At 65.0% G+C, this 56074-nt stretch carries 57 protein-coding genes, 2 tRNA genes and 1 other RNA gene (2 of these 60 cut by a window edge); 28 read left to right on the top strand and 32 right to left on the bottom strand.

The annotated features are described in order from the left end of the window. On the bottom strand, positions 1 to 1317 hold the 5' portion of the coding sequence (locus CH306_RS19735; protein ID WP_094647651.1) for an alpha/beta hydrolase. 252 nt of this gene lie to the left of the window's left edge; 1317 of the gene's 1569 nt are visible here — the first part of the coding sequence; it begins with the start codon at positions 1315 to 1317; its stop codon lies off the left edge, out of view. A gap of 80 nt (positions 1318 to 1397) precedes the next feature. Between CH306_RS19735 and CH306_RS19730 the strand changes: the two genes are divergently transcribed. The 4 genes from CH306_RS19730 to pip all read left to right on the top strand — a co-directional run bounded on the left by CH306_RS19730 (position 1398) and on the right by pip (position 5547). Continuing rightward, entirely contained in the window at positions 1398 to 3128 is a 1731-nt protein-coding gene (locus CH306_RS19730; protein WP_094647806.1) for an NAD+ synthase, read from the top strand. Between the two features lie 118 nt (positions 3129 to 3246). After that, positions 3247 to 4098 carry a 3-methyl-2-oxobutanoate hydroxymethyltransferase gene (panB, locus tag CH306_RS19725; protein WP_094631656.1) on the top strand — a complete coding sequence of 284 codons (852 nt, stop codon included), beginning with the start codon at positions 3247 to 3249 and terminating at the stop codon, positions 4096 to 4098. 41 nt (positions 4099 to 4139) lie between these two features. Continuing rightward, a complete protein-coding gene (locus tag CH306_RS19720) occupies positions 4140 to 4589 on the top strand; it encodes a hypothetical protein (protein WP_094647649.1) in 450 nt (149 codons plus the stop codon). A gap of 1 nt (position 4590) precedes the next feature. After that, the gene (pip, locus tag CH306_RS19715) at positions 4591 to 5547 is read left to right on the top strand and encodes a prolyl aminopeptidase (RefSeq protein ID WP_094631655.1); all 957 of its coding nucleotides are present in this window, start codon (positions 4591 to 4593) and stop codon (positions 5545 to 5547) included. On the opposite strand, the gene CH306_RS19710 is transcribed toward pip, so the two are convergent. From CH306_RS19710 to rnpB, 3 genes are all read right to left on the bottom strand, one after another. Then, on the bottom strand, positions 5537 to 6967 hold the full coding sequence (locus tag CH306_RS19710) for an RNB domain-containing ribonuclease (protein WP_094647647.1): 1431 nt from the start codon (positions 6965 to 6967) through the stop codon (positions 5537 to 5539). The genes pip and CH306_RS19710 overlap by 11 nt on opposite strands. 2 nt (positions 6968 to 6969) lie before the next feature. After that, on the bottom strand, positions 6970 to 7152 hold the full coding sequence (locus CH306_RS19705) for a hypothetical protein (RefSeq protein WP_045194843.1): 183 nt from the start codon (positions 7150 to 7152) through the stop codon (positions 6970 to 6972). Positions 7153 to 7212: 60 nt separating this feature from the next. Further along, an RNA gene (gene rnpB / locus CH306_RS19700) (RNase P RNA component class A) lies at positions 7213 to 7654 on the bottom strand. Between the two features lie 63 nt (positions 7655 to 7717). On the opposite strand from rnpB, the gene CH306_RS19695 reads away from it, so the two are divergent. Then, complete coding sequence (locus CH306_RS19695; RefSeq protein WP_094647645.1) at positions 7718 to 8242, top strand: DUF1697 domain-containing protein; 525 nt, start codon at positions 7718 to 7720, stop codon at positions 8240 to 8242. Then, a complete protein-coding gene (locus CH306_RS19690) occupies positions 8239 to 9489 on the top strand; it encodes an SLC13 family permease (protein ID WP_094647643.1) in 1251 nt (416 codons plus the stop codon). The genes CH306_RS19695 and CH306_RS19690 overlap by 4 nt, the downstream gene beginning before the upstream one ends. Positions 9490 to 9496: 7 nt before the next feature. Here CH306_RS19690 and CH306_RS19685 read toward each other — a convergent pair whose 3' ends face one another. Both CH306_RS19685 and CH306_RS19680 read right to left on the bottom strand, forming a co-directional pair. After that, positions 9497 to 10099, bottom strand: coding sequence for a hypothetical protein (locus CH306_RS19685; RefSeq protein ID WP_143545405.1), 603 nt, complete (start codon positions 10097 to 10099; stop codon positions 9497 to 9499). A gap of 90 nt (positions 10100 to 10189) precedes the next feature. Beyond that, positions 10190 to 10888 carry an SDR family NAD(P)-dependent oxidoreductase gene (locus tag CH306_RS19680; protein ID WP_179272918.1) on the bottom strand — a complete coding sequence of 233 codons (699 nt, stop codon included), beginning with the start codon at positions 10886 to 10888 and terminating at the stop codon, positions 10190 to 10192. Positions 10889 to 11007: 119 nt separating this feature from the next. Here CH306_RS19680 and CH306_RS19675 point away from each other — a divergent pair, with 119 nt between their 5' ends. Then, a complete protein-coding gene (locus CH306_RS19675) occupies positions 11008 to 11934 on the top strand; it encodes a helix-turn-helix domain-containing protein (protein WP_094647637.1) in 927 nt (308 codons plus the stop codon). Here the strand turns inward: CH306_RS19675 and CH306_RS19670 are convergent. The 4 genes from CH306_RS19670 to cobC form a co-directional block, all read right to left on the bottom strand. Next, on the bottom strand, positions 11868 to 12977 hold the full coding sequence (locus CH306_RS19670; RefSeq protein WP_094647636.1) for a bifunctional RNase H/acid phosphatase: 1110 nt from the start codon (positions 12975 to 12977) through the stop codon (positions 11868 to 11870). The two genes, CH306_RS19675 and CH306_RS19670, sit on opposite strands and share 67 nt — an antisense overlap. Before the next feature lie 5 nt (positions 12978 to 12982). After that, positions 12983 to 13720, bottom strand: coding sequence for a zinc ribbon domain-containing protein (locus tag CH306_RS19665; protein ID WP_032394446.1), 738 nt, complete (start codon positions 13718 to 13720; stop codon positions 12983 to 12985). A 104-nt stretch (positions 13721 to 13824) separates the two neighbouring features. Further along, on the bottom strand, positions 13825 to 14946 hold the full coding sequence (locus CH306_RS19660; RefSeq protein ID WP_094647634.1) for a Nif3-like dinuclear metal center hexameric protein: 1122 nt from the start codon (positions 14944 to 14946) through the stop codon (positions 13825 to 13827). Between the two features lie 14 nt (positions 14947 to 14960). After that, the gene (cobC, locus tag CH306_RS19655) at positions 14961 to 15998 is read right to left on the bottom strand and encodes an Rv2231c family pyridoxal phosphate-dependent protein CobC (protein ID WP_094631709.1); all 1038 of its coding nucleotides are present in this window, start codon (positions 15996 to 15998) and stop codon (positions 14961 to 14963) included. A gap of 55 nt (positions 15999 to 16053) precedes the next feature. Here cobC and CH306_RS19650 point away from each other — a divergent pair, with 55 nt between their 5' ends. Genes CH306_RS19650 through CH306_RS19640 form a run of 3 tightly spaced genes read left to right on the top strand, consistent with a single transcriptional unit; the run spans position 16054 to position 18170 of the window. Next, complete coding sequence (locus CH306_RS19650) at positions 16054 to 16746, top strand: HAD-IA family hydrolase (RefSeq protein WP_094631646.1); 693 nt, start codon at positions 16054 to 16056, stop codon at positions 16744 to 16746. Next, positions 16743 to 17216 (top strand): low molecular weight protein-tyrosine-phosphatase, encoded by a 474-nt coding sequence (locus tag CH306_RS19645; RefSeq protein ID WP_176459219.1) that lies wholly within the window; start codon positions 16743 to 16745, stop codon positions 17214 to 17216. Before CH306_RS19650 ends, CH306_RS19645 begins: the two co-directional genes overlap by 4 nt. A gap of 18 nt (positions 17217 to 17234) precedes the next feature. Next, positions 17235 to 18170, top strand: a complete 936-nt coding sequence (locus tag CH306_RS19640; protein WP_094647632.1) for an SURF1 family cytochrome oxidase biogenesis protein — start codon at positions 17235 to 17237, stop codon at positions 18168 to 18170. Here CH306_RS19640 and CH306_RS19635 read toward each other — a convergent pair. The 3 genes from CH306_RS19635 to CH306_RS19625 form a co-directional block, all read right to left on the bottom strand. Beyond that, positions 18111 to 19079 (bottom strand): cobalamin biosynthesis protein, encoded by a 969-nt coding sequence (locus CH306_RS19635; RefSeq protein ID WP_094647630.1) that lies wholly within the window; start codon positions 19077 to 19079, stop codon positions 18111 to 18113. The two genes, CH306_RS19640 and CH306_RS19635, sit on opposite strands and share 60 nt — an antisense overlap. Before the next feature lie 46 nt (positions 19080 to 19125). Then, positions 19126 to 19251: a hypothetical protein gene (locus CH306_RS29555; protein WP_256978899.1), complete on the bottom strand. Its 126-nt coding sequence runs from the start codon at positions 19249 to 19251 to the stop codon at positions 19126 to 19128. A 191-nt stretch (positions 19252 to 19442) separates the two neighbouring features. Next, positions 19443 to 20339 carry a LysR family transcriptional regulator gene (locus tag CH306_RS19625; protein ID WP_094647628.1) on the bottom strand — a complete coding sequence of 299 codons (897 nt, stop codon included), beginning with the start codon at positions 20337 to 20339 and terminating at the stop codon, positions 19443 to 19445. A 96-nt stretch (positions 20340 to 20435) separates the two neighbouring features. On the opposite strand from CH306_RS19625, the gene CH306_RS19620 reads away from it, so the two are divergent. Together CH306_RS19620 and CH306_RS19615 are read left to right on the top strand one after the other, a co-directional pair. Continuing rightward, entirely contained in the window at positions 20436 to 21944 is a 1509-nt protein-coding gene (locus tag CH306_RS19620; protein ID WP_094647626.1) for a CoA-acylating methylmalonate-semialdehyde dehydrogenase, read from the top strand. A gap of 88 nt (positions 21945 to 22032) precedes the next feature. Then, positions 22033 to 23199: an iron-containing alcohol dehydrogenase gene (locus CH306_RS19615; protein ID WP_094647624.1), complete on the top strand. Its 1167-nt coding sequence runs from the start codon at positions 22033 to 22035 to the stop codon at positions 23197 to 23199. A gap of 6 nt (positions 23200 to 23205) precedes the next feature. Here CH306_RS19615 and CH306_RS19610 read toward each other — a convergent pair whose 3' ends face one another. Further along, positions 23206 to 24606, bottom strand: coding sequence for an amino acid permease (locus tag CH306_RS19610; protein WP_094647622.1), 1401 nt, complete (start codon positions 24604 to 24606; stop codon positions 23206 to 23208). A 104-nt stretch (positions 24607 to 24710) separates the two neighbouring features. On the opposite strand from CH306_RS19610, the gene CH306_RS19605 reads away from it, so the two are divergent. Then, a complete protein-coding gene (locus tag CH306_RS19605; RefSeq protein WP_094647620.1) occupies positions 24711 to 25652 on the top strand; it encodes an NAD(P)/FAD-dependent oxidoreductase in 942 nt (313 codons plus the stop codon). Positions 25653 to 25696: 44 nt separating this feature from the next. Beyond that, positions 25697 to 26125: a hypothetical protein gene (locus CH306_RS19600; protein WP_094647618.1), complete on the top strand. Its 429-nt coding sequence runs from the start codon at positions 25697 to 25699 to the stop codon at positions 26123 to 26125. Here the strand turns inward: CH306_RS19600 and CH306_RS19595 are convergent. From CH306_RS19595 to CH306_RS19580, 4 genes are all read right to left on the bottom strand, one after another. Further along, on the bottom strand, positions 26122 to 26796 hold the full coding sequence (locus CH306_RS19595; protein ID WP_094647616.1) for a nitroreductase: 675 nt from the start codon (positions 26794 to 26796) through the stop codon (positions 26122 to 26124). The two genes, CH306_RS19600 and CH306_RS19595, sit on opposite strands and share 4 nt — an antisense overlap. 97 nt (positions 26797 to 26893) lie before the next feature. After that, positions 26894 to 27781 carry a MetQ/NlpA family ABC transporter substrate-binding protein gene (locus CH306_RS19590; protein WP_094647614.1) on the bottom strand — a complete coding sequence of 296 codons (888 nt, stop codon included), beginning with the start codon at positions 27779 to 27781 and terminating at the stop codon, positions 26894 to 26896. A 26-nt stretch (positions 27782 to 27807) separates the two neighbouring features. Beyond that, positions 27808 to 28512: a methionine ABC transporter permease gene (locus CH306_RS19585; protein WP_032394457.1), complete on the bottom strand. Its 705-nt coding sequence runs from the start codon at positions 28510 to 28512 to the stop codon at positions 27808 to 27810. After that, the gene (locus CH306_RS19580; protein WP_094647612.1) at positions 28509 to 29516 is read right to left on the bottom strand and encodes a methionine ABC transporter ATP-binding protein; all 1008 of its coding nucleotides are present in this window, start codon (positions 29514 to 29516) and stop codon (positions 28509 to 28511) included. The genes CH306_RS19585 and CH306_RS19580 overlap by 4 nt, the downstream gene beginning before the upstream one ends. Positions 29517 to 29686: 170 nt before the next feature. On the opposite strand from CH306_RS19580, the gene CH306_RS19575 reads away from it, so the two are divergent. From CH306_RS19575 to CH306_RS19565, 3 genes are all read left to right on the top strand, one after another. Beyond that, the gene (locus CH306_RS19575) at positions 29687 to 31078 is read left to right on the top strand and encodes an LLM class flavin-dependent oxidoreductase (protein WP_094647610.1); all 1392 of its coding nucleotides are present in this window, start codon (positions 29687 to 29689) and stop codon (positions 31076 to 31078) included. Positions 31079 to 31294: 216 nt separating this feature from the next. Further along, positions 31295 to 31726 (top strand): nuclear transport factor 2 family protein, encoded by a 432-nt coding sequence (locus tag CH306_RS19570; RefSeq protein WP_094647608.1) that lies wholly within the window; start codon positions 31295 to 31297, stop codon positions 31724 to 31726. A gap of 27 nt (positions 31727 to 31753) precedes the next feature. Continuing rightward, a complete protein-coding gene (locus tag CH306_RS19565) occupies positions 31754 to 32524 on the top strand; it encodes an SDR family NAD(P)-dependent oxidoreductase (RefSeq protein WP_094647607.1) in 771 nt (256 codons plus the stop codon). Between the two features lie 62 nt (positions 32525 to 32586). On the opposite strand, the gene CH306_RS19560 is transcribed toward CH306_RS19565, so the two are convergent. The 4 genes from CH306_RS19560 to CH306_RS19545 form a co-directional block, all read right to left on the bottom strand. Beyond that, entirely contained in the window at positions 32587 to 33570 is a 984-nt protein-coding gene (locus CH306_RS19560; protein WP_256981220.1) for a helix-turn-helix domain-containing protein, read from the bottom strand. A gap of 256 nt (positions 33571 to 33826) precedes the next feature. After that, a tRNA-Val gene (locus CH306_RS19555) sits at positions 33827 to 33898 on the bottom strand. Positions 33899 to 33985: 87 nt separating this feature from the next. Then, positions 33986 to 34447, bottom strand: a complete 462-nt coding sequence (locus CH306_RS19550; protein ID WP_032394459.1) for a peroxiredoxin — start codon at positions 34445 to 34447, stop codon at positions 33986 to 33988. 31 nt (positions 34448 to 34478) lie between these two features. Then, the gene (locus CH306_RS19545) at positions 34479 to 34901 is read right to left on the bottom strand and encodes a DUF3052 domain-containing protein (protein ID WP_032394460.1); all 423 of its coding nucleotides are present in this window, start codon (positions 34899 to 34901) and stop codon (positions 34479 to 34481) included. 255 nt (positions 34902 to 35156) lie between these two features. Between CH306_RS19545 and aceE the strand changes: the two genes are divergently transcribed. The 6 genes from aceE (at position 35157) to CH306_RS19515 (ending at position 43733) form a co-directional block, all read left to right on the top strand. Then, positions 35157 to 37976: a pyruvate dehydrogenase (acetyl-transferring), homodimeric type gene (gene aceE, locus CH306_RS19540; RefSeq protein WP_094647804.1), complete on the top strand. Its 2820-nt coding sequence runs from the start codon at positions 35157 to 35159 to the stop codon at positions 37974 to 37976. Positions 37977 to 38063: 87 nt separating this feature from the next. Next, positions 38064 to 39443, top strand: a complete 1380-nt coding sequence (locus tag CH306_RS19535) for a PucR family transcriptional regulator (protein ID WP_230596653.1) — start codon at positions 38064 to 38066, stop codon at positions 39441 to 39443. 128 nt (positions 39444 to 39571) lie between these two features. Further along, positions 39572 to 40480 carry an ACP S-malonyltransferase gene (locus CH306_RS19530; RefSeq protein ID WP_094647603.1) on the top strand — a complete coding sequence of 303 codons (909 nt, stop codon included), beginning with the start codon at positions 39572 to 39574 and terminating at the stop codon, positions 40478 to 40480. Between the two features lie 87 nt (positions 40481 to 40567). Beyond that, complete coding sequence (gene acpM / locus CH306_RS19525) at positions 40568 to 40912, top strand: meromycolate extension acyl carrier protein AcpM (RefSeq protein ID WP_045199610.1); 345 nt, start codon at positions 40568 to 40570, stop codon at positions 40910 to 40912. Between the two features lie 8 nt (positions 40913 to 40920). Next, positions 40921 to 42171, top strand: coding sequence for a KasA/KasB family beta-ketoacyl-ACP synthase (locus tag CH306_RS19520; protein WP_032394462.1), 1251 nt, complete (start codon positions 40921 to 40923; stop codon positions 42169 to 42171). Between the two features lie 128 nt (positions 42172 to 42299). Next, positions 42300 to 43733 (top strand): acyl-CoA carboxylase subunit beta, encoded by a 1434-nt coding sequence (locus CH306_RS19515; RefSeq protein WP_032394463.1) that lies wholly within the window; start codon positions 42300 to 42302, stop codon positions 43731 to 43733. Positions 43734 to 43936: 203 nt separating this feature from the next. On the opposite strand, the gene CH306_RS19510 is transcribed toward CH306_RS19515, so the two are convergent. The 3 genes from CH306_RS19510 to CH306_RS19500 form a co-directional block, all read right to left on the bottom strand. Next, positions 43937 to 44386: a cold-shock protein gene (locus tag CH306_RS19510; RefSeq protein WP_094629932.1), complete on the bottom strand. Its 450-nt coding sequence runs from the start codon at positions 44384 to 44386 to the stop codon at positions 43937 to 43939. A 91-nt stretch (positions 44387 to 44477) separates the two neighbouring features. Further along, a complete protein-coding gene (locus tag CH306_RS19505) occupies positions 44478 to 44990 on the bottom strand; it encodes a DUF3145 domain-containing protein (protein WP_094647601.1) in 513 nt (170 codons plus the stop codon). Between the two features lie 144 nt (positions 44991 to 45134). Next, entirely contained in the window at positions 45135 to 45938 is an 804-nt protein-coding gene (locus CH306_RS19500; RefSeq protein WP_094647599.1) for a serine hydrolase domain-containing protein, read from the bottom strand. Between the two features lie 85 nt (positions 45939 to 46023). Here CH306_RS19500 and CH306_RS19495 point away from each other — a divergent pair, with 85 nt between their 5' ends. The 3 genes from CH306_RS19495 (at position 46024) to CH306_RS19485 (ending at position 49057) form a co-directional block, all read left to right on the top strand. Next, positions 46024 to 48159, top strand: a complete 2136-nt coding sequence (locus CH306_RS19495) for a molybdopterin-dependent oxidoreductase (RefSeq protein WP_094647597.1) — start codon at positions 46024 to 46026, stop codon at positions 48157 to 48159. Positions 48160 to 48227: 68 nt separating this feature from the next. Further along, a tRNA-Ile gene (locus CH306_RS19490) sits at positions 48228 to 48304 on the top strand. Between the two features lie 87 nt (positions 48305 to 48391). Then, complete coding sequence (locus CH306_RS19485) at positions 48392 to 49057, top strand: YdeI/OmpD-associated family protein (RefSeq protein ID WP_256981211.1); 666 nt, start codon at positions 48392 to 48394, stop codon at positions 49055 to 49057. Here the strand turns inward: CH306_RS19485 and CH306_RS19480 are convergent. The 4 genes from CH306_RS19480 to CH306_RS19465 form a co-directional block, all read right to left on the bottom strand. Then, a complete protein-coding gene (locus tag CH306_RS19480; RefSeq protein WP_141214710.1) occupies positions 48998 to 49648 on the bottom strand; it encodes an EI24 domain-containing protein in 651 nt (216 codons plus the stop codon). The genes CH306_RS19485 and CH306_RS19480 overlap by 60 nt on opposite strands. After that, entirely contained in the window at positions 49645 to 49995 is a 351-nt protein-coding gene (locus CH306_RS19475) for a hypothetical protein (protein ID WP_032394469.1), read from the bottom strand. Before CH306_RS19475 ends, CH306_RS19480 begins: the two co-directional genes overlap by 4 nt. Continuing rightward, on the bottom strand, positions 49992 to 51782 hold the full coding sequence (locus tag CH306_RS19470; protein ID WP_094647595.1) for a TIGR03767 family metallophosphoesterase: 1791 nt from the start codon (positions 51780 to 51782) through the stop codon (positions 49992 to 49994). Before CH306_RS19470 ends, CH306_RS19475 begins: the two co-directional genes overlap by 4 nt. A gap of 106 nt (positions 51783 to 51888) precedes the next feature. Next, positions 51889 to 52356, bottom strand: a complete 468-nt coding sequence (locus tag CH306_RS19465) for a universal stress protein (RefSeq protein WP_032394471.1) — start codon at positions 52354 to 52356, stop codon at positions 51889 to 51891. Between the two features lie 114 nt (positions 52357 to 52470). Between CH306_RS19465 and CH306_RS19460 the strand changes: the two genes are divergently transcribed. Then, entirely contained in the window at positions 52471 to 53226 is a 756-nt protein-coding gene (locus tag CH306_RS19460) for a GAF and ANTAR domain-containing protein (RefSeq protein ID WP_032394472.1), read from the top strand. A gap of 9 nt (positions 53227 to 53235) precedes the next feature. Here CH306_RS19460 and CH306_RS19455 read toward each other — a convergent pair whose 3' ends face one another. From CH306_RS19455 to CH306_RS19445, 3 genes are all read right to left on the bottom strand, one after another. Next, positions 53236 to 54702, bottom strand: coding sequence for an MFS transporter (locus CH306_RS19455; RefSeq protein WP_094647593.1), 1467 nt, complete (start codon positions 54700 to 54702; stop codon positions 53236 to 53238). A 52-nt stretch (positions 54703 to 54754) separates the two neighbouring features. Beyond that, positions 54755 to 54952 carry a hypothetical protein gene (locus CH306_RS19450; RefSeq protein ID WP_032394474.1) on the bottom strand — a complete coding sequence of 66 codons (198 nt, stop codon included), beginning with the start codon at positions 54950 to 54952 and terminating at the stop codon, positions 54755 to 54757. A gap of 74 nt (positions 54953 to 55026) precedes the next feature. Beyond that, positions 55027 to 55494, bottom strand: coding sequence for an NUDIX domain-containing protein (locus CH306_RS19445; RefSeq protein WP_094647591.1), 468 nt, complete (start codon positions 55492 to 55494; stop codon positions 55027 to 55029). A gap of 82 nt (positions 55495 to 55576) precedes the next feature. Here CH306_RS19445 and CH306_RS19440 point away from each other — a divergent pair, with 82 nt between their 5' ends. Next, positions 55577 to 56074, top strand: partial view of a ScbR family autoregulator-binding transcription factor gene (locus CH306_RS19440; protein WP_032394476.1) — the 5' portion only. The gene runs 144 nt beyond the window's last position; the window shows 498 of its 642 coding nt (coding positions 1–498); the start codon lies at positions 55577 to 55579; its stop codon lies off the right edge, out of view.

The following is a 56074-nucleotide window of genomic DNA, read 5'->3' as shown; positions in this document are numbered from 1 at the left end:
CGGCCAGAAGGCGCACAGGTCCAATGGCGCGCTGCCCGTCGCCCGACCGTCGTCCAGGTACGGCGCGGCGGCACGGAACCGGGCGTCCGCCTCGTCGGCCGCTGCGCGATCGGTGGTCGGTGGGCCGTCGACGCAACGCACCGCATTGAATGCGTCGTCGATGTTGGTGTAGCTACCGTCCTCGAGCCGGCCGGAGTAGGTGTCGGCGAGCCGGAGCAGCGTGTCGCCCCGACCATCGCGCAATTCGTTCAACCCGGCCCGGAGCAGACGCCACAGCTGCTGTGAATACAGCGCTTGCTGGGCTCCGGTGATCGCGTCGTCGTAGCTGAGGCCACGGGGATCGGTCGTGTCGGCGGGTCGGTCGATCAGTGGGTCCACCAGGGACCGGAACTGCGCGACGGCCCGCGCCGGGTCGGTTCCGAGCGGGCAGGTCTCGGTCTGTGCGCAGTCCGCGGCGAAAGCGTCGAACGCGGTCTGGAATGCCGCCCCCTGGGCAACGGCCTCGTCGACGGGTGACTGGTCGGGATCGAGAGCACCGTCGAGCACCATCGCGCGCACGTTCGACGGGAACTCCTCGGCGTACGCGGTCCCGATTCGCGTGCCGTAGGAGTACCCGATGTAGGTCATCTTCTCGTCGCCCAGAACTGCGCGGATGACGTCCATGTCCCGCACCACCTCGCGGGTGCCGACGTGCTCGAGCACGTCCGCCCCGGTCCGCTCCACACACTGCGCGGCGTAGTCCCGATGTTCGGCCTCGGTCGCTGCGATGCCTTCGGGGCTGACGTCCACATCGGGTTCGCGACGCTCCTGGTCGACCTCATCGGACGTCAGACAACGGACCTCCGGCTCGGATGCTCCGATCCCGCGTGGGTCGAAGCCGATGCGGTCGAAGCGATCGGCGACGGCGGTGCCTTCGGCCTGCCCGGCGAGGTAGAGGCCCGACGATCCGGGCCCGCCCGGGTTCATCAGTACCGATCCGATCTTCTCGCCCGTCGCCTTCGTCCGTGAGATGGCGACCTCGATCGTCCTGCCCTCGGGGTCGGCGTAGTCCAACGGCACGGTCACCATCGCGCATTCGACGGCACTTCCCAGTTCGCCGCCGTCGGTGTTGTACCGGTCGCAGCTTTCCCACTCCAGCGTTTGGGTGTAGAACGTTTCGAGCCCCGAGGGGATCGGGCCGACGGCGGATGCCGATGAGGAGCTGTCCGACGCACCGGAGTTCTCGGGAGTGGCTGTCGGCTCGGACGTGGAGCAGCCGACGGCCAACACGGCGACCGCGGACAGTGCCACGGCCGTGCTCCTGGTGCGCGTTCTCATGGCACGATCGTGCCAGGTCTTTCGGGCCCTCCGCTCCCGCTGCCCGGCGGGGACGTCGTGCGAGCACTAGCGTGGATGCCGTGCAGGCACTTCGACTCGCCCTCGCCCAGATCAACTCCGTGGTCGGCGATCTTGCAGCGAATTCCGCAGCGATCGTCGAGTGGACGGTCCGCGCAGCTCACGACGGTGCCAACGTGGTGGTGTTTCCCGAGATGGCGCTGACGGGATACCCCGTCGAGGATCTGGCTCTGCGACCGTCGTTCGCCGCCGCTTCGGCGCACTGCCTCACCGAGTTGGCGACAGCCCTCGACGCTGCCGGGTGTGGCGATCGCATCGTCGTGGTCGGCTACCTCGATCGCGACGCCGAGGGCTCGCGGAACAGCGCGGCAGTGATCACCGACGGACGGGTGACGACTCGGTACGACAAGCACTCGCTCCCCACCTACCGAGTGTTCGACGAGGCACGCTACTTCGCTCCGGGATCCGGCCTGAGCATCACGACGGTGAACGGCCTGCGGCTCGGCGTCGTTGTCTGCGAGGACATCTGGCAACCGGGCGGGTCCGTGCCCGCCTATGCCACGGCCGGGGTGGACATGCTGCTCTGCCTCAACGCCAGCCCCTTCGAGCAGGGAAAGGACGAGGTGCGTCGCTCCATCGCCCTGCGACGGGCCACCGAGATCGGCGCTCCGATCGCCTACGTCAACGTCGTCGGCGGCCAGGACGAGTTGGTGTTCGACGGGGCGAGTTTCGTCGTCGGTCCGGACGGCTCCACCTGGGGCCGCTCCCCGCAATTCGTCGAGCATCTGCTGATCGTCGACGTCGATGCTCCGACGGCACCACATCCGGATGCCGCCGAGGTACCCGGCTGGACCATCGATCGGGTCACGCTCCCCGACGTGGCGGTCACCGGCTGGCAGCGAGCCGAGCCGTTCCTCGCAGAGATCGTGAGCACCGAGGAACAGGTGTGGGGCGCACTGGTGACGGGTCTACGAGACTACGTGCACAAGAACGGTTTTCGTTCGGTGGCTCTCGGATTGTCCGGCGGTATCGATTCGGCGGTGGTCGCCGCGATCGCCGTCGACGCCCTGGGCCACGATGCGGTACACGCAGTGTCGATGCCCTCGACGTACTCGTCGACTCACTCTCGCACCGACGCAGAGGATTTCGCGTCGCGCACGGGTGTTCATTTCCGCGTCGAGCCGATTGCCGACATGGTCGCCCGCTACGTCGACCAGCTGCATCTGACCGGGCTCGCCGAGGAGAACATCCAGGCGCGATGCCGGGGCATGGTGCTGATGGCACTGTCGAACAGCTTCGGCCATCTGGTGTTGGCCACCGGCAACAAATCCGAACTGGCCGTTGGCTATTCGACGATCTACGGGGATGCCGTCGGCGGCTTCGCGCCGATCAAGGACGTGCCGAAGTCGCTCGTGTGGGATCTGGCGCGGTGGCGAAACAAGTCCGCGGCCGACCGTGGGGACATTCCTCCGATCCCCGAGTCGAGCATCGACAAGCCGCCGTCCGCAGAGCTCAGGCCGGGGCAACTCGACACCGACTCGTTGCCCGATTACGACGAGCTCGACGCCATCCTGTTCAGGTACGTCGACCACGACCAGGGCTTCGAGGACATCGTGGCGGCCGGATTCGAGGCCGCGGTGGTCGCGGACATCCTGCGCAAGGTCGACGCGTCGGAGTACAAGCGGCGTCAGTATCCGATCGGCACCAAGGTCACCTCTCGTGCGTTCGGACGTGACCGCCGCATGCCGATCACCAACGGCTGGCGGGACTACGCGGCGCGCGGCGGGGTGTGACCAATTGCACTGCCGGTAGCGGTCCGGCAGGTCGTGAGCAGTGGCAGACTTGCCCACGTCATCACACCCCATCCCGGGGACCCGCCGAGCGGGCCTCGAGGACCAGAAAGGGACAAAGATGTCCGAAACTGCTGTGTACGGCGGATCCGCTCAGGAAGCACCCTCCACCGCGCTGACCCGCAAGACCCGCACCCACCACCTTCTGCAGATGAAGGCCGACGGTGAGCGCTGGGGAATGCTCACCGCCTACGACTACTCCAGCGCCCGCATCTTCGAGGAAGCCGGAGTTCCGGTTCTCCTCGTCGGCGACTCGGCGGCAAACGTCGTCTACGGCTACGACACCACCGTGCCGATCACCGTCGACGAGCTCCTTCCGCTGGTCCGCGGGGTGGTCCGCGGCGCACCGCACGCCCTCGTCGTCGCAGATCTGCCCTTCGGCACCTACGAGGCCTCGCCGCAGCAGGCACTGGAAACCGCTGTCCGGTTCATGAAGGAGGGTCTCGCGGGCGCAGTCAAGCTCGAAGGCGGCGAGCGCGTGGCCGCTCAGATCGCCGCGATCACTGCCGCGGGCATCCCGGTGATGGCCCACGTCGGCTTCACCCCGCAGAGTGTCAACACCCTCGGTGGCTTCCGCGTTCAGGGTCGCGGAGACGCGTCCGAGCAGCTGGTGGCCGACGCCATCGCAGTCCAGGAAGCGGGAGCATTCGCCGTCGTCATGGAGATGGTTCCCGCCGACATTGCCGGCCAGGTCACCCGCAAGCTGACCATTCCCACGGTCGGCATCGGTGCGGGCAACGAATGCGACGCGCAGGTTCTGGTGTGGCAGGACATGGCCGGATACACCAACGGTAAGACCGCGAAGTTCGTGAAGAAGTTCGCCGACGTCGGCGATTCCTTGCGGACCGCGGCAACGACGTACCTGTCCGAGGTGCGGTCGGGTGTCTTCCCCGGGCCCGAACACAGCTACTGATCGTTACCGTCTCCGTCGGGTGCGGATGGCACACTCGGACCATGAAACTCAGACGAGGTTCGACCTTCGAGGCACGGAGAAGCGCAGTCGCAGTAGTCGGCGCGGCTGCGCTCCTCACGCTGATCGGTGCGTGCAGCACGGATACGACCAACACTGGTTCGTCGTCGTCGACGACGACTGTCGTGCCGACCACCACGGTCAGCGCACCGCCGGCGGAAGCAGTGATCACCGATGCCCAGAAGCAACAGCTGTGCACCGATCTCGAGGCGCAGCTGTCCAATTGGCGCGTCCAGGGGCCGACGCTCGGCCGGGGCGGGCTCAACATCCTGGTGCAGACCTGGGCGGCGCAGAGCGGCGTCATCAACCTGCAGGTGGTGCAGAACCGAGCGATCGTCGACGACATCACGACGGAGACGTGCTCGGACGTGCGGGACGAGGCCATCCGCTCGCTGGACATTCCGGACCTCGCATCCGGTCTGGTGGGCTTCTAGGATGCGTTCTCTGTACCCCGAGATCGATCCTGTCGACACCGGACACCTCGATGTCGGCGACGGACAACAGATCTACTGGGAAGTCTCCGGTAATCCCGACGGCGCTCCGGTGGTATTCGTACACGGCGGTCCCGGCGGGGCCACCAATCCGTTGCAACGGCGGTATTTCGACCCGCAGGCCTATCGAATCGTGTTGTTCGATCAGCGGGGCTGCGGGCAGTCGACCCCGCACATCGCCGACGGCGCCGATCTGTCGGTCAACAGCACCGACCGGCTGATCTCGGACATGGAGAAGCTGCGGGAACATCTGAGCATCGACACGTGGTTGGTGTTCGGCGGTTCCTGGGGCTCGACGCTGTCGCTGGCGTACGCACAGTCGCACCGGGATCGCGTGCGAGGACTGATTCTGCGGGGGATTTTCCTGGTGCGGCCGTCGGAGATCGACTGGTACTACGGCGGCGGGGCAGGCCACATCTTCCCCGATCTGTGGGAGAAGTTTCTCGAACCTGTTCCGGAGGACGAGCGCGGCGGCAATCTCGTCGAGGCATACCACCGGCAGTTGACGTCCGACGACCGCGAGGCCGCTACGAAAGCCGCGGTGGCGTGGTCCACCTGGGAGGCGGCGACGAGTTACCTGTTGCCCAAATCGGATGCAGTGCAAGACAACTCGGACTCGCGGTTCGCCCTGGCATTTGCCGGTATCGAGAACCACTACTTCCGTAACAACTGCTTTCTCGAAGAGAATCAACTGCTACGTGATGCCCACTTGCTCGACGGCATTCCAGGTGTCATCGTGCAGGGCCGCTACGACGTCGTGTGCCCGGCGACGAGCGCGTGGGCGCTGCACAAGGCCTGGCCCTCGGCAGATCTGGTGATCGTCGACGACGCCGGGCACTCTGCAGCCGAACCCGGCATCGTGCATCACCTCGTCGAGGCGACGGATCGTTTCAGGCAGTGACGGCCGGGTAGTCGAACCGGACTGTGCGCGAGTCGGTGTCGGCCCGGGTCAACCGGACCTTCACCGACTCTCCCGCGGGCGGTTCTCCGTCGCACTTGCCGAGAACGATCGGCTGCGACACCAACACCTCGGCGTCCCGCTTCCCCTCGGCACCGCGCAGCACGACGGCCGAGAAATGCTCGCCCACTCTGTCTTCCAGTACGTGCGCCTCGGTGAGGTCGATGCAGGCGCGGTCCACCTTCGACGCCGCGGAATCCGATCCGCGCATGATGGCGGGCAACTCCGGCAGCGCCTGCGCCGCCCAGTCCGGTACCGGCACTTCGGCCACGACGGCCAGGCACACCTCGGTGGCGAAGCGATCGGACAGCCGCCGCAGTGGTGCCGTCACGTGCGCGTACGGCGCGCCGATTCCCGAATGCTCGACCGATGTATCACTGTCCACAGGGTTCGTCGTGCGGTCGAACGCGAGGTAGTCCGCACCGCGCAGCAAACCGGTCGCCTGGGTCATCATCGCCAGTGTCGACGGCTCGTCGGTGGGCAGACCCGCCAGCACAGACCCGGCGGATGCGCCTGCGGGCCAGTCGATTCCGAGGGCTGCTGCCGTCTTCTTCAGTGTGTCCACGGATTCGGACGAGGCAGGCGGGAGGGTGCGCACGATACCGATTCCGGCGTCGAGCATGACTCTGGCGGCGCACATTCCCGTCAGCAGCGATATTTCGGCGTTCCACCCGTCCACTGCGGTGCGTGGTTGCAGCACGATGCGCCAGCCTCGCCCGTCCGGCACCACTTCCTGCTCGGGCAGGGTGATGTCGACGGCTCCGCGCCGTCTCGCTGCAGCTGCGCGCTGGGCCCCGAATTCGGCCAACGCTGCGATGGACGGATGCGGTGTCCCCGCGTCCACATCGGCCTGCACTGCGGCGTAATCGAGCCGGGCGGTCGATCGAACGAGCGCGCGGGTGACGGTCCACGCGGCCGCCTCGCCGACGTCGTCGAGTTCGATGGTCCACAGCGCGGCGCAACGCGTCTGTCCCTCGAGCAGGCTGCCCGAGCCCTCCGACAGCTCTCGTGGATGCAACGGCACGGATCCGTCGGGAAGGTAGAACGTCTGACCGCGTCGACGGGTTTCGGTGTCGAGCGCTCCCCCGGGCGTCACCAGTGCGCCCACGTCGGCGATTGCGTAGTGCACCACCAATCCGTTGGACGTCTTCTCGATGTGTACGGCTTGGTCGAGGTCCTTCGAGCCGGGCGGGTCGATGGTGACGAACGGGATGTCGGTGCGGTCGATTCTGCTGTCGGCGTGCAGGTCTCGGGCTTCGACCGCCTCGCGCATCACGTCTGCGTCGAACGCTTCGTTCAGTGCGAACTCGGATCTGATGGCCTCGAAGTCGAAGCCCGGGGCCCTCAGCCGGGTGAGCAGCACCGTCAGTTGTTCCAGTCGTCGTCGGAATCGGCGGCCTTGTTGCGCGCCGCGGCGATCTTCAGCGCCTGCTCCGCGGTGGCCTTGTCCGGATACGGGCCCATGCGGTCGAGGGCATTGGTCTGCTTGCCCTGTACGACCTGCTTGGTGCTGATGTCGTAGTACCAGGAGGTGTCGTCGTCGGTCATGACTTCCAGTGTGCCCCATGGAGCGACACCGCAGGAGAACTGCGGAAGAAATAGTGAGTGCGAACGAGTCGGCCTGTAAGCCGGATCCTGTCTGCCGTTCCTGCTTTCGCGGGTTCGACGTCGACGACCATCCATCTGGGCACACCGTTGCCGGGTACCTCGAGCAGTCCACCCGCAGGCTCGGGCGAGCAGCCCTCGAGCACCTGCGCAGCTGCACCACTTTCGGGGTGCAGCCTTCGACCTTGCTCCGGGCGGGGTTTACCTAGCCATCCCAGTCACCTGGGATGCTGGTGCGCTCTTACCGCACCGTTTCACCCTGACCTGCCGTTCGATTCCGAGGAACCGATCCGCAGGCGGTCTGTTTTCTGTGGCACTGTCCCGCGAGTCACCTCGGGTTGCCGTTAACAACCGCCCTGCTCTGTGGAGTCCGGACTTTCCTCGGCTCGAAGCGCGACGACACTCGTTCGCCCGTCCTTCGAGCCGCAGCCGTCCGGCCAACTCGTTCGCGGTTGCGTACTCTACTCGGCGCTCCGCGGTCGCCGGAAACCGAACTACAGTTCCCTTCATGAGTGAGTGGGTCGTGTTGCTGCGTGGCATCAATGTCGGTGGCATCAACATCAAGATGGCCGATCTTCGTGCGGCCCTGACGTCGGCCGGCTTCACCGATGTCCGCACTGTTCTCGCGACCGGCAATGTCCTGCTGAACTCCCCGCTGACTTCCGTCGTCGTGAAGGAACAGGTGGAGAACACGCTTGCCCAGGCGTTCGGCTATCAGGCCTGGGTTGTCGTCCTGGACGCGCCGACACTTCGGGCGATCGTGGAGTGCTACCCGTTCGACGCCGAACGGCAAGGGTGGCATCCTTACGTGGTGTTCGGAACCGACTCCACCCATCTGACCGAATTGTCCGCTCTCGCAGACGAACTCGATGTCGAGCTCGAACGTGTCGCTGCCGGACGCGATGTCGTGTACTGGGAGGTCCGCGCGGGGAGCACGACGACGAGTCGCTTCGGGAAAGCGACGGCCAAGGCGAAATTCAAGCCGACGACCACCACTCGAAATCTGCGCACTCTCGTGAAGATTCTCGCGTGACCGTTCTCGCCGCGGCACTGGTCGCAGCTGTGCTCGTTTTCGCGATCGTCCGACCCCGGGGTCTGCCCGAGATCGTGGCCGCGCTGCCGGCTGCCGCGATCGTCCTGGTCGTCGGCCTCGTCAGCCTCGACGCCGCACGCGAGCAGGTACTCGAACTCGCTCCGACCGTCGTGTTTCTGGCGTTCATCTTGATCCTGGCGCATCTGTCGGACGCGCTCGGAGTGTTCACCTGGATCGCGGCGAAGCTGCGAAGAGGTGCGAAGGGCAGCCCCCGCAGACTGTTGACACTCGTGTTCGCAGCAGCCGCATCGACCACGGCAGTACTGAGCCTCGACGCCACCGTGGTGCTGTTGACGCCGGCCATCATCGGTGCTGCTCGCGTCCTGAGAATGTCGCCGCGTCCACACAGTTACGCCACGGCGCACCTGTCCAATTCGGCGTCGACGCTGCTGCCGGTATCGAACCTGACCAACCTGCTCGCATTCGCCGCGACCGGACTCACCTTCCTGCACTTCACCGCTCTGATGGCATTGCCCTGGATATTCGCGGTGGCCATCGAGTTGGCGGTGTTCCTGATCTTCTTCCGCGAGGATCTGACTCGCACCGCCACACCGCCGAAGAGCTCGACCCTGCAGAGCACCGAGAACGTCCCTGCACCCCGGACCACGCTGGTCATCCTCGCCGCGACACTCGTCGGTTTCGCCGTGGCAGGGCTGTTCGACGTCGAACCGTTCTGGGTGGCCGCGGTGGGATCGGTGGCACTGGCCATCCCCGCACTTCGAGGACGCCACACCAGTGCTCGCGCCATTCTGCGCGGTGCCGATCTACCGTTCTGTGGCTTCGTCTTCTTGCTCGGCATCGTCGTTCTCGGTGTCACCACAGGCCCGATCGGCGACTGGCTGGCCCGAATTCTGCCGTCCGACACCAGCTTCGCCTCGCTGCTGGCCGCGGCCGCCATCGCGGCGGTGGCGTCGAACATCGTCAACAACCTGCCCGCGACGCTGCTGCTGCTGGCCGCATTCGGGGCCGACGCTCCCCCGGCACTGTTGTTGGCCATGGTGATCGGGGTGAACCTCGGCCCCAATCTCACCTACGTCGGATCGCTGGCGATCATGCTCTGGCGACGCGTCGCATCGGCCAACGACGAGCCGGCAGATCTGCGAACCTTCACCGTGTTGGGCGTCATCACGACACCGCTGACGATCGTCGGTGCGGTGGCAGGCCTGTGGCTTGCACTGCAGGTTTGAGCCTCGGTCAGATCGAGCGCCGTACGCGGAGTGTCGTGATCGCCAAGCCCACAGCGAAGACCACGCTACCGACCACCGCCCCCACCACCGGCAACAGCAGCCCGGCATGCACGGTGTCGAACAGCGGCGGTCCGCCGTAGATCTCCTGGCGTGCAGCGCCGGTCGGCCCGAGGTCATCGAAGTAGGGATCCGCGACCATCCTGATGCGGATCTCGGGAGGTCGACGTCGTGCCCACCATGCTGCCCCCGCGCCTACGAGGCCTCCCGCCACGAGTGGGGCCGACATGTGCAACGCCCGGCCGTGCGATCGGGCGCGCAGAATCCATCCGACCGTGATCGAGACGACGGTCCCGACCAGAAGTGCCGCGACCGGAGCGACCAACGTGATCGGCCACCACGGCGGTCCCGACACGTACTGCACGTAGTCGTACACGCGAAAGTACCCGGAGTCGCCCGGATTCACAGGTGGTGGGGCATCGGCATCGATCCACATCCGGGGCACGCAGTATCGCCAGGTGAAGGCAACTGCCAGCCCTGCGGCGGCCGATGCGGGCGATGCGATTGCCATCCAGCGCGCCGCCATGGGCTCGCGCTCGGCGTCAGTGAACACGCAACGCATCATCCCCCACTCGACCCGAGCGACATGCCGGTCCGACGCCTCGCCTGTCGGAAGGCGCACAGTGTCTTCTCGGTCGATGACTCACCAGCGAAGCAGACCCTGACTGTTTCCTACGGTGCCGGTCGGTCCGTCCTCGGCAATCGTGGCGAGTCGAACGATCTCGTCGGTGCCCTGCGTGACGTCGTGTGCTCCCTTGCCGCCGTTCAGATCGGTACGGGTGTAGCCGGGGTCGGCAGCGTTCACTCGCATCGTGGGGAGTGCGTGCGCGTACTTCACCGTGAGCATGTTGAGTGCCGTCTTGGACGACGCGTAGATCGGCGGCACCACCTGCCAGTCGAACCAGCCCTGCTCGATGGTGTCGTGGATGGATCCGACGCCCGAGGAGACGTTGACGATTCGTGCGTTCTTCGAGATCTGCAGCAGTGGCACGAATGCGTTGGTCACTCGAATGACGCCGAAGACGTTGGTGTCGAAGACATCTCGGGCGTCGTCCGCCGATCCTTGCTCGAGCGGCACGAAGGCCCCGGTGATGCCGGCGTTGTTGATCAGGACGTCGAGGCGTCCGTGGTCCACACGCACCTGGTGTGCGGCAGCGTCGACGCTGCCCTGATCGGTGACGTCGAGTTGGACGAAGGTGACGCCGAGGTCGGCGGCAGCAGCACGACCGAGCTCACGGTTGCGGGCACCGATGATCACGGTGTGGCCGGCACGCTGTAGGCGCCGTGCTGTCTCGTGGCCGATTCCCTTGTTGCCGCCGGTGATCATCGTGATTGTGCTCATGACGTCGACGCTAGGGCTCGGCGATCCAATCGAGAAGATGCCGATTGTCGGTAGGTCTGCCGGTACCACCCACGTCGTCGTCGAGGAGACGCACGTGGCCGAGGTGGCACAGTGGGGAGATGAGCGTAGAGCAGCAGGGACGCCGACCGGCGGGTTTCTCGTCGGTGCTCCGTGGCTGGCGTGACCGCAGCGCACCCGTTCCGTCCGACTCGACCGTCAGACCTCGGCGTTCGTCGGGACTGCGCCGCGAAGAACTCGCCACCCTCGCCGGGATCTCCGTGGACTATCTGGTTCAACTCGAGCAGGGCCGTGCGTCGAATCCGTCGGCGGCGGTGGTCGCTGCTCTGGTTCGGGCCTTGGGTCTCGACCTCGCCGATGCCGGGGTGTTGTATCGAGCTGCCGGACTCGCGGCACCGTCGTCGGCTGTCGATCGATCGGTACCGGACAGTGTCGATCGACTGCTGGCCCGAGCCGACCACTGGCCTACTGCGGTGTACGCGGCGGATTGGTGGCTGCTGAGATGGAACGCGGCGTTGTTCGCGCTGATGGGCGATCCGATGGACCTGTCCGGACATTCACGCAACCAGGTCTGGTTCGAGATGACCGAGGACACGTCGTCGATGTGGGTCGATCCCGCACAACGAGAGCAGTATCGGGACGCGCTGGTCGGGGACCTCCGTGTGGCACAGATATCGCATCCCGACGACGCCGAGCTCGACAGTCTGGTCCGTGACCTTCGGGCCCGCAGCAACGAATTCTCCGATCGTTGGCGCTCTGCACGTCCGACCGTCTACCGGGGAGCACGCAAGAGCATCGACCACCCCCTGGTTGGGTCGATGGTCCTCGATGGAGACGTGTTTCGGCCTGCCGGCTCCGACGTGCGGGTGATCGTCTACACCGCAGCACCCGGCTCGCGAGACGAGTCGAGACTGTTGTCGCTGTTGTCGCCCGGATCCCGTGGACGGAACCGAGCCTCGATTCAGGCCGGCGAGGCCAGGTGCGAGGTGTCGTTCACCAAGCGCACCGAGGCCCCGCCGTCGGGGTAGAACTCGGCGATGCTCAGGGACGCGAGATCCAGGTGCAGTCGGTACAGCAGCGACGGGCCGACGTCGAGTGCGAGTTGCAGCAGCATCTTGATCGGTGTCACGTGGGTGACCACCAGAACGGTCTTCCCGGCGTACTCGGCGAGCAATCGATCGCGGGTCGCTTCGATGCGCGTGCGTACTGCGTCGAAGCTCTCACCGTTCGGCGGTGCAACGGAGGTGTCGCCTCGCCACGCCTTGTGGACCTCGGGGTGACGTTCCATGGCCTCGGTGAAGGTGAGCCCTTCCCAGTCGCCGAAGTCGGTTTCGATGAGACCGTCGACCGTGGTGACAGGCAAACCGAGACGGTCGGCTGTCGCCGCAGCAGTCTGTTGGGCGCGCGCGAGCGGCGAGGCCACGATGGCGTCGATATCCGTCCGTGCACCGAGAACCGTTGCGGCAGAGCCTGCTTGGCGTCGACCCAGTTCGGTCAGGTCGGGATTGCCTCGGCCGGAGTATCGACGGTCGACCGACATGGGGGTCTGGCCGTGTCGCAACAGCAGCAGGCGGGTCGGCTCCCCCATCGCACCGGTCCATCCAGGCGACGCGGGCTTCGCTGCGACCGGCTCGGCGTCGGGCCGATCCGACAGGTCCACGCCCTCGGCCGCCGCGTCCATCGCCTCGTTGGCCAGCGCATCCGCGTGCGAGTTCTGTGCACGCGGAATCCACTCGTAGGTGACGGAATCGAAGCCGCGGGCGAGTTCGGCCGCTTGTCGCTGAAGCGGAATCATGTCCGGGTGCTTCACTTTCCAACGTCCGGACATCTGTTCGACGACGAGTTTGGAGTCCATGCGGACGGCAACCTCACGGGCACCGACATCGCGGGCCGCGGTCAGTGCGGCGATCAGTCCGTTGTACTCGGCCACGTTGTTGGTCGCCACGCCCAGCGACGCCCGACGCTCGGCGAGCACCTGCGAGCGATCTGCACTGAGCACCACCGCGCCGTATCCGGCGGGCCCAGGATTTCCACGCGATCCACCATCGGCCTCGGCAACGACCCTCGACACCTGACTCAAATTCCGGATTCCTTGGTGCGCACCAGGATTGCGTTGCACTCGGAGCAACGAATCAGAGCATCCGCGGGCTTGTTTGCGATGCTCGCGATCTCGTTGCGGTCGAGTTCGATCCGGCACGCTCCACATCGACGAGCCTGCAGCAGTGCCGCACCGCGGCCGGTGAGCGCTCGCTGCTTCTCGTAGAGCGCAAGCAGATCCGCGGGCAATCCCGAGGCCAACGATTCGCGGCGCTCGGCGCTGCGCTTCTCGGCGACATCGAGGTCTGCGACGGCGTCGTCACGGCGGCGGCCGGCGTCGACCAACTCGTCCTCGATCTGCGTCAGTTGCGCACCGGCGTGCTCGTAGTCACGTTCGCTGGCCTCACGCTGCTCCATGACCTCGAGCAGTTCCTCTTCGAGGATGCCCTGACGACGTTCGAGGCTGCCGAGCTCGTGCTGCAATTCGGTCATCTGCTTCGGTGCGATGGTGCCGCTCTCGAGCATCTTCTTGTCGCGGGCTTCGCGTTGCCGAACCGCGTCGACCTCGCCTTCGAGTTTGCGAATGTCCCGGTCGAGGTCGTCCATCGAGATCTGCACCGTCACCGCGGCATCCTTGCGCGTGGTGCGCTCGGTCTCGAGCTTGTCCACCTCCTGCTGTTCGGGGAGGCTCTTGCGGCGGTGGGCGATCTGCGAGAGTTCGGTATCCACACCGGCCAATTCGAGCAGCGAGGCCTGGACTTTGGGATCGACGTTCACGCTTGATGACTCCTGCGACTATGGAAGTTGATTCGGATTACCCTACCGGCTGCAGGAATATGAGTGAGCCGGATCCACTCGATGGCAGGTCGTGGGTTCGATGATCACAGTGTCCACGGGTCGGTACGCACCTCGGTGACCCAGCTGTTCCATCCCTCGGTGTCACCGAACGCGGCGTCGACGATGTCTCGCGCCTGTGCGCACCACGGGAACTCAGAGGCCCAGTGTGCGGTGTCGATCACCGCGGGGCCGCCGGCGCGCAGGTGCTCGTCGACCGGGTGGTGCCGCAGATCGGAGGTGACGTACACATCGGCGTCGGTGCGCGCCACCGCGGAGAGGAACGAGTCACCCGCTCCCCCGCACATCGCAACCACCGAAACCATGGCGGCGGGGTTTCCCGCTGCGCGTACTCCCCACGTCGTGGCGGGCAACGCCTCGCGGACGACCTCGGTGAACTCGGCCACTGTCATCGGATTCGGTAGTTTTCCGATGCGGCCCAGGCCGGTGCACGACGGTAGAGCCGCGGATTCGAAGACGTCGAACGCGGGCTCCTCGTACGGGTGTGCCCGACGCATCGCCGAAAGTACCTGAGCACGTAGCCCTTTGGGGGCCACGACCTCGATGCGATCCTCCGCCTCGGTGTGCACCTCGCCGAGAACGCCGAGCGTCGGGTGTGCGTTCGGGCCCGGACGGAATCGGCCGAGACCCGCACTCTGCCAGCTCGCTTCGCTGTACTCGCCGATCTGCCCGGCTCCGGCGTCGAACAGGGCCTGTCGCACCGCCGCCGAGTCGGCGGTGGGCACGAAGACCACCCACTTGTCGTGTGCGGGAGACGGAATGGGATCGAGTGGCCGGGTGTCGATCACCCCGAGCGCGAATGCGAGTGCGTCGGAGACTCCGGGATCTGCGGAGTCGGCGTTGGTGTGGGCGGTGAACAGCGCGCAGTCGGCCTTGATCAGACGGTGGATCACCGATCCTTTCGCGGTGTCGGCCGCGACGGTGTCGACGCCTTTGAGCAGCAACGGATGGTGGGCGACGATGAGATCGGCACCGCGGGCGATGGCGTCGTCGACCACGGCGTCGGTGACGTCGACCGTGTACACGACCTGCTGCACAACAGCTTTCGGATCTCCGCACACCAGGCCCACCGAGTCCCAGCTCTCCGCAAGACGGGGTGGGTACGCGTCGTCGAGCACCTCGATGACGTCGGCCAGTGTCACTGCCATGTTCGCTGCTCTCCTCACAGAACGGTCTTCAACGCGTCCACCAGTATGTCGACCCGCTGCGAGTCCCGTACCGCGACGCGCAGGTGGTGCCGGTCGAGCCCCGGGAACGTGTCCGCGCGCCGCACCGCGATACCCATCGTGCGCAGACGTTCTCGAACGACGTCGGCTCCGTCGACGCGCAGCAGCAGAAACGGCGCACGGGCCGGGCCGGTGATGTCCAGGCCCAAGGCCTCGAGGCGCTGGGTCATCGCGGTGCGTTCGCGGTGGATGCGCTCCGATTCGACGCGTGCCCGATCGACGGCGAACGGTTCGGTGCAGGCGCGTATCGCTTCGATCTGCAGACTCCCCAGGGGCCAGTGCGCACGGCCGTACTGCAGTCGCGCGAGGACGTCGGGGTGCCCCAGTGCGTATCCACACCGCAATCCCGCCAACGCCCACGTCTTGGTCAGACTGCGCAGAACCAGCACATCGTCCAGGCTCTGTGACGCCACCGATTCCCCCTCCCCGAGCACTGCGTCGGCGAAGGCCTCGTCGATCACCAGCATGCGTCCGGATCCACGCAGACTCAGGACCGCCTCACGGGGGTGCAGAACCGATGTGGGGTTGGTCGGGTTGCCGAGGATCACCATGTCGGCGGTGTCGGGTACGAGCGTCGGGTCGAGCTCGAAGGGTGGCGGCAGGATCACTCGGTGCACCGCAATGCCTGCCTGCTCCAGCACCCAGTCGGGCTCGGTGAACGACGGGTGGATCGTCGCCACGAGCTGGGGCCGAAGCCGCGGCAGCATCGAGAAACCCTCGGCCCCGCCGCTGAGCAGCAGTACCTCGTCCGGTGAGCGGCCGTGGTGTTCGGCCACCTGTTCTCGCGCGGCCGTCTCGGCGGCCGCGCTCGGGTACGAACCCAACGAACTCAGTGCCGCGCCGAGCCGATCGCGAAGCCATGCCGGCGGTCCGTCGCCGCGTACGTTGACGGCGAAGTCGACGAATCCGGAATCGACCTCGACGTCTCCGTGGTGACGGAGGAGCGCATCGGGATCGGCAGCTGTGTCGGACATCGCGACGAGCGTAGCCGCGCCGTCACCGAACAGCCCGCACCGATAGGCTCCGACCATGTCTGTCGATGCTCCCGCGTCCGTTGTCCTGTTCGATCTCGATGGGACGTTGACCGATTCCGCACCGGGAATTCACGCCGGTTTTCGCCACGCACTGGCGTCGGTGGATGCACCCGAACCGACCGAGGAACAGCTGTCGATGGTCGTCGGACCACCCCTGATCGACACGTTGCGCGGCCTCGGCCTGGACGAGGATGCGGCGCAGCGTGCCCTGGCGGCGTACTTCCAGCGTTACGACGAGCGGGGCTGGGCCGAGAACACCGCGTTCGACGGCATCGAGTCGGTGTTGACGCGATTGCAGGATCGCGGCGTCCGGCTCGGTGTGGCGACGTCGAAGTCGGAGCGATTCGCGGTCCGGATTCTGGACCACTTCGGTCTGTCGCGGTACTTCGAGTTCATCGGCGGTGCCAGCAACGACGGCACCCGACGGGCGAAGTCCGACGTGATCGCGCATTCGCTGACCAACCTCGGCATCGACCCGGTGGAGTCCGCGGACGGCGGCACCGCCGGGGTGATCATGATCGGTGATCGTGATCACGACGTGCACGGTGCCGCTCGATTCGGCATTCCCACGGTGTACGTCGAGTGGGGCTACGGCGTCGACGGCGAGAGCGACGACGCCGCGTTCACCGCGTCGAGCATGGACGAGCTGGCCGCCGTGCTCGAGCAGAACACGGCGGCCGTGCGATGACCGAGCCACTGCACGTGACGTTCGTGTGCACCGGCAACATCTGCCGATCGCCGATGGCCGAGAAGGTCTTCGCTGGTCATTTGCGCGACGCCGGCCTGAGCGAGGCGGTGCGCGTCTCGAGCGCAGGGACCGGCGGTTGGCATGTGGGCGACGGCGCGGATCCTCGAACCGTCGCCGAGCTCGATGCCCACGGATACGACAGCGAGCACGCGGCGGCGCAGGTCGGGCCGGATCATCTGGCAGCGGATCTGATCGTCGCACTCGATACCGGCCATGCTCGCGCCCTGCTGCAGCTCGGTGCTCCGGCCGATCGTGTCGCCTTGCTGCGGTCGTTCGACCCCGATGCCGACGACTCGTCGGTGGCCGATCCGTACTACTCATCCGATTCGGCATTCACCGAGGTGCGCGAGCAGATCGAAGGTGCCGTGCCCGGCTTGCTGGACTGGGCACGGTCTCGGCTCCCTCGCTGACCCGGCTACCGTGGTGGCGTGGACAAGTTAGCGTTCTTGCTGCGACCCAAGTGGTTGGTGCTGGCTGCGGTGGTGCTGGCCTTCGCGTTCCTGTGCTTCAGCGTGCTCGCTCCGTGGCAGTTGGGAAAGAACACCTCGACGTCCGAGCGCAACGATCTGATCACCCGATCCGTCGACGCGGATCCGGTACCGATCTCGGACGTTCTCACGGCCGACGGGTTTCCGGCCGAGGACGAGTGGCGTCGGGTCATCGCCCCCGGGTCCTACGTCGCAGATTCCGACGTGCTGGTGCGGCTGCGCAGCATCCGTGATCAGCCCGCATACGAGGTCATCACCCCGTTCGTGATCGACGGCGGGCCCACCGTGCTCGTCAACCGCGGATACGTACTGCCGGTGGAAGGAACCAGAGCGCCCGAGTTCGAGGCGGCCCCCACCGGTGACGTGACACTGAACGCACGGGTACGACAAGCCGAGGGCACCTCGCGCGAGCCCGTCGAGGACGACGGTCGACTGCAGGTCTACAACATCAACCCGGAACAGATCGGCGCGGCGGTAGGAGTCGACGCCATCGACGGATACCTCCAGCTCGACGACGGTCAGCCGGGCGGTCTCGGCTTGATCGAACTGCCGCAGACCGACGCAGGCCCCTATCTGTCCTACGGTCTGCAGTGGCTGGCGTTCGGCATCATGGCACCGTTGGGTCTGGCGTATTTCGCTCGCGCGGAGATACGGGAACGCCGCAATGCGCGTGCACAACTCGCGGACGCGATCCCCGGCGAGCCGGATACCGAGCCCGAGGGCGAGAACGAGGCCGGTCCGGATCAGGCCGGTCCGGACGAGGAAGAGTTCACCTTGCCCACGCGTCGCGAGAAGCGAGCCAGGGCGCGAGCGGCGTCACGCCAGACGACGCCGTCGGATCCTCGCCTGGCCGATCGCTACGGAAAGAATCGCTGAAGCGACCGCAGACAGTTCTTGCACTCGGCTCGACAGTGCGACCGATCGGCGAAGATCGCGTGCGGTCGGCGCGTGTCCGTCACCGAGTGTCGGCCTGATCTCGACGCCGTGTCGGTACTGCGTTCTGCCACCCAGTTGCAGCCCCAGTGCCCCGGCAGCCGACGCCTCCGCGACACCTGCGTTGGGGCTGGGGTGCTGCGCGGCGTCGCGTCGCCACATCTTCAGGGCTCGGGTGGGCGAACCCTGCACCGAAAGAGCTGCGACGACCGTCGCCAGGCCGGTGACGCGGGCCGGCAGCAGGTTCAGGACGTCGTCGATTCGTGCTGCGGCCCAACCGAAGCGCAGATACTTCGGCGAGCGGTAGCCGACCATCGCGTCGAGCGTGTTGCTCGCTCGGTAGGCCAGAATTCCCGGCACCCCGGCCAGCGCTCCCCACACCAACACGCCGACCGTCGCATCGGAGGTGTTCTCTGCGATGGACTCGAGGGCGGCGCGTGCAAGACCGTCGGAGTCGAGTGGTTCCGGATCTCGACCGCACAGTGACGGCAGGAGTGCGCGTGCGCCCTCGAGGTCGTCGTTGTCGAGATGGTCGGCCATCTGCCGGCCCACCTTCGACAGTGACGTGCCTCCGAGCGCGGCCCAGGTAGCCGCCGCGACCAGAGCAACTTCAGCAGGTGCACCCACACGGGCGGCCACGCGACTCGACGCGACGCCGAGTGCGGTCATCGAGCCGATCAGCGCGGTCGCATGGACGACGCCCGAGGCTCGACTGTCGCGGTAGAGGGCGCGTTCGACGCGCAGTGCCGTGGTCCCGAATCCTGCGACCGGGTGCCAGCGTCTCGGGTCTGCGAACACTCGATCGAGGCCGTAGCCGACCAGTAAGCCGATCGCTCGGGGGTGTGTCCACATCCCACGAATCTTGCCAACTGCACACCGGGCTCAGGACACCGGACTGTCAGGCCCAGCGGTGACGGTACGCACCTGCCAGTTGACGGTTGCGGAAGTCGATGTCGCTTCCGTCGTTGAGCAAGGCGATTGCCATTCCTACGAAGCCGACTGCTGCCATTACGAACATTGTCATGATTCCCCCAGAATCTCGTGTGGATCCGCCGAGCGGATGTGGGCGTAACAGATTGTTACCCGCGAGTAAGGCGATTCCCACGCCTTTGAGGTCGGCGTCACGTGTGTCCGTGGTCACGAGACGTCGGTCTCATCGGATCGTCCAAATATCAACGGCCACTGACACTCGCGGGATGTGCGTTTGTCCCGTCGTTACTGCGGCACAGGAAACAGATGCTGTTCGTCGGTCACGACCGACCGGAGAAATTCGTCGACGGCTTTCACCCGCGCGAGTCCGGTCAGCTCTCGCGGTACCACCGTCCAATACGTGCGCTCGACGGAGACGACACCGGGCAGCACCGACACGAGGGCCCCGTCCGGCTCACCGATATAGCTGGGCAGGGGCGCAATCCCCACACCGGATCTCGCCGCGATCCACTGCCCGGTGATGTTGTTGGTCTGAATCTGCGCGCGGCCCTCCGGCAGGATCGCATCCAGGATGCGCAGCGGTGCCACATCGAGCAGCGCGTCCACGTACGAGATCAGTGTGTGTTCACGCAGATCGTCGACGGTCCTGATCGGTGCCATCGCGGCGAGATACTCGGCGGACGCATAGAGCTCGAGGGAGTACGTCGCCAACCTGCGGGTAGTGACGAACCTCGGTGACGGCCGCTCCAACGTGATTGCGATGTCGAACTCCCTGGTGGCCAGCGAGTTGTGCTCGGTGGCGGTGACCAGTTCGATGTCGAGATCGGGGTGCTTGTCTCGGAGTACTCCCAATTTCGGTGTCAGCACGAACGCTCCGAAACCGTCCGGGGCCGCGATCCGCACGGTTCCTCGCAGGGAGCCGGTGTCCGAGGTCTGATCCTCGAACGCCGCGATGAGCGTCGACTCGACGGTCTCGGCGTATGCGACGAGGCGTCGACCCGCCTCGGTCAGTCGCCAACCCGACGGCGTTCTGTCGAACAGGCGCTGCCCGGCCGACTTCTCGAGAGCCGTGATGCGCCGACCGACGGTGGTGTGGTCGACACCGAGAGTGTGCGAGGCGTCGGTCAAACGCCCGGTCCTCGACACTTCGAGGAAATAGCGAAGATGGTCTGCGTTGAACACCCACCGAGACTATCGCCGTTGTGCATTTCTGCACAGCGATCTGCGGTTTTGGCCTTTGACATGTGCATCTGTACAAGTGAGACTCGAGACACACCGATGGAAGGATCGAACGTGACCGACGTCATCACGCACTGGCTCGATGGAAAGACCTATTCCGGCGTCTCCGACCGGACCGCCCCCGTCACCAACCCCGCCACCGGCGAGGTCACCGGAACGCTCACCCTGGCCGACACAGACGATGCCCGTGCGGTCATCGACGCCGCAGCAGCCGCATTCCCGGCGTGGCGCGACACCTCGCTGGCCAAGCGCACCTCCATCCTGTTCTCCTTCCGAGAGCTGTTGAACGCCAAGAAGAACGAGCTCGCCGCGATCATCACCGCCGAACACGGCAAGGTTCTCTCCGACGCCCTGGGTGAGATCGGCCGCGGCCAGGAGGTCGTCGAATTCGCCTGCGGCATGGCACATCTGCTCAAGGGCGGATACACCGAGAACGCGTCGACCGGCGTCGACGTCTATTCCATCCGTCAACCGCTCGGACCGGTCGGCATCATCTCGCCCTTCAACTTCCCCGCCATGGTCCCGATGTGGTTCTTCCCCATCGCCATCGCGGCTGGCAACACCGTCGTCCTCAAACCGTCCGAAAAGGACCCGAGCGCCAGTATCTGGCTCGCCGAGCTCTGGGCCGAGGCGGGCCTACCCGGCGGCGTCTTCAACGTCCTGCAGGGCGACAAGGTGGCCGTCGACGAGCTCCTCGAGAACAAGAAGGTCAAGTCGATCTCCTTCGTCGGCTCCACCCCCATCGCCCAGTACGTCTACGCCACCGGCACCGCCCACGGAAAACGCGTCCAGGCCCTGGGCGGTGCCAAGAATCACGCCGTCGTCCTCCCCGATGCAGATCTCGATCTCGCCGCCGACGCCATGGTCAACGCGGGCTTCGGCTCCGCAGGCGAACGCTGCATGGCCATCTCGGCCCTCGTCGCCGTCGGCAGCATCGCCGACGAACTCGTCGCCAAGATCGCCGAGCGGACAACACCGTTGGTCACCGGCGACGGCACCCGAGGGGCGGACATGGGTCCGCTGGTCACCAAGGCACACCGTGACAAGGTCGCCTCGTACGTCGATGCAGGCGAAGCGGCAGGCGCCACCCTCGTCGTCGACGGCCGCACCGTCCAGCCCGACGGTGGCACCGACGGATTCTGGCTCGGCCCCACCCTGATCGACAACGTGACTCCCGACATGAGCATCTACACCGACGAGATCTTCGGACCCGTCCTGTCGGTCGTTCGCGTCGACACCTACGACGACGCACTGCAGCTGATCAACGACAATCCCTACGGCAACGGCACCGCCATCTTCACCAACGACGGCGGCGCGGCTCGACGCTTCCAGAACGAGGTCGAGGTCGGCATGATCGGCATCAACGTCCCCATCCCGGTTCCGATGTCCTACTACAGCTTCGGCGGTTGGAAGAACTCGCTCTTCGGCGACAGCCACGCCCACGGCACCGAGGGAGTGCACTTCTTCACCCGAGGAAAGGCCGTCACCAGCCGCTGGCTCGACCCGAGCCACGGCGGCATCAACCTCGGCTTCCCTGAGAACAGCTGAGCCCCGAAAACAGCCAGCCCATGTGCGCGGAACTTCGTAGCAGGTTACGAAGTTCCGCGCACATGGTCACCTCGCGAAGGAGAACACCATGGTTTCCAACATCTCGTTTCCTCGGTTCCTCAAGCTGGGCGGCGGTGCCGTCGAAGAGCTGGGGACGGTGCTGACCGATCTCGACGTGTCACGGCCGTTGCTCGTCACCGATGCGTTCATGGCCGGTAACGGCTCGGCGGATCGTTTGATGAAGATCATGACCGAGGCCGGGAAGACGCCGGCTCTGTTCTCGGGCACCGTTCCGGATCCGACGACCGATTCGTTGGTTGCGGGCCTCGACGCGGTGCAGCAGCATTCGGCCGATTCGATCATCGGGTTCGGCGGCGGCAGTCCGATGGACACGGCCAAGGCGCTGGCCATTCTCGCCGTGCAGGGCGGCACGATGCGGGACTTCAAGGCTCCCGTGCTGTCGACCGGCCCGGCCCTACCGATCATCGCCATCCCCACCACGGCCGGAAGTGGTTCGGAGGCAACTCAGTTCACCATCATCACCGACGTCGCCTCGGACGAGAAGATGTTGTGCCCCGGGCTGTCGTTTCTCCCGATCGCATCGATCATCGACTTCGAGCTGACCATGTCGATGCCTGCGCGTCTGACGGCCGATACCGGTGTCGATGCACTGACCCACGCCATCGAGGCGTACGTCAGTAAGAAGGCCAACCCCATCTCCGACGGTCTGGCGCTCAGTGCGATTCGCACGATCGGGACGTCGTTGCTGCGTGCGTATCGCGACGACGACGACCGGCAGGCGCGCGAGGCGATGATGCATGCCTCGACGCAGGCCGGCATGGCGTTCTCCAATGCAAGTGTCTGTCTGGTCCACGGCATGAGTCGACCGATCGGCGCGCACTTCCATGTTGCACACGGGCTGTCCAACGCGATGCTGTTGCCTGCCGTCACGGCATTCTCGATCGACGGGGCACCGGCGCGTTACGCCGACTGCGCACGCGCACTGGGCGCGGCGTCGGAAAGCGATTCGGATCAGGTTGCCGGTGGCAAGCTGCAGGATGCGATCGTCACACTGTGTCGTGAGGTGGAGGTTCCGACTCCGGAGACCTTCGGTATCGACAAGGCCAAGTGGGACGAGCTGTTGCCGCTCATGGCCGAGCAGGCACTCGCGTCGGGCAGCCCGGGAAACAATCCGATCGTGCCGACCGCCGAACAGATCGTCGATCTGTACCGGCAGGTGTACGCGGGGGTCTAGTTGCACTCACTCCGATGCGCGGGCGGCGACAGTGTCGCGCCGCGTATTTCGGCGTTGCACCACTATTCCGCCGATCACGGTCACTGCGGCGAGGACGGCCGAGAGCAGAATCGACGACCGCTGCTCCGGCCGCACCACCATCATCACCAGGACGAACACGATGAACCCGATGGCCAGGTAGGTCAACCACGGGTACAGCCACATCCGAACGGCAGGGCGTTCGTCGTCGCGGTCGAGTTGACGCCGCAGCACCAGCTGGCTGCTGGCGATGGCGAGGTAGACGAAGAGCGCGACGGCGCCGGTGGTCGCCAGCAGGTAGGTGAAGAGCTTCTCGGGCAGGATGTAGTTTCCGACCACCGCGAGGAACCCGAGCACCATCGAGGCGATCACCGCAACCCACGGCACCCCGTTCGTGGTGATCTTCTTGACCGCCCTGGGTGCGTCACCTCGATCGCCGAGCGAATACAGCATGCGCGACGCGGTGTAGAGCGCCGAATTCAGGCACGACGCGACCGCGGTCAGAATGACGATGTCCATGATGGTCTCGGCGTGCGGGATCCCCATCTTGGACAGGACGAATTGGTACGAGCCCGTGTTGGGATCCAGTTCGTTCCAGGGCACCAATGCGACGATGACGAAGATGGAACCGAAGTAGAAGATCGAGATTCGCCAGATCACCGAGTTGGTGGCGCGGGTGATTCCCTTGGCCGGATCCTTGGATTCGGCAGCGGCGATGGTGACGATCTCCGAGCCCATGAACGAGAACATCGTCGTCAGCATGGCCGCGATCACCGCGCCGAAGCCCAGCGGCATGAAACCACCCGAGGCCCAGAGTTGGTCGACACCACTGACTTCCGAGTCGGGTAGCAACCCGAAGATCGCCGCGATCCCGAGGCCGATGAACGCGATGATGGCCACGACCTTCACCAGGGCGAACCAGAACTCGAACTCGCCGTAGTTGCCGACGCTGATCAGGTTGGTCGCGGTGAGGGCAACGACGATGAGCAATGCCCACATCCATTGCGCGCCGCCGAGCCAGTTCGTGAGAATGGATGCAGCCGCGGTGGCTTCGACCGGGATCACCAACACCCAGAACCACCAGTACAGCCATCCGACCGAGAATCCGGCCCAATGCCCCAGGGCGCGAGTGGCATAGGTGGAGAACGAGCCGGTGTCTGGATTGGCCGTCGCCATCTCCCCCAGCATGCGCATCACCAGGATCACGAGTGTTCCCGCGAACAGGTACGCCAGTAGCACCGCTGGGCCTGCCGTCGCGATGGCGTTGGCCGAACCCACGAACAGACCTGCACCGATGACTCCGGCTATCGAGATCATCGTCACGTGCCGTGGCTTGAGGCTGGTGCCGAGTCCGTTCTCGCCGGTATCCGGCTTCTCCGTAATGGCCATCCCTGTAGTCGAACACAAAGTGAACGCAGACGCAGCGGGTGACCGATATGTCCAGACAGCCGGTGGTACAGAGATATTCGGACGAATCCCGGCATACTGGACGGATGAACTCCGAAGCGGGCATCATCTCCGATCCGGTTACCATCATCGGTGCCGGCATAGCAGGCGCGGCCTGCGCGCGGGTTCTCCGCGACGCGGACGTACCGTTTCGCATCGTCGACCGAGGCCGCGCTCCGGGTGGGCGGATGTCCTCGCCCGAGTTGCACGGCCGTCGCGTCGATCTGGGAGCGGGCTACTTCACCGTCCGAGATCAAGAATTTGCGACGGTCGTGGCCGACTGGGAGTCGGGTGGATTGGCGCGTCAGTGGGCCAACACGTTCGGCATTCTCAAACCCGAAACGGCTCCGTGCACGACGACCGGCCCGGTTCGCTGGGCGACCCCGAACGGGCTTCGATCCTTGGTGCGAAACATGCTCGACGGCTTCGACATCGAACATTCCATGGAGCTGACCGACCTTCCCGACGGCCACGTCGTGGTGGCGATGCCGGATCCGCAGGCGACGCGACTGACCGCCGTTCCCGATGCCGTCGACTACGACCCGGTCATCGCGGTGGCGTGTGGATTCGACGGACTCGACATTCCCTTTCGAGACGCAGCGTTCGTCAACGATCATCCCGATATCGACTTCGTCGTCGACGACGGTGCCCGGCGCGGCGACGGCGCTCCGGTTCTCGTGGTGCACACGACGTCGGGGCGCGCGCAGCAGCATCTGGACAACCCCGACGGGGCGATCGCCCCGGTTCTCGACGCGCTACGCGAATTGTCCGTCGTCTCGGCGGACCCCGCGTGGACCCACGCCCACAGGTGGACATTCGCCAAGCCTGCGGCGCAACACGATTCCAACTTCCAGCTCCAGCACCAGGATGGACGACTCGTCGGACTGGCCGGCGATCAGTGGTGCGAATCCGGAGTGCCCCGGGTCGAGAGCGCCTGGCGTTCGGGCACGGACGTGGGCAGAGAACTCGTGCGACGTCTTTCGCACTGACGTTTGCCCGGCGTCGGACCACGAGCCGGATTAGGATCGCCCGCGTGCTGTCCGTGAAGTCGTACTCCCGCGAATACATCGACGCCTGCCGTGCGCGCCTCGATTCTCAGCTCGCCGCATACCGTGCGGTCGCGTCGAATCGAACGACGACGACTGCCGTGGACGAGGCATTCGACGTCGCCTTCTTCAACAATCTCGTCCTGACGCTCGAGGTCTATTTTCTCCACCGCATGCGCGGCCAGGAGAAGAAGAACGGCAATCCACTCAACGAGGTCCGAGTCCTGGCGGCGTCGATGACGACTGCCGACGACATCATGACCAGCGATCCGACCATAAATCTCGATCCTGCGAAAAGCATTCTCGGATACGCCGTCGGCGATCGAATCGCGCTCGACGAGAAGCAGTTCGTCGCATTGTCCGATGCGTTCTTCGCCGAGATCGAGACGAAGTTCGGCCCGCAGCTCGCTCCCTAGCTGCTGACGAATGTCACCGTCTCGTCCAGAGGCGCTCGGCTGGTACGGAATCCGTTGATCGGATGTGTGTCGTCGGGGTAACCGAAGGAGATGCCGGCCACCACTTTTCGGGTGTCCGGGATGTCGAACCATTCGTGCAGAAACGGTGAGTACGCCGCCAATGCTGCCTGCGCGATGGCCCCGAGACCGAGACTCTGCGCGGCAAGCAGAAAGGTTTGGAGGTACAACCCGCAGTCGACGGCCCCGTACACGCCCAGATCGGCGTCGGTGGTGATGATGGCCGCGTGCGGTGCGTCGAACAGCTCGTAGTTGCGGATGAACTGACGCGTCGTTGCCTCGGTGTCGGACTTGACCACCCCGATGCTCTCGTAGAGTGCGCCACCGCATTCGCGTCGTCTGGCTCGGTGCAGAGCGTTGTAGTTCGCCGGGAACGGGAAGTCCGGTTGCGGTGCCCCGGACGCCACGTGCTCGACCAAGGCCTCGGAGAACTTTCGGGTGGCATCGCCCTCGGTGACGATGATCTGCCACGACTGGGTGTTGGACCAGGAGGGAGTTCGCTGGGCGGCCGTGAGTAGCTGCTCGAGGACCTCGTGAGGGACCGGCTTCGGCAGGAACTGCCGGCACGAGTACCGCTCGTCGAGTAGTTCTGTCAGCGCGTCGTACCGGGTCACGTCGTCCGCCTCGTGTCAGTGCTGTCGGGTGCGGGTCGAAGGTAACACCACGGCTGCGCCCGACGGTCATGTGCTGGACCGTCGGGCGCAGCCCGGTCTACTGGAGAGGAAGCAGGATGTCCTTCACGCGCGGGTCGGTCGCCAGGAATTCCTGCACCGCCGGGTCCTTGAATGCGGCGACGAGATTCTTGATGTTGTCCGTATCTGCCCACCGGCTACCGATGGTCAGCTGGCCTGCGAACTCGTCCGGTGCCGGCGGGGCGAAGATCTGCTTTTCGACGGGAATGCCTGCGGCGAGGTAGTACTCGGTGTAGCCCACCGCCGCATCGAGATCCGGCAGTGCCCTCGATTGCGCAGCGAAGTCCAGCAGCGTGAACTTCAGATTCTTCGGGTTTCCGACGATGTCCTTCTGCGTGGCCGTCGACTTGTCGACAGCGGGATCGAGCGTGATCAGGCCGGCTCGCTCGAGTACCCACAGGCCTTGGGCCTCGTTGGCCGGGTCGGAGTACAGCGAAACCGTTGCGCCGTCCGGCAATTGAGCTGGGTCCGAGTACTTGTCGGACCACAGGCCGAATCCCCACCGGAACACCGGCGTTGCGGCCTCCTCCTGGAAGTCGGGGTTCGCTTCGAGGACCTGACCGAGCCACAGCTTGTGTTGGTAGACGGTTGCGGCCACCTCACCTTCGCTGACGGCGCGGTTGATGGTGTTGCTGTCTGCGAGTCCGCGGAATGCGACCGTGATGCCGTATTTGGGGGCAACCTGGTCTGCGACGAATTCGACGAGCGCCTGTTCGGACGCATTGCCCTCTGCTGTGGCGACGACGAGTGTTGCTCCCTCGGTGTCGTTGGCCGATGCGGTGTCGCCGAAGAACGCGATGCGGACGATCACGGTGAGGACGATCAGCACTACGACGGCAGCGATGATCCAGGGCGCTTTCCGGCGGTTCTTCAGCTCGAAGCCGTGCGCTTCGGTGGACGTTGTCATGGTGGATGGAACCTTTCGGGTGTGGTTCAGGCAGTGCGCACAGCGCGCTGATGAGGTGTGGTGAAGCGAACGAGTGCATCGCCGACGAGCTGTACGACGGCGACGGTGAGAATCAGGATGACGATCGTGGCGATCATGACGGTGTGATCGAATCGTTGGTATCCGTATGTGACTGCGACATAACCGATTCCGCCTGCGCCGATGGTGCCGGCGATGGCCGAGTATTCGATCATGGCAATGACGTTGATGGTCAGCCCGCCGATGATCGACGGAACCGCCTCGGACAGCTGCGTGGTGGTGACCTGCAGTGTGGAACCACCGGATGCCCGAGCGACGTCGACCACCGACGTCGGAACCGAGCGCAGAGAGTTCTCCACGATGCGGGTGAAGAAGGCGATGCCTGCCAACGACATCGGTACCACTGCCGCTGCGATGCCGATGTTGGTTCCGGTGATCCATCGGGTCACCGGAACCAGCGCGGCCATCAGGATCAGGAACGGCAACGATCGTCCGATGCTGACGATCCAGCTGACCGGCGTGTGCAGCACCGGGTTCTCGAACAGTCCGCCGGGACCGAGGTTGAACAGCACCGCTCCGAGTGGAACACCGACGATCACCACGATGGACATCACGATCCCGACCATCGTGAGGGTGTCGCCCAACGCGGGCAACAGTAGAGCCGGCAGTTCGTCGACCGGAACCTTGTTTCCTGCCGCGAGTACCGCGATCACGACGCGACTTCCAATACCGGATGATTCCCGTCGACGGAGCCGGACAACCCCAGCGCCGTGAGTGCATCAGGGACGCGTGCACTCAGGTGGCCACCGACGCCGATCGACGCGCTGCCGACCGTCACTCCGGCCACAACCTGCACGGACGCGCCCAACAACGCGACCTGCACGCCCAGATCCTGACCCAGCCTCCCGATCCAGTCCTGCGGAACATCGGGCGAATCGTAGGTGACCTTCCAGTGCACGTCGCCGGCTGCAGCCTGTGCGTCGTCACGCCGAGGGCGCAGCTCGTTGCCGAGCCGCGAGCGGTGGTCGGTCAACAGATCGACCAGCTTCCCCGATTCGACGATACGACCGTGATCGAGCCTGGCCACCGAATCCGCAGCTCGCAGAACGGTATCCATTTCGTGGGTGATGAACACGATGGCGAGGTCGAGATCACGACGCAGTTCACGCAGCAACTCGACCACCGATTCGGTGGTCTGCGGATCCAAGCCGGATGTCGCCTCGTCGGACAGCAACACCGACGGCCGAAGCGCCAGTGCGCGCGCGATTCCCACTCTTTGGCGTTGCCCGCCCGAGAGTTGAAACGGATAGCGAGCGGCTTTGTCGGACAGCCCTACTCGGTCGAGAAGCTCACCCACCCTTCGGGCCGTCTCGGCTTTCGTGGCCCCCAGGAAGTCGAGGGGCAATGCGACGTTCTCGGCCACGGTTCGGCGCGAGAGCAGACTCGACGACTGAAACACGGTGCCGATGCGCCGGCGCGCAACCCGAAGCTGCCTGACGTTCAACTGCGCGAGATCGTCCCCGTTGACGATCACCGAGCCCGAGGTGGGCCGCGTCAAGAGGTTGATACATTGGGCCAGCGTGCTTTTGCCGGCACCACTGGGGCCGACGACGGCCAGGATCTCGCCGGACTGCACCGTGAAATCCAGCCGGTCGAGGACGACGGTCGTGTTCTCCCCCGTCCCGTACGTCTTGGTCAATTGCGCTATTTCGATCATGCTCCGACGCTCTTTTCGCTGATGTGACGGCGCAACGATGAGCTACCGGCGACTCGATGACCAGCTATCGACTCATCACGATCCGAACTGTTCCCACCGGCCTAGGTCGTCGGTAGCGTCGCACCGCTGTCGATATCGAAGACAGATCGTCCCGCCGAAGGAGTTCCCCCGTGTCACGCGAGATCCGTTTCAATGCCTTCGACATGAACTGCGTCGCGCATCAGTCCCCCGGTCTCTGGCGTCATCCGCTGGATCAATCGTGGCGATACAAGGAACTCGGCTACTGGACCGATCTGGCGAAGCTGTTGGAGCGCGGCCTGTTCGACGGTCTGTTCGTCGCCGACGTCCTCGGCACGTACGACGTGTACGGCGGAAATCACGACGCTGCCATCCGGCACGGTGCGCAGATTCCCGTATCGGACCCCCTCTTGCTCGTCAGCGCGCAGGCCGCGGTCACCGAGCATCTGGGCTTCGGGATCACTGCGGGTACCGGATTCGAGCATCCGTATCCGTTCGCGCGACGGCTCTCCACGCTCGATCACCTCACCAACGGCCGGATCGGGTGGAACGTGGTCACCGGGTATCTGCCGTCGGCGGCGCAGAACATGGGCCACGACGATCAGCTGAAGCACGACGATCGCTACGACCACGCCGACGAATATCTCGAGGTGCTCTACAAGCTGTTGGAAGCATCGTGGGACGACGACGCGGTGATCCGCGATCGCGAGACCGGTGTGTTCACTGATCCCACCAAGGTGCATCGAATCGATCACCGCGGCAAGCATTTCACTGTCCCGGGCATCCACCTCGCCGAGCCCTCGCCGCAGCGGACACCGGTGATCTTCCAGGCCGGAGCGTCGCCGCGTGGCGTACGGTTCGCGGCGCAGAATGCCGAAGCGATCTTCGTCGGTGCACCGACGAAGGAGATTCTGGCGCAGACGGTTTCGAATATCCGTCGAGCCCTGCGCGATGCCGGCCGCGATCCGTACTCGGCACGGATCTATCAGCTACTCACCATCGTCACCGATGAGACATCCGAACTCGCCCATGCCAAGCACGACGAGTATCGGTCGTATGCCAGTCCCGAAGGTGCGTTGGTGTTCATGTCGGGCTGGATGGGCGTCGACCTGTCGCGGTACGCACTCGACGAGCCGCTGGGAAATGTCGAGAGCAACGCAATTCAGTCCTTCGCCGCGTCGTTCCAGTCGATCGGGGCCGACGGCAAGGAATGGACGGTGCGCGACATAGCCGACTGGGGTGGCATCGGTGGTGCTGGTCCGCGCATCGTCGGCTCCCCCGGCGAGGTCGCGGATCAACTGCAGGAGTGGGTGGACGAGACCGACGTCGACGGCTTCAATCTCGCCTACGCCATCACACCGGGGACATTCGAGGACGTGGTGCACTACATAGTCCCGGAATTGCAGCAGCGGGGTGTCTATCGCACCGAATACACACCGGGCACGTTGCGTCACAAGCTCTTCGGTAAAGGTGATCGACTGCCCGAGGAACATCGGGCGCGGCAGATCGTGCGGGAGGTCAGGAGTCGTCGCGCACAGGCGTGACCCACGACCGGACGCGTCGGGATGTGTGCGCATCCGTACCAGAACATCTGCACGCTCGTTCGATGCTGTTCGCCGATCTCGCGCTTGGATGAATTCTGTCACCCAACTCGGACGAGAACGACTCTCGCTCGTGGGGGTACCTCGCGAGGTCACTGTCGCCCTCCGAGTCTCAGTGCCGCCGCGCATCGGCGGCTCAGCCATTTCGACAGGAGCGCCATGACCGTTTCATCGGTAGAAGACGTGCACGCCATCCAAGAACTGAACGCTCGGTACAACTTTGCGGTGGACGAAACCGACGGTCCTGCATGGGCAGACTGTTTCACCGCCACGGGCGTGTTCAACGCCCTCCTTCCGGGCCAGACCCCCACTGGCACGGAGGAATTGCTCGGTTTCATGCCGATCGTCACCGAGGCATTCGGACGAATGCACCACCTCACGACCAACGAGATCATCACGGTGAACGGCAACGAAGCCACTCAGAAGTGCTATCTCCTCTTCTTCTCGGCGAAAGACGGACGCACCGAAGGGACGATCTGCGAGTACAACGACGCACTGGAAAAGACGGACAGCGGGTGGAAGTACTCGCGCAGAGACGTCACCGCGCACACCAAGATCGCTGACTTCACCGCCGTCACAGAAAACGTCTGACCACTCGCGAAACGAAGAAGGACAATCATGGATTTCGAAGACAAGGTCGTTCTGATCACCGGTGCAGCCGGCGGCATCGGCCATGCTGCGACAAAGGCGTTCGCCGAACAGGGCGCGACGCTGGTGTTGGTGGATCTGTCACTGTCGGCGCTGGAGAAGATCGCCGCCGATCTGGGCCTCCCCGAGAACCGATTGCTACTCGTGGCAGCCGATGTCAGGAGCGAAAAAGAGGTCGAAGGATACGTCGCCAGTGCCATGACGCGGTTCGGCAGGATCGACGTCTTTTTCAACAATGCGGGCGTGGAAGGTAAGACCGGAGCCTTGGTCGATACCGACGCCGAGACCGTGGACACGATCCTCGATGTGAACGTGAAGGGATCGTTCTTCGGCATCAAACACGTCCTGTCGACGATGATCACACAGAAGTCGGGCGCCATCGTCAATACGTCCTCGATGGCAGGGTTGATCGGCTTTCCCGCCCTCGGCGTCTACACCGCCTCGAAGCACGCTGTCATCGGCCTGACGCGCGTGGCCGCGTTGGAAGCGGCAGACAGCGGTGTCCGAGTGAACGCAGTGTGTCCCGGTCCGGTGAACACTCGGATGATGCGGGGAATCGAAAACGGCATGTCGGCCGGCAACCCCGCGGCAGCGAAGTCTCAGTTCGCCGACAGCACCGCGATCAAGCGGTACGCCGAGCCCGAGGAGATCGCACATGTCGTGCTCTTCCTGGCCTCGAACAAGGCGTCGTATGTCACCGGCAGCATCTTCACTGCGGATGGCGGCATGACCGGGATGTAGCCGACGGACACTCACCGCCCTGCAGGGCATGCTGTACCGGGCGGTGAGCACGTCCGCCGACGTCAGGACGACGCAGACGTGATCCTTCGACCGAGGTATTCCGAAGGCAAGCAACCTTTCTGCGTTCTGAAGACGCGATTGAGATGCGACAGGTCTGCGAAGCCCCACCGAGCTGCAAGGGTGGACATCGACGTCGGCCGGGTGGCCGAGTCGAGATCTGCTGCGCACGCCTCGACTCGCGACTTCATGACGGTTCGGGCGTACGAGAGTTCGGTCTCCTCGTACAGCTGGTGGAGCTTGCGTACGGAGATGGAAAAACGCCGCGCAGTTTTTTCGGCAGGCACCGACCCACATCGAATCTGTTCTGCCACATAGGCGTTGATCGCGGCTCTCATCTCGGCCCGGAGGCTTCGGCTGTCGCAGGTCCGTTCGTTCTCGCTCGGTCCGGCCGCTGATGCGATCAGTGTGAGCAAGGCCGAATTGGTGGCGAGGACATCCGCGCGCTCCATTCGATCGGCCCGTTGCCACACTGCACTCATCGCGGCACTGGCAACATGCGCGGACGCATTGGTCGGCGAGAACGATACTGCGGTTCTCCCATCCGAATCCGTGATCAGTGGCGTCAACATGCCGTTGGGGACCTTCATCGACAGCACTCGCCACGTGCTCCGGTAATCGAGTCCGAACGGTCGAGTCGCATCGAACAACGCGAAGTCGCCCGCGTTCACGACACACGTCCGGCCTGCCTGCCGCCCGACGCAGGTGCCTTCGAGGACCAAGTTCACGAACGTCACGTCCTCCGTGGTTCTTGCCACCTCCGATCGGCCGTGAAGATGGAGCTGGGGCTCCGACGCGATTTCCGCGAGCCGGATGGAACCCACCGGTGCAGCGCGAACCCATCCGGTCATCCCGCCCGGTGACGACGACGCCGTGGCGTGTGCGGCGGGGCGGCGGGGAAACAACGGCGTGAACGCGTCGCAGATCGCGTCGCGCCAGTAGCCGAATTGATCCGGCACCGGCAGATCTTCGGTCGTCCAATGCTCCATGGTCAAGCCCCGCCGGTATCGAAGTTCGCGCTGGTCCCACCGATGATGCTGCGCAGTCGTTTCCGGACCGTTGCACGTGAGGCGTCGACGCGTAACCGTCACCTCACGGCGATGACGAACAGGCTGTGAACCATCGCGAGAGTGGACGGGCAACCCAGAAGAGCGCATGCCGAACACGGACGAAATTCACCGTTACCGATGATGACCGGCCGGCCGAATCACGGCACCGAGACACCTGTGGCAGTTGAATCGAGGGTGGGCGCAGAGGGGTTCGAACCCCCGACCGCTGGTGTGTAAAACCAGAGCTCTACCGCTGAGCTATACGCCCGAGTACCGGTGGCCTGGGTACAACCCCGGGCCACCGGAACGCTTGGAGAAATTTATCGTGTCTGATCTCTAACTACAATTCCGCAGGTCAGCTCACTTGTGCGAGAGCCTCGGCCCACGACGAACTGTCGCGAGCCTCACCGGGTCCGTTCATTTCGGCGAACCGGATGATTCCGGATTTGTCGACCACGAACGTTCCACGATTGGCGAAGCCGGCGCTGTCGTTGAACACGCCGTACGCCTGAGCAACCTCGCCGTGCGGCCAGAAGTCCGACAGCAGCGGAAAGGTGTAACCCTGTTCTGCAGCCCAGATCTTGTGGGTCGGAGGCGGACCCACCGAGATTGCCAAGATCGCAGTCTCGTCGTTCTCGAATGTCGGCAACTCGTCGCGTACTTTGCACAGCTCGCCCTGGCACGTGCCGGTGAAGGCCAGTGGATAGAACACGAGCAGAACGTTTTTCACGTTCCTGTACGACGACAACGTGACCAGTTGGTTGTTCTGATCCTTCAGAGTGAAGTCGGGCGCAACCGCGCCAACCTCGATCGGCATCTAGAACCGTCTTCCTGTATCGAGCATCGACCTACCGCTTGGTGGCAGGGGTCTTGGGCTGAACCAGACGACTTCCGATCCAGTCACCGAGGTTTGCCGCAGAGGTCTGCGTCAATCCTGCGGTCGGGGCGGACTCGGCGATCTCGCTGGGTTCGACGTGACCGGACAGGCCGGTCTTGGGGCTGAGGACCCACACGATTCCATCGTCCGAGAGTGGCCCGATGGCATCCATGAGTGCGTCGACCAGGTCACCGTCTCCGTCGCGCCACCACAGCAGTACGACATCGATCACCTCGTCGGAATCCTCGTCGAGGGTCTCGCCACCGATCGCATCTTCTACGTCGGCGCGCAGATCATCGTCGGTGTCCTCGTCCCAGCCCAGCTCCTGTACGACCATGTCGCGAGTGATGCCAAGTTTCTGAGCGTAGTTCTGAGCGTCCGCCGCGGCGACCACGGTGGTGACCTCCTTGAATTGTGGGTGCAGTAGACAAAGCGAACAGGGTCGGAGCCGTTCGCGCAAGCTGACCGCGCCGAAATTGCGTACATAAATTTCTACTGGTGGGTATCGGACCTCTGTACTACCAGAACCGAGAAGATGTAGCAGGATTGGGAGGAATCACGAGAACGAGGAAAGTAGAGCGCCGTCACAGGGGCGCGCTACCGGACCGGACGCCACACCGAGCGTCCGCCACATTGAGGAGTGCACACGTTGTCCGAAGTGAACAGCGGCGAACGGCAGAACACATCGTCTGCAGGCAAGAAGGGCTCTGACGGCCGGGTCCGCGTCATCCGCGAGGGTGTCGCGTCGTACCTGCCCGATATCGACAACGACGAGACCAACGAATGGATCGAGTCGTTCGACGGCTTGTTGGAGAGGTCCGGCCCCAACCGCGCTCGCTACCTGATGCTCAGGTTGCTCGAGCGCGCCGGTGAGCGCCGCGTCGCGCTGCCGTCGCTGACGTCGACGGATTACGTCAACACCATTCCCACCGAGAACGAGCCGTGGTTCCCCGGCGACGAGTCGATGGAACGCCGCTACCGCGCCTGGATCCGCTGGAACGCAGCCATCATGGTGCACCGCGCGCAGCGCCCCGGCGTCGGCGTCGGTGGCCACATCTCCACGTACGCCTCGTCGGCTGCGCTGTACGAGGTCGGCTTCAACCACTTCTTCCGCGGCAAGGACCACCCGGGCGGCGGCGACCACATCTTCATCCAGGGTCACGCCTCCCCCGGCATCTACGCCCGCGCCTTCCTCGAGGGCCGCATCCCGGCCGAGCGCATGGACGGCTTCCGTCAGGAGGCCAGTCACGTGAACGAGGGCGGAGGACTGCCGTCGTACCCGCACCCCCGCCTGATGCAGGACTTCTGGGAGTTCCCGACGGTGTCGATGGGTCTCGGCCCGATGAACGCCATCTACCAGGCCCGCTTCAACCACTACCTCAACGACCGCGGCGTCAAGGACACCTCCGATCAGCACGTCTGGGCATTCCTGGGCGACGGCGAGATGGACGAGCCGGAGTCGCGCGGACTCGCGCACGTGGCCGCCACCGAGGGTCTGGACAACCTGACGTTCGTCGTCAACTGCAACCTGCAGCGCCTCGACGGCCCTGTCCGCGGCAACGGCAAGATCATTCAGGAGCTGGAGTCGTTCTTCCGCGGCGCGGGCTGGAACGTCATCAAGGTCGTCTGGGGCCGCGAGTGGGATTCACTGCTGCACGCAGACCGCGACGGCGCGCTCGTGAACCTGATGAACACCACTCCCGACGGTGACTTCCAGACGTACAAGGCCAACGACGGCGGGTACGTCCGCGATCACTTCTTCGGTCGCGATCCGCGCACCAAGGAACTGGTCAAGGATCTGTCCGACGACGAGATCTGGAACCTCAAGCGCGGCGGCCACGACTACCGCAAGGTGCACGCTGCCTACGCGGCGGCGATGTCGCACAAGGGCCAGCCGACGGTCATCCTGGCGCACACCATCAAGGGCTACACCCTCGGCAAGCACTTCGAGGGCCGCAATGCCACGCACCAGATGAAGAAGCTCACGCTCGACGATCTCAAGACGTTCCGCGATCTCCAGCACATCCCGATCTCGGACGAAGAGCTCGAGAAGGATCCGTACATGCCGCCGTACTACCACCCCGGCCCGGATGCTCCCGAGATCCAGTACATGCTCGATCGCCGCAACAAGCTCGGCGGATTCGTCCCCGAGCGGCGGGTCGACGTCAAGCCGCTCCCGCAGCCCGGCGACGACACGTACAAGACGCTCCGCAAGGGCTCCGGCAAGCAGGAAGTCGCCACCACCATGGCGCTCGTGCGCGTCATGAAGGAGCTGTTGCGAGACAAGGAGATCGGCCACCGAATCGTGCCGATCATCCCCGACGAGGCCCGCACGTTCGGTATGGACTCGTGGTTCCCGTCGCTGAAGATCTACAACCGCAACGGCCAGCTGTACACCTCGGTGGACTCGGAGCTGATGCTCGCCTACAAGGAGAGCTCGGTCGGCCAGATCCTGCACGAGGGCATCAACGAGGCCGGTTCGACGTCGTCGTTCACCGCGGTCGGTACCTCGTACGCCACGCACGGCGAGGTCATGATCCCGCTGTACATCTTCTACTCGATGTTCGGCTTCCAGCGCACCGGCGACGGTCTCTGGGCGGCAGCAGACCAGATGGCTCGCGGATTCGTGCTCGGTGCCACCGCAGGTCGCACCACGCTCACCGGTGAGGGTCTGCAGCACGCCGACGGTCATTCACTGCTGTTGGCCTCGACCAACCCGGCGGCCGTGGCCTACGACCCGGCGTTCTCGTACGAGATCGCGCACATCGTCAAGGACGGTCTGCGACGGATGTACGGCGGAACCGAAGGTGTCGAGGGCTTCGGCGGCGAGAACATCTTCTACTACATCACCCTCTACAACGAGCCGTACGTACAGCCGGCCGAGCCGGAGAACCTCGACGTCGAGGGTCTGCTCAAGGGCATCTACCGGTTCGCCCAGCCGCAGGAGGGCGACGGACCCGAGGCGCAGCTGCTGGCGTCCGGCGTCGGCATCGTGTCGGCCCGTAAGGCCCGCGAATTGCTGTTCGAGGAGTGGGGCGTTCGTTCGGCCGTCTGGTCGGTGACCTCGTGGGGCGAACTGCGCCGCGACGGTGTCGAGGCCGAGCAGGAGTCCCTGCGCAACCCCGGTGCCGACAAGCGCGTTCCGTTCGTCACCTCGGCCCTGGCCGACACCAACGGCCCGGTCATCGCGTCCTCGGATTGGATGCGTGCCGTTCCGGACCAGATCCGTCAGTGGGTTCCGGGCGATTACGTCACTCTCGGTACCGACGGATTCGGATTCTCCGATACCCGTCCGGCCGCGCGCCGGGTGTTCAACGTCGACGCCGAGTCGATCGTCGTCGCCACGTTGTCGGCTCTGGCGGCATCCGGTGAGGTCGACCGCTCCAAGGCCGTCGAGGCCGCGGAGAAGTACAAGATCGACGACGTCACCGCCGCTCCCACGTCGTACGCCGATACCGGTTCGGCGTAGGTTCGACCCCTGATCGCCCGACCCCCGTTCCACCTCGCGCGGCACGTCCAGCGCGAGGTGGGCGGGGGTCGGGCGTAGGTTCTCCTTATGTCCGATGCGAAGCCCGGTTCCCCGGACAGTGCGTCCACACGCGAAGTGTCCCGACGCGACGCCTATCGTGAGGCGTTGCGTGAGTCGTTGACCTCGGACAACGAAGTGCATCTTCCGGTCGCCTCACTGGCTCCCTCACGCCAGAAGCGCGATCCCCTGCCCGATGCCCTGCTGCGGCGGGTCAAACAGTTCTCCGGCCGACTCTCGACAGAAGCCGTCACCACGATGCAGGGCCAGTTGCCGTTCTTCGGCGATCTCGACGCGGCCCAACGCGCAAGCGTGCAGTTGTTGATTCAGACAGCCGTCGACAACTTTCTCGAATGGCTCAAGAACCCCAACAGCGATATCCGCTTCAGCCTCGACGCATTCCAGGTCATCCCCCAAGACCTGGCCCGCCGCCTCACTCTGCGCCAGACCGTCGACATGGTCCGAGTGGCGATGGAGTTCTTCGAGCAGTGGCTTCCGGCGCTGGCTCGCAACGATCAGCAGCTGGTGGCCCTGACCGAGGCCGTCCTACGGTACGGCCGCGAGCTCGGCTTCGCGGCCGCGTCGGTCTACGCCAGTGCGGCCGAATCTCGCGGTGCCTGGGACACCCGCCTCGAAGCTCTCGTCGTCGATGCCGTCGTGCGTGGGGACACCGGCTCGGACATGCTCTCGCGTGCCGCAACGCTGAACTGGGACGCCACGGCCCCCGCGACGGTGTTGGTCGGTACTCCCCCGGACGATCGGGGCGTCTCGGTGGTCGGAACAGTGCACGCCGTGGCGCAGAAGCACGGCCGCGCGGCACTCGCCGTGGTGCAAGGCACTCGGCTGGTGATGGTGGTCAGCGGCCAGATCGAGGACACGCCGGCCCACCACGCGTTCATCGAGGACATGTTGCAGAACTTCTCCGACGGTCCCGTGGTCATCGGCCCGACCACTCGCACCCTGGGCGCGGCGCACTCGAGCGCGGTGGAAGCCTTCGCCGGCATGCAGGCCGTCGCCGGCTGGCGTGGTGCACCGCGTCCGGTGCACGCAGGCGAGTTGTTGCCCGAACGCGCACTGCTCAACGACAGTGCGGCGATATCGGCGTTGAACGATCACGTGGTCGTTCCATTGGCGGCGGCGGGTTCTGGACTGGCCGACACCCTCGATGCGTATCTCGACTGTGGCGGAGCCGTCGAAACCTGCGCACGGCAGCTGTTTGTTCATCCAAATACCGTTCGGTATCGGCTCAAGCGCATCGCAGAGGTCACCGGTCGCGACCCCACTCACCCGCGCGACGCGTACGTGCTCAGGGTCGCGGCAACGGTAGGTAGGTTGGCTCGAACGCATCACGAACCGGCACATCCAGCCCCATATGTCACACAGGTCACATTCGGAGAAGTGGTTACGTAACGCTCCACCACCCTCCGGCGATAGCGAGTCCCCACGAGGCGATTTGTAGGGTTCCCACAAATTGCCTGTCGAGAGTTCATCGAGCGCGACATCACTCATTCGGCACCCGACAGTGTTCTCTTAACCCTGTGATTGCGTTGCTTGCGCCCGGTCAGGGCTCTCAGACTCCCGGCATGCTGTTGCCTTGGCTCGAATTGCCAGGTGCGGCAGACCGGCTCGCACTGTGGTCGAAGGCCTCGGGTCTCGACCTCGTCCGCCTCGGCACCACAGCAACCGCCGAGGAGATCACCGACACCGCGGTGACCCAGCCCCTGGTCGTGGCGTCGGCCCTGCTCGCCTTCGAGGAGATCGCATCGCGCGGCCTGTTCCCCGAGGACGCCATCGTCGCCGGGCACTCCGTGGGCGAACTCGCCGCCGCTGCCATCGCCGGCGTCATCTCCTCCGACGACGCCGTATCACTCGCCGCCGTCCGTGGCGCAGCAATGGCCAAGGCGTGTGCACTCGAACCGACCGGCATGTCCGCCGTGCTCGGCGGAGACGAAGCTGCCGTCCTGGCCCGCCTCGAAGAACTCGACCTCGCGCCGGCCAACGTCAACGCTGCAGGTCAGATCGTCGCAGCCGGCCTGCTCACCAAACTTGCCGAGCTGGCCGAGAGCGCGCCCGAGAAGGCTCGGGTTCGCGCGCTGCCGGTAGCAGGCGCGTTCCACACCAGATACATGGCGTCTGCCGGCGACACCGTTGCCGCAGCCGCTGCCGCGATCACTCCGTCGGAGCCGACGCGGACGCTGCTGTCCAACTCGGACGGTCAGCCGGTCGCCTCGGGTGCCGACGCACTGAACAAGCTTGCTGCTCAGGTCACTCGCCCCGTGCGATGGGATCTGTGCACTGCCTACCTGCGCACCGCGCAGGTCACCGGACTTGTGGAACTGCCCCCGGCAGGCGCACTGGTCGGCATCGCCAAACGCGAACTGCGTGGCGTTGCCAACCTCGGCCTGAAGACACCGGCGGACATCTCCACAATGGCCGAGCTCGGTTAGCTCGCCCCACACACTCCGCCGTCACACACTGCGGATCGCACTTCCACTCCCCGAGTGGCAGAAATGCACAATCGCGTCTCGAAGCACATGACTTCGGCGTTCTACACAGAAGAGAAGGGAGCCACAACAGTGGCCAGCCAGGAAGACCTCATCGCCGGACTTGCAGAGATCATCGAGGAGGTCACGGGCATCGAACCGTCCGAGGTGACCATCGAGAAGTCCTTCGTGGACGACCTCGACATCGACTCGCTCTCCATGGTCGAGATCGCAGTGCAGACCGAGGACAAGTACGGCGTGAAGATCCCCGACGAGGACCTCGCAGGTCTGCGCACCGTCGGTGACGCCGTCAACTACATCCAGAAGCTCGAAGCGGAGAACCCCGAGGCCGCAGAAGCTATCAAGGCCAAGCTCGACGACTCCGCGAGCGAGTGACAGGGCCCATGACCAACCCATCCACCGCCAACGGACGCTTCCCCAGTGTCGTCGTCACCAGCCTCGCTGCGACCACGTCACTTGCGGGTGACGTCGATGCCACGTGGAAGGGTCTGCTGAACGGCGACAGCGGAATCGCGAAGCTCGAAGACGATTTCGTCGCCGAGTACGACCTGCCTGTGCGGATCGGCGGACACCTCGCGGTGAACCCGCAGAGCCTGCTCTCGCGGGTCGAGATTCGTCGCCTGAGCTATGTCGAGCAACTGTCGACGGTCCTCGGCCGCGAGGTCTGGAAGAACGCCGGAACCCCCGACGTCGATCCCCTTCGCCTCGGTGTGTCGATCGGTACCGGCCTCGGTGGCGGAGATTCGCTGATCGACGCCAACGACAAGATGAAGGCAGGCGGCTACCGCAAGGTGTCTCCGCTCGCCGTTCAGATGGTCATGCCGAACGGCCCCGCAGCGGTCGTCGGACTCGAGCTCAAAGCACAGGCCGGTGTCATCACTCCCGTCTCCGCCTGCTCCTCGGGATCGGAAGCCATCGCACACGCGTGGCGGATGATCGTGATGGGCGACGCGGACATGGTCGTCACCGGCGGCGTCGAGGGCTATATCGACGCGGTTCCGATCGCCAGCTTCTCCATGATGCGGGCGATGAGCACCAACAACGACAACCCGAAGGGTGCGTCACGTCCGTTCGACAAGGACCGTGACGGCTTCGTCTTCGGTGAAGCGGGTGCGCTCATGGTCATCGAGACCGAAGAGCACGCCAAGGCTCGCGGCGCAACGATTCACGCCCGCCTGCTCGGTGCCGGAATCACCTCCGACGGGTTCCACCTGGTGGCTCCCGATCCGGAGGGCAAGGGTGCCGCGCGTGCGATGCAGCGCGCCATCGAGACCGCAGGCCTGCAGAAGTCCGACATCACCCACGTGAACGCCCACGCAACGGCAACTCCCATCGGAGACACCGCCGAGGCGCTGGCGATCAACAAGGCCGTCGGAAATCACGCAGCGGTGTACGCACCGAAATCCGCTCTGGGCCACTCGATCGGTGCCGTCGGCGCTCTCGAGTCGGTACTGACGGTGCTGGCAGTGCGTGAGGGAATCATCCCTCCCACACTGAATTTGGAGAACCAGGATCCCGAGATCGATCTCGACGTCGTCAAGGGCGAGCCCCGCGTCGGACAGATCGATTACGCGATCAACAACTCGTTCGGATTCGGTGGGCACAACGTAGCGCTCGCCTTCGGAAAGGCGTGATGCACTGAGTCGTTTCTTCGACTCGGTCGATCTCGCTCTCGCAGTGCATGATCCGGACCGGGGCCGTTCTCAGGGAACGGTTCCGGTTCGGGCCTCGCCCCCTCAGGGGCCCTGAAGAAGGACAAGCGATGACTATTCTGGCCCCTGTCACACGATCCGGTACCTCGACCGATCCCCGCGATCCACTCGCCCGCCTCGAGAATCTGTTCGACGCCGGAACCACTGTCCCGCTGCACGATCGGGACAAATCCGGCATCCTCGCAGCGTCCGGCGAGATCGACGGCGTCCACACCATCGCGTACTGCTCCGACGCCACCGTCATGGGCGGCGCCATGGGGGTCGACGGCTGCAAGCACATCGTCGCCGCCATCGACACGGCCATCGAGCAGCGCGCTCCGATCGTCGGCGTCTGGCACTCCGGAGGCGCTCGCCTCGCCGAGGGCGTCGAAGCTCTCCACGCCGTCGGACTGGTCTTCGAGGCCATGGTTCGAGCGTCCGGCCTCGTCCCCCAAGTTTCCGTCGTCCTCGGCTTCGCAGCCGGCGGCGCCGCCTACGGTCCTGCGTTGACCGACGTCGTCATCATGGCTCCCGAGGGACGTGTCTTCGTCACCGGTCCCGACGTCGTCCGCAGCGTCACCGGCGAGCAGGTCGACATGGCCTCGCTCGGCGGCCCCGACACCCACCACAAGAAGTCCGGCGTGTGCCACATCGTCGCCGACAGCGAGATGGACGCGTTCACCCGCGCCCGCCGTCTGGTGTCCATGTTCTGCGAGCAGGGCGACTTCGATATCGCCGCTGCCGAACACGGTGACACCGACCTCCGGGCACTGATGCCCGAATCGAACCGTCGCGCATACGACGTCCACCCGATCGTGCACGAGTTGCTCGACAACGTCGAAGGCGAGTCGACCTTCGAGGAATTCCAGGGCGGCTGGGCTCGCAGCATCGTGATCGGCCTCGGCCGTATCAGTGGCCGCACCGTCGGGGTCATCGCCAACAACCCCATCCGACTCGGCGGCTGCCTCAACTCCGAAAGTGCAGAGAAGGCAGCACGTTTCGTTCGGTTGTGCGATTCGTTCGGCATCCCGCTCGTCGTGGTGGTCGACGTTCCCGGATACCTCCCCGGCGTCAGCATGGAGTGGGAAGGCGTCGTCCGTCGCGGCGCAAAGCTGTTGCACGCCTTCGCCGAAGCCACCGTTCCCCGCGTCACCCTTGTCACTCGCAAGATCTACGGCGGTGCGTACATCGCAATGAACGCTCGCGCACTCGGTGCCACGGCCGTCTACGCCTGGCCCGGCTCCGAGGTCGCCGTGATGGGCGCGAAGGCAGCCGTCGGCATCCTGCACAAGAAGGCTCTCGCGGCCGCTCCCGAGGAGGAGCGCGAAGCACTGCACGATCGGCTCACCGTCGAGCACGAAAGCATCGCAGGTGGCGTCGAGCGTGCTGTGGCCATCGGTGTCGTCGACGAGGTCATCGAACCGAGCAAGACCCGCAGCACCGTCGCCAAGGCTCTCGCGGCCGCGCCCGCGGCACGCGGCAACCACAAGAACATTCCGCTCTGATCAACCGCCCTCGCTTGCGGCCCTGACTCAGCCCCCGCGCCCTCCCCCCGGCCGCGTGAATGGACCCTTGCAGCGCCCAGACGTATGCAATGGTCGATTCACGGTGTGGATCAATGCGACTCCGAGGCGCTCCGAGTGCAACGAAGCCACATTCATCCGTAACCGAACGGGCTGCAGGGCGGGATGAAGGGGCTACGCGTCGGTCAGTTCTCGATCCACTTGTGGTCGTGAGCCACTCGCAGCATCGCTGATCGGATGTCGAGGATCTGCGCTGCCGTCACGGTTCCGTTGGACGTGAGCAGTGCCTCGGTCACCTCGGCAGTGAAGTCCGCCTCGGACAGGACGTCGCAGATGACGTCTTCGAGGTTCTGATGGTCGGTCACCGGCACGGTGTGGTGGTACGGCACGTCGGGCTTGTGTCGGGTCACCAGCGCGGTCGATGCGGGACCGTCGATTATCTGTACCTGGGTGGCCTTGAGCCCTCGGTCACCGTCGACGGCGACGTACTCGACGCGAACACCCGGTGCCAACAGCCTCTTGTCGAAATCCAGATCGTTGACGTGGATGAACACGTCCTCGCCGCCCTCGTCCGGCGCTACGAATCCGTACCCCTTGAATTCGTCGAATCGAATCACTTTTCCGGTCGACAACATCGAACTCACCACTCCACGGTCGTTCCCACATGCCTACCCCAGGCACGCCCGCGAAACTACCGCGACACCGAACCCCCAGCAACTCTCACCATTAGCCCACGTTGCGGCTCAACCACGTCACTTCGGCTCCGGCTCCCCCGGTGCGGTACGGCTCGAGGGCGGCGTCCCAGTCCGACCCGAGAGCGTGCTCCACGGCCGCGGTGAGGTTGCCCTGGTTGTTCTCCATGAGGGCGCGCAAACGCATCTCGCCAAGGACCACGTCACCGTTCGCGCTCGTCGATCCACGCCACAGCCCCAGACCGGGTACGTGCGAGAATCGTTCGCCGTCGACGCCTTCGCTGGGGTCTTCGGTCACCTCGAAGCGCAGCATCTGCCACGAGCGCAGGATGCCGGCGAGGGTCGCCCCGGTGCCGACCGGGCCTACCCAGTCGGTGGTGGCGCGCAGCTGCCCGTCGGAGGCCGGCTGCGCAGACCACTTCAAATTCGCATGGCAATCGAGGGCGTCGGACAACGCCCATTCGACATGCGGGCACAACGCAGCGGGCGACGAGTGGATGTACAGGACACCCGACGTCGCTTCTGCGAACTGATTCGATCCACGCATTGCACTACCTCCAGCTTCGACGAGGGACGTCTTCCCCAACGACCTCGACATGCTTCGGCTGGCTGCAGTCAATCAACACGTATGTGTACTAGTGTGCCCCGAGTTACCCCTGTTGCGCCAGTGCAATCTGTGAACGATCGGCATTCACCCTGCAAGAACGGCATCGGAGAGTTCCGGCCACAGCGGTTTCGCCCAGTCTCCGAAGGCCCGGTCGGTCAACACCACGCATGCCGTCCGCACGGACGGGTCCACCCACAGGAACGTTCCGGCCTGACCGAAGTGACCGAACGTGGCCGACGAGTTGCCGCTTCCGGTCCAGTGCGGGCTCTTCTCACCCCGCAGCTCGAACCCGAGTCCCCAGTCGCACGGCCTGTGCGATCCGTACCCGGGCACGATGCCGTTGAGGCCGGGGAACTGCACGGCCGTCGCCGACGAGAGGGTCTGCGACGCGAGGAGCGTGGGTTCCAACAACTCCGCCGCGAACTTCTTCAGGTCCGCCAGGGTGGAGCTGGCACCGTGGCCTGCCGATCCCGGTAGCGCGGTGTTCGTCATCTGCAGTGGCCGGCACACGGCCTCGTCGAGGTAGTCCGGGAAGGCGATGCCTGCTTCGGTCTCGATCAGTTCGGCCAGTACCTCGAACCCGGAGCTCGAATAGATCCGCTTGGTGCCGGCCGGTGCCTGGACCGTGCGGTCGCCGAACGCCAGGCCCGACGCGTGTGCCAGCAGGTGACGCACCGTCGACCCTTCCGGCCCTGCGGTTTGATCGAGCTCCACCGCACCTTCCTCGACGGCGACGAGAACGGCGTACGCACTGAGCAGTTTGGTGACCGAGGCCAGCTCGTAGACGCGATCGGTGTCGCCGACCTCCTCACGAACTCCGGAGTCGGTGACGACTGCTGCACTGACGTGGTCGACGGGCCAGGAGGACGTGAGATCGAGGGTGGTCACGATTCACGAGCCTAATTGTCTGTCGATGACGGTGCCCCGGTCCCCCGCCGGGCTACGCTCGCAGCACATGAGTGGGAGGAATGCGATGTCGGTTGTGTATGGCTCGTGCAATCTGTGCGAAGCGATCTGTGGGCTCGAGTTCACGGTGGAGAACGATGCGGTCACGTCCGTCCGCGGTGACGAGAAGGACCCGCTCTCGCGCGGTCACATCTGCCCGAAGGCTCTGTCGCTGATCGACCTGCACGCCGATACCGATCGACTCACCACACCGGTCAAACGCGTGGGTGAGAAGTGGGAGAAGATCGGCTGGGACGAGGCATACGACCTCGTGATCGACGGCCTGATCTCGACGCGCAAGAAGTACGGGCGCAATGCGGTCGGTCTCTATCAGGGCAACCCCAACGTGCATTCGATGGGTGCGATGACCCACGGCATTCCCTTCACCTCGCTCCTGCGAACGCGTAATCGATACTCCGCCACCTCGCTGGATCAGCTCCCGCATCAGCTCGTCGATCACCTGCTGTACGGGCATCAACTGCTGCTGCCTATCCCCGACATCGACCGCACCGACTTCTTCCTCGTACTCGGCGGCAACCCGATGGCGTCGAACGGCTCCATGATGACCGTCCCCGATTTCGCCAAGAGAGCGCGGGCACTGCGTAAACGCGGCGGACGCCTGGTCGTGGTCGATCCACGCAAGACCGAGACCGCCGACATCGCCGACACGCACTTCTTCGTGCGCCCCGGCACCGATGCATTGCTCCTACTCGCGATGATCCACGTCATCGTCGCCGACGGCACCGTGCGCGTGGCCGACTACATCGACGGTGCCGATCGCATCGCCGACCTCGTCGCCGAATTCACCCCCGAATCCGTTGCTCCGGTCGTGGGGATCGCCGCGGAGGACATCTCGGCCCTGGCACGTGATTTCGCGTCGGCGAAGTCCGCGGTGGCATACGGCCGAATGGGGGTCTCGACCCAGCAGTTCGGCACCGTGTGCCAGTGGGCGATTCAGGTACTGAACATCATCACCGGCAATCTCGACCGCCCCGGCGGTGCCATGGTGACCGATCCTGCGATCGATTTGATCAAGCAGGGCATCGTCGGCCGCGGACATTTCGACAAGTGGCGCAGCCGCGTTCGCGACCTGCCCGAGTTCGCAGGCGAATACCCCTGCTCGACGCTCGTCGACGAGATCACCACCGAGGGCAAGGACCAGATCCGCGCGATGGCGGTTCTGTCCGGCAACCCGGTGCTGTCGATGCCCGGCGGTACCACCCTGAACGACGCGTTCGCGGGTCTCGATTTCATGGTGTCGTTCGACTTCTACATCAACGAGACCTCGCGTCATGCACACGTGATTCTGCCGCCGACGATGTCTCTCGAACGCGACCACTACGATCTGATCTTCAATTCCTTCGCGGTACACAACACTGCCAAGTACATGCCGGCGGTCCTGCCCAAGAAGGCCGACGCAAAGCATGATTGGGAGATATTCCGAGACCTGTCACTCCGCTACAAGAGCGCGATGACCGGTTCGACGATCGGTCGAGTGAAGTCGCGATTGACTCCGAAGAGCGTGATCAGCGAGGCGCGCCTGCGCCTGTCGCCCGCGCGCACCCTGGACATCCTGCTCCGCAGCCAACGAAAAGGATTGTCGCTCAAGAAGCTTCGAGCCAACCCCCACGGTGTCGATCTCGGACCCCTGCGGCCCGGCTTCCCGCAGAAGCTGAAGACGCGGGACAAGCGGGTGCAGCTGATTCAGGACATCGTTGTTGCCGAACTTCCCGCGTTGGTGGACCTGATGCACTCGAGCGCCGTTGCGACCGGGGACGAGTTGTTGCTGATCGGTCGGCGACACCTGCGCAGCAACAACTCCTGGATGCACAACACCGCCCGGCTCACCAAAGGCAAAGCGCGACATCAGCTTCTGGCCCACCCGGACGACCTGGAACACCGCGGCATCGAGGACGGGGCGATGGTGTCGGTGACCTCCGCCGCCGGAACCGTCGACATCGAGGTGGCGGCCTCGGACAAGATGATGCCGGGTGTGGTGAGCATGCCGCACGGCTTCGGGCATCAGCGCCCCGGCGTGGAGCTGTCCGTTGCCACGACGGTGACCGGCCCCAGTGTCAACGACATCACCGACCCGGGCCGAGTCGACGCCGTCTCGGCCAATGCGATCCTGAACGGGGTCCCGGTGCAGGTGAGGGCGAAATAGCGCCCCGATGAACCGTCGAGGCGACGGGATTCTGTACGATTCTGCAGGCTCGTACCTGGTACGGGCATGGGGCGGTAGCTCAGTCGGTTAGAGCCGTGGACTCATAATCCATTGGTCGCGGGTTCGAGCCCCGCCCGCCCCACCACGAGGTGAACATCGAAGCCCGGCGCTAGGGATCTGCACCCGACAATGGGACAGCAGATTTCCTCGACTGCGAGCACACTGAAACAATGTGGAACCGTGGCGAGGTGGCACCGGCAGCAGTCGATTGCGCGAGCACGTGACGACACCGGAGCCGCCGACGGCATCCGACCACCCGCCGACGTGGAAGTTCGAGTACCCGATTTTTCACGCCGAGACTCGGACACAGTGGCGTACTTGGCTCGAGCTCCATCATGCATCCACCCGTGGCGTGTGGCTGTGTTCGTGGCGCAACACCACCACCCGGCCACGGTGCCCGTACCCGGACGCCGTCGAGGAAGCCATCTGCTTCGGTTGGATCGATTCCACCGGCAGCAACTTCGACGACGAGCGCAGCCTGCAGATGTTCACACCACGCAGGCCCAAGAGTCCGTGGACCCGGCTCAACCGACAACGCGCAGCCGATATGGAAGACAGCGGCCTCATGACCGAAGCAGGCCGACGTGCCATCGCTGCCGCGAAGGCCAACGGCTGGTGGACGATTGCCGATCAGGTCGAAGACCTCGAGGAACCACTCGAACTCGCAACTGCCCTGAACCGAGACCCGAACGCCCGGAGCACCTGGGACGGTTTTCCGCCCAGTGCCCGCAAACAGATGCTGTGGTGGGTCGTCAGCGCTGCGCGAGACGCCACTCGCTCAGCTCGAATCGCGCACATCGTCGCCGAGGCCGCGGCCGGTCGGCGAGCCCGCGGCTGAGTGCCGTCGAAGCATCGCCGCCCTTCGATACAGCCGCGACCAAAGGACCAGCAACGCAGCGGTATTTGCCCCGAACCACAGCCACGTCACGAACGCGGCCACGACACCGGTGACGAAGAATCCCAGTAGCAGTGGCACAACCCAGCCGAGGACGTAGGCCAGGATCGTGACGACCGCCGCGACTGCGCACCGCCCCGGAGACCACCGGACCATGTGCAACGCAGCGCGAAACGGATTTCGGTTGCCGTCGACCGCGGCCGGAAGTATCAGCAGCGCAACCAGAATCACGATGGCCGGGAGCAGAGGGAAAAGAATTGCCAGCGCAACGGCCACAAGAGTGAGCACTACACACCACACCAGGACGCGCGGCCGTCGCCATGCCCGACCCAGTGCACCGGACGCTTTGCCGTCCACCACGTCGAGTGCCGTCGATGCGGTGATCCACAGTGCGATCACCAGTGCCGCGGCGGAGGCCGCAACCAGCCCCGCGAAACCGAGGGACGACGTCGGAACCGGATCCCCCAGCACGGTCAGCGCCTGAACCAGTGCCGACACGACCACCACGGCAGCGAGAACCACACTCCCCCTCACGGTGCACCGACCGTCGAATTGCGATCGAGCACGTCCTGCACCGACCCCGAGTAGAGGACCTCCGTACCGACCTTGACTTCGACGGTGCTCGCGTCGTCCGAGGTGGCCGAACCTGTGATCGCCTCGTTGTCGGTTGTCTCCCCGGCACATTCGATATCGGCTCCGGTACCCGAGCACACCGGTGCGACCAGGATCTCGATCCCCTTCTCGAACAGGACGTCGTTCACTGCGTAGCGGAGGTCACCGAGCTCGGCACCACCGACCGGGGCGAGTGCGGCGGTCTGCGAGCACCCCGCGCACGCCACCAGCACGGACAACAGCAGGATCGTCCTGCGAACACTGTTCATCGGCCCTGCCTCGTCTCGTAGGCGATCAGTCTGGCGTGCTCGTCCAGGTGTTGCTGCTCGAGGGCGGCGTCGGTGATGCTGCTCAGATCGAACGGTGCAGGCAGGAGCAGCTCGGTGTTGCGATCGAGGCGCGAACCCCTCCGCATCAGCGGATTCTCGGCCCAGTCGTTGGCCGCCAACTCACGGCTACGGGACGCCAGATCCAGGTAGCTGCCACTGTTTCCGGGCGTGACCGGAGATGCGTGATCGAGAACGGTGGTGAACAGCGACAGTGTCCCGTCTCGGTTGTCGACGATCTCGACCACCTGCTGCTGCTGCGGGAAATCGATGCACGACGCGGTGGTGATCTCCCAGAATCCTCGTCCGTCTCGCGAGTGCGCCAGAATTTGGTTCTGGTGGGTGTGGCCGTTGAGCCAACCGATCACCACCGGATACTTCAGCAGCAGATCGACGAATTCGTCTGCGCCGTAGAGCTTCACCGATTGCCCTGGCCGCTGTGCTCGGTTCTCCAGTGTCAGGCTGTTGTGGTGCGTGTAGATCAGTACGAGCTTGTTCTCGGCCTGCGCCCGCTCCAATTGCTGGGTGAGCCATTCGAACTGGTTCTCCGGAACCGCACCGTCGGGACCGGCGACGGCATTGCACGTGTCCAGCCCGAACGTGCGAATGTTCGGGGTGGGGTCTGCGGTCCACCAGGTCTCGCCGGAGTCGAGGTTGTGTTGGGTGAAGCCGTGACCGATCGGACCCGGCGTCGGGGTGGTCTCGAAGTGCTCCGCCATGAACTCGCGTTGCTCGAACAGATATCGAGCCGGATCGGCGGACACCGCGCGAAACCCCGGTCGCGCACCGGATCCCACGCCGAGCGCATCGACCATTCGTTGCAGCGGACTGGCCGTCGAGGCGTAGCCGGCCAGTGCCGAGGTGGCTGTCGCCTCGAGCGTGTACGCCTTGCGACCACCGACAGCGAGCGCGTGCAGTTGCGAGGACAGATCGAAGGTGCCGAGCAACAGGGTGTCGTGGTTGCCGTACACCGAGTACCACGGCACGGGTAGACCCACCGATTCGACGGTGCCCGATATCGCCTGGTCGAGAAGGTCGGGAAGCGTCGGGAATCCGTATTCGCCGAACGATCCTCCCGACGGGTCACCGGGCCGATAGGCCCACTGCGCCTCCGGCCAGGCCTGAACACCCTCGAAGACGTTCGCGGCCCCGCTCGCCGGCCGAACCGGGACTCCGTCGAGAACGTCTATGTACCAGCGTAGTTCGAGATGAGAATGCATGTCGGCACTGTCCCCGGTGACCACGGCCGCTCCCATCGGTGCGCCGGTGACCGGGCTGATCCGCGCATCCGCGAACGCCTTCACCATCGCCGCGGTGACGTGCACGGTCAGCGGATCCTGCGGATGGAACGCCGAGCCCCAGGCGGCATGGTCGGAGACGATCATCGGCTCGATCCGTCCGGGCGACTGCGCGTCGATGACGTGCATGTCCGAGAGGTGTCCGAGGTAGAGCAACGACCGTCGGGACTGCACCCTCGACGGACTCGGCGCTCGTCCGAGGACGTCCAGTCGAGCAACGTAGGGCTCCCCCGGTCCAATACCGAGTACGCGGTACTTGCCCGGCCCGGTCGAGGTTCGCAGGATCGTCTGCGCCAGTGTTCCGGTCCCGTCCGCCTCCACAGGTTGGGCGTGCGCAACGAGAGCCTGACCCAGCACGTGGGGTGCAATTCCCCAGGCCGCCGCGAGCGCGCCCACCCGAGCGATGAATTGTCGACGCGACAGCCCAGCCATGGAACTCCTCGGATCCTCGAGAACGGCACCACGTCTGCCTCGCATCCGACGAGGTGACTGCCTATTTTTACAGGGCCGACGGCAGACAGGCTCGTTTTCGGATCGTTCAGGGCACCACAGTCACCGGCCAGCGGCCCGCCTTGACCAACCGCACCGCCACCGAACCTGCGATTCGGTGGCCCGCAGTCTCGGACGCCCCCACTACGACCGCGTCGGTGCGCAGTTGCTCTGCCACGGCGATCAGCCCGTTGTACGGGTCGCCCTGCGCGGTCCGGAACTCCCACCGCACGTGTTCCCGATCCCCGAATCGTGCAGCGGAGGCACGGACGTACTCGAGCAACTCGTCGGCGATCTGCTGGCCGGTTTCGACGAGAGAGATGCCGGCCTGGCCCCACGACGCCGTCGCAATGGGTTGCACGTACACCAGCACCAGCAGAGACCGCTGCCTACGAGCGAGCCCTGCCGCATAGGCGGCGGCGCGCCAGGAGGAATCGGAACCGTCGACACCCACCACGATCGACTTCGGACCGTCGTGGCCGTACTCGAAACCGGTGGATCCTTGTGCGTCGCTCACCAGTCGAGGCTACTGCTGAGACCCGTCCTATCGGCCACCCGATCCGGTGACGGTACGGTTGATGCACTCCGAGTCCCGGTCACTCGATGCTCACACACTGGACGGAAGTAACCAATGAACGACGAATCGCAGCCGAGCGGACCTCCAGCCGTTCCTGCAGGCTCCACCGACGGCCCGGTGACCGACCCGGCCACCGTGTTCGCCGCACTGGCCGACATCGTGTACCGAGGCAGCAGCGCGGAAGAGATCTACACCGCGATCTGCAATGCCGCCGTGCTGATCGTTCCCCACTGTGATCACGCCAGCCTGATGCTGATGCGTCACGGAAAGCCCGTCACCGTCGCGGCCTCCGACGACGTCGCTCGTGTCATCGACGACATCGAGCGCGCCACCGGCGAAGGCCCGTGTCTGGACGCGATCACCAGCGAGGCGGCGCAGCTCGAGGCCGACTTCCGGACACCGACGCAGTGGCCCGCGATGGCTCGCGGTGTGTTGAACCGCACGCCGGTGCGAGGGGCCATGGGATTTCGCCTGAAGGTGGACGATCAGAAGGTGGGCGCGCTCAACCTGTTCACCGACGAGCCGGGTGTGTTCGACGCCGACAGCGCGAGCAAGGCGATCATTCTGACGGCGTTCACGGCCGTCGCCGTTGCTGCGGTCATGAACGGTCAGGAGGCGTCGACTCTGCGTGACGGACTCGAGAGCAACCGTGAGATCGGCAAGGCGATCGGCCTGATCATGGCTCTGCACGATGTGTCCGGCGACGAGGCGTTCGCCCTGTTGCGTAAGTCCTCTCAGGACCTGAACGTCAAGATCGCCGACCTCGCAGCAACCGTGGTCGATCGGCACAGCAAGGGCTTGAAGTCCTGAGCTGTGCGCTCAGTGCCCACTCTGGACCTTCTTGGGGAGCGCGAACACCAACGCCAGTGCCACAAGACTGAACGCGGCACTCACGGCCATCGCCATGGCCGCGCCGTGCAGAAAGCCGGAGCCGACGGTATCGGGGCCGGTGATGGTCAGAGATCCGAACAGCACACTACCGATGACGGCGATGCCGATCGCGGAGCCGACGCGCTGCATGGTGGAGATGACCCCGCTCGCGGCTCCCGCGTCGTCGCGATCGACGGTCGCGACGATGAACTGCGCGTTGGGTGCGATGAACGCGCCGTTGCCCAGACCTGCGATGAACAGTGGAACCAACAGCGTCCAGTGCGAGATCGTGTCGGCGGAGCTGGTCGCAAGGATGATCCACAGCCAGATCAGCCCGATCGAGACGAGCGAGGCCCCGAGTACGAGAACGGTACGACCGAGCCGGATCGTCAGCCTGTTGCTCTGCGAGGCGGCAATGATGCTGCCGATGGCGAACGGTATGGACACCAGTCCCGATGCCAGTGCCGTGTTGCCCAGCCCGGTCTGCCACAGCAGCGAGATGGTGAAGAAGATGCTCGTGAAGGCGGCGAAGTAGACGAGCGCGAGGATCACACCTCCGGTGAACGCGGGACGGGTGAACAATCGAGGCGGCACCAACGGATTCTGTCCGCGGCCGCTCCGGATCACTTCCCACCGGCCGAACAGCGCGATGAGGCCGAGGCCTGCGGCGATCGTCAGGTAGGTCCACATCGGCCAGCCCGATTCCTGGCCCTCGATCAGCGGAACGAGCAGTGCGATGAGTCCTGCCGAGATGAGCAACAGTCCGAGCCAGTCGATTCCGGGGCGGGCCGTCGGTTCGGTGTCGGTCTTGCTCGGGAGCAGCACTGCAGCCGCGACGAGACCGACGATTCCGATCGGTAGGTTGACCCAGAAGACCAGCCGCCAGCCGTTCTCGTCGCCGAAAGCCTGGATGATGAGGCCGCCCGCGATCGGTCCGAGCGCCGTCGAGACGCCGATGACCGCGCCCATGATGGCGAATGCCTTGCCTCGCACCGGACCTGGAAACAGCAGTTGAATGAACGCCGTGACCGCGGGGACGAACATACCGCCGGCCAGACCCTGCACGACTCGAGCGACGACCAGCTGCAGATCGTCCTGAGCCAGCCCACACGCGAAACTCGCGAGGGTGAAGAGGGCGAGCCCGGTGAAGAAGACCCACTTGTGGCCGATCCGGTCGCCCACCTTGCCTGCCGGGATGAGAGCCAGGCCGAAGGCGAGTGCATACCCCGAGATGATCCACGACAGAACCGATTCCGACGCTTCCAACGTGGTGCTGATCGTCGGGAGCGCCACGTTGACGATCGTGGTGTCGAGCAACGCCATGAACATTCCGAGCAGAAGGACCACGAGCGCCTGCCAGGCGCGTTTGGGAACCTCTGTTGCCGGTGGGGTTGCAGAGGCGATGCCGTCGGTCACTGTGTTGTCCTTCGTCGTTGTCGCCGGGCGGTATCGGCCGACCGATCCTCGGTCACTGGCCGATCATTGCCGTTGCGACGAAGACCCACGACAGTCCGCCGGCCAGAACCACGAACGCCGATGCGACGATTCGGCCACCCCACTGAGTCTCCACGAGGGATGTCTCCACGACCGATGTATCCACGACCGAAGTCTCGGCACGAGTTCCCTCCGAGACGGTTTTCGCGCCCGCCGTATCCATCGTCGTCATGATTCGATTCCCACCCTGCATCCGCGACCCTCGTCATTTCCGGCCGGTGGATACCCTGGGAACCCGCGCCGAAACTATCGTGCCGCGACAACTGCCTCCAGCGCGTCCAGAAATGGGTGCTGCGAGGCGAGCAACTTCGCTCTCGCCTGAGCCAGTGGAAACCACTCGACGCGGTCGACCTCGGGAAACGATGTCATGATGCCGGATTTCGGAGGCCATTCGATCTCGAATGTGTTGCTCACCGCATTCGACACATCCAGATCGCACTCGACGCCGAACGCGGTGACGATCTTCCCGCCGCGCTGCGTGACCGTGCCGAGTTCGATGTGATCTCCCGCCGGAACGTCGATCCCGACTTCCTCGCGAAATTCTCGCTGCGCCGCCGTCCACGGGTTTTCGCCGTCGGTGATCAGACCTTTGACGATCGACCAGGCTCCGTCGTCCTTGCGAGCCCAGAACGGTCCGCCGGGGTGAGCGATCAGCACATCCGGACCGTCGACTCCGACGCGGTACAACAGAATTCCTGCGCTCGTATCGACCATGGTCTCAGCCTGCCATCAATCCGGAGGAGAATGTCTTGCTGCACGCCGTGCCGCGAACCCGGGTAACAGTTATTGTCGACCGATGCAGGAGCGTGCAGCGTCCACCAGGCAGGCCGTACTCGAAGGTGCTGCCGCCAGTTTCGAGAAGTTCGGTTACGGCACAGCAAGTTTGAGCACCATCATCGCCCATGCCGGGGTCAGCAAAGGCGCGATGTATTTCCATTTCTCGTCCAAGGAAGATCTGGCGCAGGCCGTGATCGACGCGCAACTGGCCATGGCGGCGAGTGCGAGCGCCATCGTCATCGAGCGGACGCCGAAAGCGTTGGACGCCTTGATCCTGGTGAGCAAGGAGTTGGGACGCCAACTGCAGACCGAATCGATCGCCCGCGGGGGTATGCGGTTGACTTTGGAGTCGGCCATCGTGGGCAGTCCCAATGCGCAAGCGTTCGAGGACTGGGTCGGCAAGATGGGCGATCTGGCCGCACGCGCTCAGGCCGAGGGCGACATCGTCGACGGTATGGACGCACTCACGCTCGGCCGCTACATCGTCGCGTCGTTCACCGGCGTGCAGACGGTCTCG

Origin of the sequence: Rhodococcus sp. 15-725-2-2b (assembly GCF_002259075.1) — a bacterium.
GTDB lineage: Bacteria > Actinomycetota > Actinomycetes > Mycobacteriales > Mycobacteriaceae > Rhodococcoides.
This window is presented reverse-complemented; position numbering and strand designations above follow the sequence as displayed.

Coding starts and splice junctions, on each gene's coding strand:
- CH306_RS29555 (WP_256978899.1), bottom strand. CDS start 19,251: ATGACAATGTTCGTAATGGCAGCAGTCGGCTTCGTAGGAATGGCAATC.
- CH306_RS19590 (WP_094647614.1), bottom strand. CDS start 27,781: ATGACAACGTCCACCGAAGCGCACGGCTTCGAGCTGAAGAACCGCCGG.
- pip (WP_094631655.1), top strand. CDS start 4,591: ATGCGTTCTCTGTACCCCGAGATCGATCCTGTCGACACCGGACACCTC.
- CH306_RS19615 (WP_094647624.1), top strand. CDS start 22,033: ATGGTTTCCAACATCTCGTTTCCTCGGTTCCTCAAGCTGGGCGGCGGT.
- CH306_RS19680 (WP_179272918.1), bottom strand. CDS start 10,888: ATGAGCACAATCACGATGATCACCGGCGGCAACAAGGGAATCGGCCAC.
- CH306_RS19650 (WP_094631646.1), top strand. CDS start 16,054: ATGTCTGTCGATGCTCCCGCGTCCGTTGTCCTGTTCGATCTCGATGGG.
- cobC (WP_094631709.1), bottom strand. CDS start 15,998: ATGTCCGACACAGCTGCCGATCCCGATGCGCTCCTCCGTCACCACGGA.
- CH306_RS19660 (WP_094647634.1), bottom strand. CDS start 14,946: ATGGCAGTGACACTGGCCGACGTCATCGAGGTGCTCGACGACGCGTAC.
- CH306_RS19550 (WP_032394459.1), bottom strand. CDS start 34,447: ATGCCGATCGAGGTTGGCGCGGTTGCGCCCGACTTCACTCTGAAGGAT.
- acpM (WP_045199610.1), top strand. CDS start 40,568: ATGACTTCGGCGTTCTACACAGAAGAGAAGGGAGCCACAACAGTGGCC.
- CH306_RS19445 (WP_094647591.1), bottom strand. CDS start 55,494: ATGGTCGATACGAGCGCAGGAATTCTGTTGTACCGCGTCGGAGTCGAC.
- CH306_RS19620 (WP_094647626.1), top strand. CDS start 20,436: ATGGAAGGATCGAACGTGACCGACGTCATCACGCACTGGCTCGATGGA.
- CH306_RS19695 (WP_094647645.1), top strand. CDS start 7,718: ATGAGTGAGTGGGTCGTGTTGCTGCGTGGCATCAATGTCGGTGGCATC.
- CH306_RS19505 (WP_094647601.1), bottom strand. CDS start 44,990: ATGCGTGGATCGAATCAGTTCGCAGAAGCGACGTCGGGTGTCCTGTAC.
- CH306_RS19565 (WP_094647607.1), top strand. CDS start 31,754: ATGGATTTCGAAGACAAGGTCGTTCTGATCACCGGTGCAGCCGGCGGC.
- CH306_RS19510 (WP_094629932.1), bottom strand. CDS start 44,386: ATGTTGTCGACCGGAAAAGTGATTCGATTCGACGAATTCAAGGGGTAC.
- CH306_RS19495 (WP_094647597.1), top strand. CDS start 46,024: ATGTCGGTTGTGTATGGCTCGTGCAATCTGTGCGAAGCGATCTGTGGG.
- CH306_RS19535 (WP_230596653.1), top strand. CDS start 38,064: ATGTCCGATGCGAAGCCCGGTTCCCCGGACAGTGCGTCCACACGCGAA.
- CH306_RS19470 (WP_094647595.1), bottom strand. CDS start 51,782: ATGGCTGGGCTGTCGCGTCGACAATTCATCGCTCGGGTGGGCGCGCTC.
- CH306_RS19705 (WP_045194843.1), bottom strand. CDS start 7,152: ATGACCGACGACGACACCTCCTGGTACTACGACATCAGCACCAAGCAG.
- CH306_RS19560 (WP_256981220.1), bottom strand. CDS start 33,570: ATGGAGCATTGGACGACCGAAGATCTGCCGGTGCCGGATCAATTCGGC.
- CH306_RS19645 (WP_176459219.1), top strand. CDS start 16,743: ATGACCGAGCCACTGCACGTGACGTTCGTGTGCACCGGCAACATCTGC.
- CH306_RS19720 (WP_094647649.1), top strand. CDS start 4,140: ATGAAACTCAGACGAGGTTCGACCTTCGAGGCACGGAGAAGCGCAGTC.
- CH306_RS19610 (WP_094647622.1), bottom strand. CDS start 24,606: ATGGCCATTACGGAGAAGCCGGATACCGGCGAGAACGGACTCGGCACC.
- CH306_RS19570 (WP_094647608.1), top strand. CDS start 31,295: ATGACCGTTTCATCGGTAGAAGACGTGCACGCCATCCAAGAACTGAAC.
- CH306_RS19460 (WP_032394472.1), top strand. CDS start 52,471: ATGAACGACGAATCGCAGCCGAGCGGACCTCCAGCCGTTCCTGCAGGC.
- CH306_RS19450 (WP_032394474.1), bottom strand. CDS start 54,952: ATGACGACGATGGATACGGCGGGCGCGAAAACCGTCTCGGAGGGAACT.
- CH306_RS19635 (WP_094647630.1), bottom strand. CDS start 19,079: ATGTGGACACACCCCCGAGCGATCGGCTTACTGGTCGGCTACGGCCTC.
- CH306_RS19605 (WP_094647620.1), top strand. CDS start 24,711: ATGAACTCCGAAGCGGGCATCATCTCCGATCCGGTTACCATCATCGGT.
- panB (WP_094631656.1), top strand. CDS start 3,247: ATGTCCGAAACTGCTGTGTACGGCGGATCCGCTCAGGAAGCACCCTCC.
- CH306_RS19515 (WP_032394463.1), top strand. CDS start 42,300: ATGACTATTCTGGCCCCTGTCACACGATCCGGTACCTCGACCGATCCC.
- CH306_RS19520 (WP_032394462.1), top strand. CDS start 40,921: ATGACCAACCCATCCACCGCCAACGGACGCTTCCCCAGTGTCGTCGTC.
- CH306_RS19475 (WP_032394469.1), bottom strand. CDS start 49,995: ATGAACAGTGTTCGCAGGACGATCCTGCTGTTGTCCGTGCTGGTGGCG.
- CH306_RS19580 (WP_094647612.1), bottom strand. CDS start 29,516: ATGATCGAAATAGCGCAATTGACCAAGACGTACGGGACGGGGGAGAAC.
- CH306_RS19675 (WP_094647637.1), top strand. CDS start 11,008: ATGAGCGTAGAGCAGCAGGGACGCCGACCGGCGGGTTTCTCGTCGGTG.